The organism is Micromonospora sp. NPDC047620 (assembly GCF_043205005.1).
GTDB lineage: Bacteria > Actinomycetota > Actinomycetes > Mycobacteriales > Micromonosporaceae > Micromonospora.
Genome location: NZ_JBIDDG010000013.1, coordinates 110,331 through 164,645 on the forward strand (window position 1 = coordinate 110,331; position 54,315 = coordinate 164,645).

The window sequence follows — 54,315 nt, forward strand, 5'->3', positions numbered from 1 at the left end:
GCGTACCGGTCGTTCTTCGTGGGGAGGGATCCGCAGGCGCCGGCCGGGATCTGGGACGGGCACCGCTACCACCTGCGGTTCCCGGACGGCTCGCAGCGGCCGGTCGAGGCGCCGGACGAGCCGGTGGTGCCGATCCCGGTGGTGCTCGCCCCGCCGCCCCCGGCCTTTCCCGCCGGCTACGGGGCCCCCGGCTACGGCCCGCCCGGCTGGCCCGGCGCGCGACCCGCGGGCCCCTGGCCGCCCGGCCACCACTGACCCGGCCCCCGGCCGCCGGTCACCGCTGGGGCGGCGCCCCGGGTCGCCCCGTGGTGGTCCGGGTCGTCAGGTCATCAGGCTGGTGAGGAAGTCGCCGAGGCCCTGCGCCATCGCCATCAGCCCCGCCCCGATCGCCTTGAACATCTCCGCCGCGCCCTCCGGCCGGAACGCCATGAAGTAGATCAGGAACGCGACGCTTCCCCAGAGCAGCAGCTTCTTCACGAATACCGGCATCGTCCCTCCCCAGGGCCGGTGGTGCGGCTGGCTTCCCGGCCGGGAGCGCCGCAAACGACACCGGCGCCCGCAGCCGCGCGCGGCGGGGCGGGCGGGGAGGGCTCAGAGGTAGAGGCCGGTGGAGTCGTTCTCCACGCGCTCGGCGGCCACGGCGTGCACGTCGCGCTCGCGCAGCAGCACGTACCCGCGGCCGTGCAGCTCGACCTCCGAGCGGTCGTCCGGGTCGAACAGGACCCGGTCGCCCGAGACGATGGCGCGGACGTTCGGCCCCACCCCGACAGCGGTGGCCCAGGCGAGCCGCTTGCCCACCGCGGCGGTCGCCGGGATCACGATGCCGGCGGTGGAGCGGCGCTCACCCTCGCTCCCCTCCATCCGCACCAGCACGCGGTCGTGCAGCAGGCGGATCGGCAGGCCGGAGTCGAGATTCTTGTCGGCGGTCACGCCGGAAACGCTACCGTGTCCCGGTCGGGCGGCCGTGAGCGGTTACGCGCCGGGGGCGGGGGGCACTGTGTGGCGGAACTGCCCTACGGTGGCGTGGTCGGACGTATCCTGTCCGCCCACCAGGGCGGGCACGGCCAGGTTCTGAAGCCAGGAGGTGCACTTGAGCCGCTTCGAGCGGGTACGCGGACGGCTTCGTCGCGCGTACGAGTCGGGCCGGAAATCGGTGCGCCCCCGTCGTACGGACCCGGTCGACGCTTCCGAGCCGGCCGGGGTGGCCTCGCCGGCGTCCCCCGGACCGGCGGCGTCGGCGACCGCGACCGTGGTGGGCGCGGAGCCGCCCGCGGCGATGCACACCTCCACCTCCAGCCGCGACGACGCCGACGTGCCGCACGGGCTGCGGATTGCCGCGGCCTGGTCCTGGCGGCTGATCGTGATCGGCGTCGTCGCCTGGGCGCTGATGAGGATCGTCGGCACCATCAAGATCGTGGTCATCCCGCTGGCGGTCGCGCTGCTGCTCTCGGCGCTGCTCGCGCCGGCCGTCAGCTGGCTGCTGCGGGCCCGCTTCCCCCGCTCGCTGGCGACCGCGGTGGTGCTGGTCGGGGGCCTCGCCGCGGTGATCGGCACGCTGACCCTGGTGGTGAACGAGTTCATCCAGGGCGTGCCGGAGCTGAGCAAGAAGTCGTCGGAGGGCGTCCGGCAGATCCAGGACTGGCTCAAGACGGGCCCGCTGCACCTCTCCGACGGCCAGCTCGACCGCTACATCGAAGAGGGCCAGAAGTGGGTCAACGACAACACCGAGAAGCTCACCAGCGGCGCCCTCTCCACGGCCGCGACGCTGGCCGAGGTGCTGACCGGCACGCTGCTGGTGCTCTTCGCCACCTTCTTCTTCCTGCGTGACGGCAACCGGATCTGGCGCTTCCTGGTCCGGCTGCTGCCGGTGGCCGCCCGCTGGAAGGTCGACGACGCCGGCCGGGCCTCGTGGTCGACCCTGGTCGCCTACGTACGCGCGACCGTGCTGGTCGCCTTCATCGACGCGGTCGGCATCGGCATCTTCCTGGTCGTCTTCGACATCCCGTTCGCCTTCCCGCTCGCCGCGCTGGTCTTCCTCGGGGCGTTCATCCCGATCGTCGGGGCGACCCTGTCGGGCGTCGTCGCGGTCCTGGTCGCGCTGGTCGACAGCGGCCTGGTGACCGCGTTGATCATCCTCGGCGTGGTGATCGGGGTGCAGCAGGTGGAGGGGCACCTCCTCCAGCCGCTGATCATGGGGCGCGCGGTGGCGATCCACCCGCTCGCGGTGATCATCGGGATCGCGGCCGGCGTGGTCCTCGCCGGGATCACCGGCGCGCTCGTCTCGGTGCCGCTGATCGCCGTGCTGAACACGGCCGTCCGCCGGCTCGCCGCCCGCACCGTTCCGGACACCCCGCCCGACGCCGTCGTCGTCGCCGCCAAGGCCCCCTGACCCGCCTGGGCGGGTCAGACCTTGGCGAGGCGTTCGAGAGCGCCGCGGGCGACCTCCGGCCGGGTGGTGTACCAGAACGGCGGCAGCGAGCGGCGCAGGAAGGCTCCGTAGCCCCGCGCGGTCTCCAGCCGCGAGTCGAGCACCGCGACCACGCCCTTGTCGCCGGTCGACCGGATCAGCCGCCCCACCCCCTGCGCCAGCCGGACCGCGGCGATCGGCACGCTCACCGCGGCGAAACCGGACCCGCCGTTGGCGTCGACCGCGGCGGCCCGGGCCGCCGCGAGCGGCTCGTCCGGCCGGGGGAAGGGCAGCCGGTCGATGACCACCAGCTGGCAGGAGTCGCCGGGCACGTCGACGCCCTGCCACAGCGACATCACCCCGAACAGGCAGCTCGCCTTCTCCTCCCGGAACCGGCGCACCAGCAGCGGCAGCGCCTCCTCGCCCTGGAGCAGGACGGGCAGGTCGGTCCGCGCGCGCAGCAGCTCCGCCGCCTGCTGCGCGGCCCGTCGCGAGGAGAAGAGGCCGAGCGTACGCCCGCCGAGCGCGGTGACCAGCGCGAGCAGTTCCTCGCCGGCCGCGTCGGGCAGCCCGGAGACGCTGGGCCGGGGCAGGTGCGCGGCGACGTAGAGGATGCCCTGCCGCGCGTAGTCGAACGGCGAGCCGACGTCGAGCGAGCGCCACCCGGGCCCCGACGTCGCCGGCAGCCCGGGCGTGCCGGTCGCAGGGCCAGGCGGCTCGCTCCCCGCCGACCCGGCGCGTCCGGTCGCCCCGCCGCCACCCGTGGCCCCGACCGGGCCGGGCCCGGCGGCCGACGTGACCCCGGCGCGCCCCGCCGGGTCGGTGCGGCCGGCGGCGCGGGCGGCCAGGGCCGCGGCGGCCGGTGACGGCGGGTCGGCCGGGGGCGCCTCCAGGCCCAGCGCCCGGGCCACCGTGTCGAACCGGCCGCCGAGCGTCAGGGTCGCCGAGGTGGCGACCACCGTGCGCTCGTCGTACAGGTGGGTGGCGAGGGTGCCGGCGACCGACAGCGGCGCGACCACCAGCGCCCGGCGGCCGGTGTTGTCGTTCTTCTCCACCCAGGCCACGTCGTGGTCGGCCTCTTCCAGCAGCCGCTGGGCGGTGGCGGACAGCTCGTCGAGCACCGCCTTGGCCTGCTGCTTGCGCACCGGATCGGGGTCGTCGGCCTTGATCTCGCCGATGCCGTCGAGCGCCGCCCGGGTGGCCGCGTCGAGCAGGGTGCACGCCTCGCGCAGCGCGGCCGGCAACCCGGAGGTGATCCGCCCGGCCGGTGCCTCCGCCAGCCCGACGGCCAGGGCGTCGCCGGCCGCGGTGAGCGAGTCGGCGGTCTCCGGGCGCAGCAGTGGGCGGGCCCGCTTCGCGGAGCGGTCGATCAGCTCCGGCACCAGCTCGGCCTGGGCGGCCGAGGAGACGCGGTCGGCCAGCTCGTGCGCCTCGTCCACGATGAGCAGCTTGTGCGGCGGCACGATGTGCCGGCCGGCGAGCATGTCCACGGCCAGCAGGCTGTGGTTGGTGACGACGATGTCGGCCTCGCGGGCGCGGGCGCGGGAGGCCTCGGCGAAGCACTCCGCGCCGAACGGGCAGCGGGCCGCGCCGACGCACTCCCGGGCCGGCATGGAGACCAGCCGCCACGCCTGGTCGTCGACGCCCGGGTCCAGCTCGTCCCGGTCGCCGGTGTCGGTCTTCTCCGCCCAGTCGCGCAGCCGCTGGATCTGCTTGCCGAGCCGCCCCGCCTCGCCGAGCCACTTCGTGCCGCCGCCGGGGCGCGCCGCCGGGGCGTCGAAGAGCGTGTCCTCCGGCTCGTCCTCTGTGGAGTTGTCCAGCCGGGCGAGGCAGAGGTAGTGGTGCCGCCCCTTGAGCACGGCGAAGGTGGGCCGGCGCCCGAGTACCGGCTCCACGGCGTCGGCGAGCCGGGGCAGGTCGTGGTCGACCAGTTGGGACTGCAACGCCAGGGTGGCCGTGGAGACCACCACCGGGCCGTCCACGGTCAGCGCCGGGGTGAGGTAGGCCAGCGACTTGCCGGTGCCCGTGCCGGCCTGCACGAGCAGGTGCTCGCGCGCCTGCACGCACTCCTCGATGGCGGTGGCCATCTGCTGCTGGCCCGGGCGCGCGGCGCCGCCGGGCACCGCGCCGACCGCGGCGGCGAGCAGCTCGGCCCCGCTCGGCCGGGAGCCCCGCCGGCGGCCTCCGGTGCGGGGCGAGGGGGCGGCGGAACCGGTGGCGAGGCGCGGAGTCACCGTGCGACGGTACCCGCCGGCGCCGACACCGGCCGCGCCGATCCGGGCGTGGCGCCGTCACGGTACGGAATCCCACGGGCCGAGTCCGGTAACTTCCGTGCGGCGACAGATGGGCGGTATCGGTTAGGGTGCGACTCATGCCGAGCGACGTGGTCCGCGTGATCTACCGCAAGTACGACGGCAGCGCCCACCGCGACTACCCGGCCCGCCGGCTGGCCGAGGACGACCTCGGCGTCTGGCTCGGCGTCACCGAGGGCACGAAGTCGGTCTACCACGGCCGGCCGTCGGTCGAGCAGATCCCGTTCGTGCTCCTGGTGCCCCACCAGGGCTGGTGGACCGGCATGTTCAACCCGCCGCCGCGCACCAGCGAGGTCTACTGCGACATCGCCAGCCCGGCCCGCTGGGAGGACGACCACACCGTCCACCTGATCGACCTGGACCTGGACGTGGTGCGCCGCCGGGCCACCGGCGCGGTCGAGCTGCGCGACGAGGACGAGTTCGCCGAGCACCGGGCCCGCTTCGGCTATCCGGACGACGTGGTGGCGGAGGCCGAGGCGGCGGCCCGGTGGCTCCTCGGCGCGCTCGGCGACGGCACCGAGCCGTTCGCCACGTCGTACCGGAAGTGGCTCGCCCTGGTGGTCTGAGCCGGCGCGGTCGCCGTGGCCGGGCGCGCCCGAGCGCTTCCGTCGACACGGCGGCCCACGGGGCACCGACGCGGCGCCTGGATGTCGCCGACGCGGCGCCGGGGGTCACCAGCGTGGCGGCCAGCGGTCGTCGGCCCCCAGTGGCGGCACGTCGCGCAGCTTCTCCGGGTTGAGCTGGTGGAAGATCCCGGTCACCCGGCCGCCGTCCACCGCCAGGGCGGCGACCACCCGCAGCGGCCGGCCGTCGGAGTGCACCGTCTCCATCTGCATCCCCAGCACGCCGTCGACGAGCACCGGGCGGGCGCGCACCGTGGCGCCGTAGCGGCCGGCCCGGCCGAAGAGGCCCAGGACGAACCGGGCCACCGCGTCGACGCCGACCACCGGGCGGCGGGCCGCCGGGAAGTGGCCGCCGCTGTCGCCGATGAGGACCACGCCCGGGGCGAGCACCCGCACCAGCGCGTCCAGGTCGCCCGACTCGACGGCGGCGACGAACGCGGCGACGACCCGGCGCTGCTCGGCCGGGTCGGCGGTGTCCCGGGGCGCGTCGGGCGCCTGCACCGCCCGGCGGGCCCGGGAGGCGAGCTGGCGGGCGGCGGCGTCGGTCGTGCCGAGCGCCTCGGCGATCCGGGGGAAGGGGACGGCGAAGACGTCGTGCAGCACGAAGGCGACCCGCTGCTCGGGCGTGAGCCGTTCCAGCACCACCATGAGCGCCGTGCCGACCTGGTCGGTGCGGACCGCGCGCTCCGCCGGGTCGGGCGCGAAGCCGTCGGTGCGCGGGCCCTGGTCGAGCGGGGTCACCACGGGCTCCGGCAGCCACTGGCCGGGGTACGCCTCCCGCCGCACCCGCGCCGAGCGCAGCACGTCCAGGCAGATCCGGGCGCAGGCGGTGGTCAGCCAGGCGCCGAGGTGCCGGATCTCGGCGCGGGCCGCCGGGTCGGCGAGCGCGGCGGCGTACCGCAGCCAGGTCTCCTGCACGGCGTCCTCGGCCTCGCCGCGGCTGCCGAGCATCCGGTACGCGACCGCCAGCAGCCGCCCCCGCTCGGCCTCGAACTCCGTCGCCAGATCCCGCACCCGAACCTCCCAGCACCGACCCGTCGCCCCATTCTCCCGCCACCCCGCCCCACCCACCGTCCCGCCTCGACGGGCGGACGGGGCGGGGGCTGGTACGCGGTGCCGGCGGACCGCGAGTGGCACCGCGACCGGGGCGGTCGCGCACCTGCTCAGGGAGACGTTCGGCACCCCTTGATCTGGGGTATCCGCCTGCCGGTTTCGACGTCCGGCGGGAACGGGAGCGGCTGCTGAGATTTGAGGGAAACGTCGTAGGTGAACGGCAGGTGAACGACCGATGAATGTGGCCTGACCAGGGGGAGGCCGCGGAATTCCCGCTTCCGTCGTTTCCTAGCATTCCCAGTCGGGCATCCCTCCGGGCGGCCGTACCCTTCCACCGACACGACGAGGTCCGTGCTGTGAAGTTTTCCTTCCGCCCGAACGAGGGCGCCTTCTACGAGCTCTTCACCAGGGCCGCGCAGAACCTGGTGAAGGGCACCGAACTGCTCAACGAGCTGGCCCTGCCCGGTGTGGAGGTGCAGTCGGTCAGCGAGCGGCTCACCGAGGTGGAGCACGACAGCGACCAGATCACCCACGAGCTCTACAAGAAGATCAACTCCACCTTCATCACGCCGTTCGACCGGGAGGACATCTACCGGCTCGGCTCGCTGCTGGACGACGTGATGGACCACCTCGAGGCGGTCGGCAACCTGCTCTACCTCTACGGGCTCACCAAGATCCCGTCGCTGCCCCGGGAGATGCACGAGCTGATCAACGTCCTCGACGCGCAGGCGAAGCTGACCGCCGAGGCCATGCCGCGGCTGAAGTCGATGAAGGACCTCGAGGACTACTGGATCGAGTGCAACCGGCTCGAGAACGACGGCGACCAGGCGTACCGGATGCTGCTGGTCCGCCTCTTCTCCGGCGAGTACGACGCACTGACCGTGCTGAAGATGAAGGAGGTCGCCGACGAGCTGGAGGCTGCCTGCGACTCCTTCGAGCACGTGGCGAACACCGTCGAGACCATCGCGGTCAAGGAGTCCTGATCCTGTGAGCCCCGAACTCATCGCCGTGCTGGCGGTGATCGCGGTGGCGTTGGCGTTCGACTACACCAACGGCTTCCACGACGCCGCCAACGCGATCGCGACCAGCATCTCCACCCGGGCGCTCACACCCCGGGTGGCCCTGGCCATGGCGGCGGTCGGCAACTTCATCGGCGCCCACTTCGGCGCCGAGGTGGCCAAGACCGTCGGCAGCGGCCTGGTGAAACTACCCACCGGGCAGGCCAGCCTCGGCATCGTCTTCGCCGGCGTGATCGGCGCGATCGTGTGGAACCTGATCACCTGGTACTTCGGCCTGCCGTCGTCCTCGTCGCACGCGCTGATCGGCGGACTGGTCGGCTCGACCGTCGCCGCGTCCGGCACCGTGCTCTGGAGCGGCATCGGGGAGAGCGTGATCATCCCGATGGTCCTCTCGCCGATGGTCGGCTTCCTGCTCGGTTACATCGTCATGATCGCCGTGCAGTGGATCTTCCGGAAGGGGCACCCCGGCAAGCTCAACCGAGGCTTCCGCTGGGCGCAGACCGCGTCGGCCGCCGCGATGTCGGTCGGCCACGGCATGCAGGACGCCGCCAAGACCATCGGCATCGTGGTGCTCGCCCTCTACGTGGGCGGCTACCAGGACGACCCGAGCTTCATCCCGGAGTGGGCGTTCTGGACCTCGGCGGCCGTGCTGGCCGCCGGCACGTACGCCGGTGGGTGGCGGATCATCCGGACGCTCGGCCGGAAGATCATCGACCTGAAGCCGCCGGAGGGGTTCGCGGCCGAGACCGTGGCCAGCTCGGTGCTCTACTTCAACGCGCTGGTCCTCGGCGCCCCGATCTCGACCACCCACACGATCACCTCGGCGATCATGGGTGTCGGCGCCACCAAGCGGCTCTCCGCCGTGCGGTGGGGCGTGGCCGGCAACATCGTCGGCGCGTGGATCCTCACGTTCCCGGCCGCCGGCTCGATCGGCGCCCTGATGTACTTCCTGGCCCGCCCGCTCTTCAGCTGACGGCCGACCCGGAGGGCCCTCGCCGACCGGCGGGGGCCCTTCGCGCGTCCAGGGCGTCAGGAGTAGTCGACGCCGATCTGGGCGCGGATCCCGTCGAGCAGGGCCGTCACCTCCAGGGTGGCCGCGAGACAGGTCAGGGCCGCCTCGTGGTGCGCGGCGTGCGGGGGTGGCGACGAGACGACGTCCAGGTCGTCGTCCGCGGCGAGTTCCGCCCACGAGGCGTACGCCCGCGGCACGCCGTGGCGGCGCGCGAACCGCTCCGCGCTCTCGGCGGTCCGCGAGCCGACCGCCGTCAGCTCGGCGCCCGGCACCAGCCGGAGGTCCTCCCCGAAGCGGCCGGCGATGTTACCGGTGGCGAGGATGCCCCAACGAGCCATGGCGGCCACCTAGAGAAGGTCGCCGGACGGCAGAGCGGGCGATCCACCGGTCGGGAACTAGGCTCGGCGCATGACGATCCACGCCGACGGCTTCCCCGCACCCCCGGCGCTGGTGGAGCACGCCCGCCGGTTCCGCGCTGAGGGCGCCACCCCGGCGGCGCCCCGGGTCGCTGCCACCGTGCTGCTGCTCCGCCCGGCCGGCGACGACTTCGAGGTGTACCTGATCCGGCGGGTCGCCGCGATGGCCTTCGGCGGGATGTACGCCTTCCCCGGCGGTGGGGTCGACCCCTCGGACTCGCAGGCGCACCTGGACTGGGCCGGCCCGACGCCGGCCGGCTGGGCCGAGCGGCTGGGGCTGACCCCGGCGGCCGCCCAGGCGGTGGTCTGCGCCGCCGCCCGCGAGGTGTTCGAGGAGGCCGGGGTCCTGCTCGCCGGCCCCGACGCCGGGACCGTGGTGGGCGACGTGAGCGGCGACGACTGGGAGGCCGACCGGGTGGCGCTGGAGCAGCGCCGGGGCGGCTTCGCGGATCTGCTCGCCCGGCGCGGGCTCACCCTCCGGTCGGACCTGCTGCTGCCGTGGAGCCGGTGGATCACGCCGGAGTTCGAGCCGCGCCGCTTCGACACGTACTTCTTCGTGGCCCTCCTGCCCGAGGGGCAGCGGACCCGGGACGTCTCCGGTGAGGCCGACCACACCCTGTGGATCCGCCCGGCGGACGCCCTGGCCCGGGCGGAGGCGGGCGAGCTGACCATGCTGCCGCCGACCCTGGTGACCCTGGCCCAGGTGGCGGCCGGCGGCGACCTGGCCGGCGTCGCCGGGGCGGCGGCGACCCGGGACGCCGCCACCCCGGTCACCCCGCGCCTCGACCTGCCCGACGACGGCGAACCCCGCTTCGTGCTGGCCTGACCGCCGCACCCGACGCCGGGTGCCGGCGCTGCCCTGCGCCCCGGTCCGGGACCGACGGGACGGGAGTCGGCCGACGGCCGACGCGGTCGGGAGCCGGGGGCACGGACGCCGACGGCGCCCCGCCCGGGACGGGGACGGGACGCCGATGGGCGGGGACGGGGCCGGGCCGGCTCAGCCGAAGCGGCCGGTGATGTAGTCCTCGGTCTTCTTCACCCCGGGGTTGCTGAAGATCTTCTGCGTGTTGTCGTACTCGATCAGGCGGCCCGGGTCGCCGGTCTGCTCGATGGAGAAGAAGGCGGTCCGGTCCGAGACGCGGGCGGCCTGCTGCATGTTGTGCGTGACGATGATGATCGTGAACTTGTCCTTGAGCTGGAACATCAGGTCCTCGATGGCCAGCGTGGAGATCGGGTCGAGCGCCGAGCAGGGCTCGTCCATCAGCACCACCTGCGGCTCGACCGCGATGGTCCGGGCGATGCAGAGCCGCTGCTGCTGACCGCCGGAGAGGCCGGCGCCGGGCTTGCCGAGCCGGTCCTTCACCTCGTCCCAGAGGTTGGCCGAGCGGAGCGCCTTCTCGGCCGCCTCGTCCAGGATCGACTTCTTGCGGACCCCGTTGAGCCGCAGGCCGGCCACCACGTTCTCGAAGATGCTCATGGTGGGGAACGGGTTCGGCCGCTGGAAGACCATGCCGATCATGCGGCGGACGGCGGTGACGTCGACGTCCCGGTCGTAGATGTCCTGGTCGTCGATGGTGAGGCTGCCCTCGACCCGGGCGCCGGGAAGCACCTCGTGCATCCTGTTGATCGACCGGAGGAAGGTGGACTTGCCGCAGCCGGACGGGCCGATCAGGGCGGTCACCGTCTTCGGCTCGACGGTCAGGTTGATGTTCTCGATCGCCTTGAAGGCGCCGTAGTAGGCGGTCACGTTCGAGGCTTCGATGCGCTTGGCCATGGTGGTGGTACCTCCGGGGTTCATCGGCCGAGCCGGTTGCGGCGGGCCAGCAGCTTCGCCGCGACGGTCAGGATCAGCACGAGGGCGACCAGGGTGAGCGCCGCGGTCCACGCCCGCGCCGGCGCGTACCGGGACGCGTCGCCCGCCTGCTGGTAGACGAAGAGGGCCAGCGACGACTGGTTGTTCTCGAACGGGTTGAAGTTGATCGCCGCGCCGCCGCCGGCGACGAGCAGCACCGGGGCGGTCTCGCCGGCCGCGCGGGCGATGGCGAGCATGACGCCGGTGACGATGCCCGGCAGCGCGGTGGGCAGCACGACCCGCAGGATGGTCTTCCACTTCGGCACGCCGAGGGCGTACGCCCCCTCGCGCAGCGGCGCCGGGACGAGACGCAGCATCTCCTCGGTGGAGCGGACCACGGTGGGCAGCATCAGCACGCTCAGCGCGAGCGCGGCGGCGAAGCCGGAGAAGCTCGGCCGGCCGTCGTTGAACCACGGCGAGACGATCAGCACCCAGAACGCCAGCACGAACAGGCCGGCGACGATCGACGGGATGCCCGTCATGACGTCCACGAAGAACCGGATCGCGAAGGCGAACCGGCCCCGGCCGTACTCGACGACGTAGATGGCGCAGAGGATGCCGAGCGGGACGGTGATCAGGGCGGCGATGCCGACCTGCTGCAACGTGCCGACGATCGCGTGGTACGCCCCGCCGTTCGGGTCGCGGGCGCCGATGTTGTTCATCGAGGTGAGGAAGAAATCGCCGTCCAGCCGCTCGGCGCCCTTACTGACCAGCGTCCAGACCACCGAGGCCAGCGGCAGGACGGCCAGTACGAACGCGGAGTGGATCAGCGCGCTCCAGGTGCGGTTGCGCGCCGACCGGCGCCCCTCGACCGCGTTCGCCGCGGCGAAGAGGCCGACCAGGTAGAGCCCCGCGCCGAGTACCACGACCAGCACCGGGCCGCCGATGCCGGCGCCGTACACGACCGCAGCGGCGACCAGCAGCGCGGCCGCCGCGATGGCCGGTGCGGCGTACTTCGGCAGCCGGCGGGCCTTGAGGGTGGGCGGCTGGGCCGGCGGGCGGGTGCGGTGCGACGTGACGGTGGTGGTCATGCCGCCACTCCGCTTCGCTCGGTGGCGCCGTGAGGCACCGATACCGATGCGCTGTGACGATGGTTCGCTCGCTGACGCTCGCTCATGCCGCCACTCCGCTTCGCTGCGTGGCGCCATGAGGCACCGGCACTGTGACGATGATTCGCTCGCTGACGCTCGCTCATGCGGCCGACTCCGTGAACTCCCGGCGGCGGTGGATGATCGCCCGCGCCGTGATGTTGACGATCAGCGTGATGGCGAAGAGCACCAGACCGGAGGCGATCAGCGCGCCCCGACCCGTGTCGTTCGCCTCGCCGAACGTGTTGGCGATGTTGGCGGCGATGGTGTTGCCGCCGCTCTCGATGAGGTTGAACGAGATGTTGAAGGTGATGCCGAGGGTCATCGCCAGGGCGATGGTCTCGCCGAGCGCCCGGCCCAGGCCGAGCATCACCGCGGCGACGATGCCGGGGCGGCCGTAGGGCAGCACCGCGGTGCGGATCATCTCCCAGCGGGTGGCGCCGAGGGCGAGGGCGGCCTCCTCGTTGGCGGTCGGGGTCTGCAGGAACACCTCGCGGGAGAGCGACGTGATGATCGGCAGCACCATGATCGCCAGGACCAGCGCGCCCAGCATGATGGACTTCCCGAACGGGCCGTCGCCGCCGAAGATCGGGATCCACCCGAAGTACGTGTTCAGCCAGGCGGAGAAGTCCCGGACCGGGTTGATGAAGACGTCCCGGCCCCAGAGGCCGAAGACCACGCTCGGCACCGCGGCCAGCAGGTCGATCAGGAAGCCCAGCGTGGTGCCGAGCCGGCGCGGCGCGTAGTGGGACAGGTAGAGCGCGATCCCCAGGGCCACCGGCACCGCCATCAGCAGGGCCAGGGCGGAGCTGAGCACGGTGCCGAAGGCGAGCGCCCCGATGCCGAACTTCGGCTCCGCGTCGTTCGGGAACCAGCCCTCGAAGGTCCAGAAGCCCTCGGTGTTGGCCCGCAGCGCCGGCACGGCCTTGGCGATCAGGAAGACCGCGATCGCGGCGATGATGACCAGGACGGCGACGCCGGCGGCCAGGGTGAGGCCCCGGAAGGCTCGCTCTGCGCCGAACGCCCGGGCCCGGGGCAGCGCGCCACCGCCGCCCAGCCCGGCTCCGCCCAGGGTACGGGTGCTGACTGGTGGCTCGGCCAGACGCGCCGAGGCACCGGCGGGCCGCTCGTGACCTTCGGTCACGCGGGTCCCGCCGGTGCCGGCGTCGGCCGAGCGCTGAGGGGTTTCACCCATCTGCTCGCTCGCTTCGAGTTGAGGTGGTGGTGATGGTGTCGGTGAGGCGGGTCAGGCGAGGTTCTTGACCGCGGCCTCGACCTTGGCGCGGACCGACTCGGGCAGCGGGGCGTAGCCCAGCTCGGTGAGGTCGGCCTGGCCCTCGGTGCTGGCGGCGTGGCCGAGGAAGCCCTTGACCAGCGGCAGCTTGTCGGCGGCGAGGCCCTTGGTGCAGACGATCTCGTAGGTCACCAGGACGATCGGGTAGGCCCCGGCCACCTTGGTGTTGTAGTCGATCTTCATCTTGAGGTCGTCGCCCTGGCCGACCACCTCGGCGCCGGCGATGGTCTTACCGGCCGACTCGGCGGTCAGCTCGGCGAACTCGCCCGCACCGTTGCCGACCTTGGCGGTCTTCAGGCCGCCGTTCTCGGCGTACGACCACTCGACGTAGCCGATGGTGCCGTCCTGGCCCTTGATCGCGCTGGCCACGCCGTCCGACTTGGCCGCACCGGTGCCACCCGGGGCCTTCCACTCCTTGGCCTTGCCGAAGGTCCAGTCGGACGCGGCGGTCTTGGAGAGGAAGTCGGTGAAGTTGTCGGTGGTGCCGGAGGAGTCCGAGCGGTGCACCGCGTTGATCGCGGTCGACGGCAGCGTGGCGCCCGGGTTGTCGGCCTTGATGGCCGGGTCGTCCCACTTGGTCACCTTGCCGGCGAAGATCTTCGCCAGGGTGGCCGGCTTGAGCTGGAGGTTGTCCACGCCGTTGAGGTTGTAGGCGATGGCGACCGGGCCGATGACCATCGGCAGGTTGATCGCGGCGCCGCCGACGCACTTGGCGTTGGCCTGCGGCTGCTCCTCTTCCTTGAGGGCGGAGTCCGAGCCGGCGAAGTCGGCCGTGCCGGCGATGAAGGCCTGGATGCCGGCGCCCGAGCCGGACGGCTCGTAGTTGATCTTCGCGCCGGAGCACTTCTGCTGGTACGCCTTGATCCACTCGTCCATGGCGTTCTTCTGCGCCGACGAGCCCTGGGCGTTCAGCGTGCCGGTGGCGCAGTCGGCGGCGGCGGCCGACCCGGAGGCGGAGGCGCTGCTCGCGGGCTCGTTGTTGTCCGAGCCGCATGCGCTGAGAGCGAGCGTCGCGGTAAGAGCGAGGCAGGCGAGAGTGCCGTGCCGCTGGAGCTTCACCTGAGGGGTTTCCCTTCACGTCTGACTTCGCACCCGGATTGGGGGCCCGGGGTGCCGGCGCTGACCGGCTGGTCCAAAAGTTAGGAGTGCCAGGTAGCCGGTTTGCCGGTCGCACGTGAACGCGAGGTGAACAGGTGCGGCAGCGCAGGTGACCGCTCGCTGAGGGTGAGTTGTCCGTTAAGTGAACTCGGATGCCCCTGTCGGAAGTATGGTCATTTTTCCGGTAGGCCGTTATCTCGCCGACGCGCCGCCGTTATCCGCCGGTGACCCGTCGGTCCGGGTCCGTCGGTCCGGCCCCGTCGGTCCGGGTCCGTCGCTGGGGCGGCGGACCCGGACCGGTGTCGGTCAGGCCGACTGGTAGTTCACGTGCGCGGACCAGCGGGCGAAGCCGAGCCGCTCGTAGAGGGCCACTGCGGCAGTGTTCGACTCGTCGACGTAGAGCATGACCCGGTCCAGGCCCCGTCGGTCCCGCAGGTACGCCAGGCCGGCCGCCGTCAGCGCCCGGCCCAGTCCGCCCCGGTGCGTCGCCGGGTCCACCCCGAGGACGTAGACCTCGCCGATCCGGGCCGAGCCGGGGCGCTCGTGGACCTTCGTCCAGTGGAAGCCGACCAGCCGGCCGGTGGCCGCCTCGACGGCGAGCAGGAAACCGTCCGGGTCGAACCACGGCTCGGCGAGGCGTACCCGCAGGTCGGCGGGGGACCAGCGGCCCTGCTCGGGGTGCTCGGCGAAGGCACGCGCGTTGAGGGCGAGCCAGGCGGCGTCGTCGTCGCCCGGCCGGAACGCGCGCAGCGTCACCCCCTCCGGCAGCCGGGGCTCGGGGATCGGCGCGGTCAGCGGCCGGCGCAGTTGCCAGAGCACCCGTGCCCGGCGCAGGCCCAGGTCGACGGCGAGCGCGGCGGCGGACGGATGGTCGCCGTGCGCCCAGACCCGCAGCGGCCCCCCGGCCGCCGCCAGCACGCCCCGGGCCAGCGCCCGTCCCGTCCCGCGCCGCCGGTACGCCGGGTGCACCGCCAACTCCACGCCGGTCCCGGCCTCGCCGTCGGTGGTGTCCAGGTGGGCGTACCCGGTCAGCGTCCCGTCGGCGGCCTGGGCGGTCAGGTGCACCACGGCCGCGTCCGGGTCCCGCAGCCGGAGCAGGACGTGCTCGTCGAACGGGTCCGCCCCGTCGGCGTCGCCGGCGGCCCCCGCGAGGGCCAGTACGTCGGCGATCTGCGCGGGGCTGAGGCGGTCGGTCCGGGTCACCTGCTGGCTGGTCGGTGCGGCGCTGGTCATGTCGTCACCGTAGTCCGGTCGGCCGCCGGTTCCCGCCGACCTCAGCCGGCCCGCCGGGCGGTGTAGCGGGGGTCACGGCGGCGGGCCGGGCAGGCGACCGCGCCGGGCGGTTCGCCGAGCGTCACGTCGCGCCGTTGGGCAGCGCCGCCACCTTGAACCGGCTGGTCAGGGCCGGCAGGATCTCGTACAGCGCGTCCACTGTGCCCTGCCGGTCGCCGCCGGCGTCGTGCAGCAGCACGACCGAGCCGGGTTCGACGTTGGTGAGGACCATCCCGGCGATCCGGCTGGCCCCCGGCGTCTGCCAGTCCACCGGGTCGACCGTCCAGTGCAGCGGGCTCATCCCGAGTTCCCGGGCCACGGACACCACCGAGCCGGTCCAGGCGCCGCCGGGTTGGCGGTAGTACGCGATCGGGGCGTTCGGCACCGCCGCCCGGATCGCCTCGCTGGTGCGCAGCAGGTCCGCCCGGATGGTCTCCGGCGACTGCTGGCCGAGGGTGACGTCGTGGTTCCAGCTGTGGTTGCACAGGGTGTGCCCGTCGGCCACTATCGCCCGGATCAGGTCGGGGTGGCTCTGTGCGTTCTCGCCCACCACGCAGAAGGTGGCCCGGACGTGGTGCTCGCGGAGCAGGGCGAGCACCTGCGGGGTGTACTGCGGGTCCGGCCCGTCGTCGAAGGTCAGCGCGACCTGCGACGTGCCGCTGGTGGTCTGCGTGCCGTACGGCCCGTCGGCCCCGGTCGGGGTGCCGCTCGGGCTGGCCCCGCCGTCCTGCCCGGCCACCGCGGGCCCGGTGCTCCGGTCGTCGCCGGGCGTGGGCCGGTCGGGGTCCTCCGTCGGCGGCTGGTCGGCGTAGTGCTGGCCGGTCGTCACGTTGGCGGTGGGACGGTCGGGGACCAGGCTGCGGCCGAGCGCGTACGCGGTGCCGAGGAGGGCGGTCACGACCAGCACGACGATGCCGACGGCGCGCACGGCGGAGGGGTCCCGGATCGTCGTGCCCGTCCGTGCCGAACCGTTGCCCCCGTGGTCGATGCGCACGTCGCCGCCCCCCTTTGCTAGCAATTCCGGCAGTCAGACTAAAACCGGCGAGCTGCGCAAAAACGGGCGTACACGAATAATTCCCCGGAAGGGGAAGGGGGTTCAGATGGGCAGCGGGGCGTGCTCCGACTCCGGCAGCGACCGGGACGGCGGCACGACGAACTTGTAGCCCACCTGCCGCACCGTGCCGATCATCGACTCGTACTCGGAGCCGAGCTTCGCCCGCAGCCGCCGGACGTGCACGTCGACCGTGCGGGTGCCGCCGAAGTAGTCGTAGCCCCAGACCTCTCGCAGGAGCTGGTCCCGGGTGAACACCCGGCCGGGGTGCTGCGCCAGGAACTTCAGCAGCTCGAACTCCTTGTAGGTCAGGTCGAGCGGTCGGCCCTTCAGCTTCGCGGCATACGTGTCCGGGTCGATGGTGAGCTCGCCGGCGCGGATCGAGCCGCCGGCGCCGGACGTCGCGTTGCTCAGCCGGCCGACCGCCAGCCGCAGCCGGGCCTCCACCTCGGCCGGGCCCGCCGAGGCGAGGATGACGTCGTCGACGCCCCAGTCCGCGTTGAGCGCGATCAGCCCGGCCTCGGTGACCACCGCGACCAGCGGCACGCCGAGCCCGGTGGCGTGCAGCATCCGGCAGGTGGCCCGAGCCTCGCTCAGCTCGGAACGGGCGTCGACCAGCACCGCGTCCGGGCTGGGGCCGGCCACCAGGGTGCGGACGTCGCGCGGCGCGGTGCGGACCGAGTGCGGCAGCAGGTCGAGTGCCGGCAGCACAGCGGATGCTTCGCCGGCGCGTGCGGTCACCAGCAGCAGGATCTCCACGATCACCTCCGTCCCGGCGGCCGTCGGCCGCGCGCGACCAGCGCTTTCCGCAGGGGGTGTGGCGCTGATGAACTTGCGTGGGTCCCGGCGTCGCTGACGGGCGGGTAGCGGCTTGAGCGTAACCGATGGCCCCGGCGTCACCTCCGCGTCCTTTCCCGTTTGCCCGGCTTGCCCATGATCGCGCCTCGGGTTTTAACGTTGCCGAAACCGTGGCCTCCGCGCCGGCCGGCCGGTCTGGCACGATCGGGGCGTGTTTCCCTCCAGCTCGCCCGAGACCGGCCGCGACCCGTGGTCCGACGGGCCCCGCCCGGGGCCGTCGGGCCCGTCCCGTGGCCAGCCGCCGGCGCCGCGCACCGGGCCGGCCCCAGACGACGACGGCGCCCGCCGCGGGCGTGGCGGGCCGCGTCGCGCCCGCCGCGGTGGCGAGCCGCCGCGCCGGCCCGACGACGAGGCGGACGCCGAACCGGACGAGGAGGTGGTCGAGCCGGTCGAGGTGCGCCGCCCGCTCGCGCTGGCCGTCGCCGGGTTCGCGGTCCTGCTCGGCATCGGCCTGGTGCTCGGGGCGCAGACCTCCGGCCCGGGCCACCGGCTGCCGTTCGCGGGCATCGTCCTCGGCGTGCAACTGCTCTTCGTGCTGGCCTGGACGATGGCCATGCGGCCGCCGGCGCTGCTGCTGGTCGCCCTGGTCAGCGTGGCCGCCGCGGTCGCGGCCGACACCGCCGCCGTGCAGACGGACGTCGCCGGACTGGCGCCGCTGGGCTACGTCGCGGCGGGCGCCTTTCTCCTGGGGGTGCTCGGCCAACTCGTCCGGCGGGTCGACCGCGTGCGGGTGACCGACTCCCTGGGTGGCACCCTGCTGATCGTGGTGGGCGTCGTCGCCTTCACCACCCTGATCACGCTCAGCCGGATCCCGGCCGGCACCCAGGCCATCACCGTCTGCCTCACCGCCAGCGGGGTCGCGCTCACCGTCGCCCGGCTCACCGACGCGGTGGCGCCCTGGCCGCGGCTGGCGCCGCAGGTGCCCCGGGGCGCGGCCGGCGTGGTCGGCGGCGCCATGGTCGGCACGCTGGTCAGTGCCGTTCTCGGCAGCTACCTGGTGACGCCCTTCACCCCGACCAGGGCCGCGATCATCGGGCTGGTCGCCGCCGTCGCCGCCGTGCTGGCCGACCTCGCCGTGGGGTACGCGGAGGCGGGCCGGCTGATGGCGGGGGAGCCGCCGACCATGTGGGTGGCCCGGCACATGCAGGGGCCGCTCGGCGGCTTCGCCCTCGCCGCGCCGGCCGCGTACGCCATGTGCAAGCTGGTCCTCTGACGCGCGGTTGAGGATTTCCCCGTTCGGGTACCACCGATAGGCCGCTACGCGGCACCCCGGGCACTCACGACAGGAGGCGGCGTGGCGCAGGATCACACGTACGAGGAGCGGCCCCGTCGACGCGGGCGCAAGGTGCTCGTCACCCTCGTCGTCCTGCTCCTGGTCCTCGGCGGCCTGCTCGTCGTGGCCGACCGGGTCGCGGCCGGGGTGGCCGAGCGCGCCATCGCCGACCAGATCCGGCAGGAGGTCGCCAAGCAGGGGGCGCAGTCCTCGGCGCCGGAGGTCGAGGTCGGCGGCTTCCCGTTCCTCACCCAGGTGCTCGACGGCCGGTACGAGCGCATCTCCATCGGGCTGCGCGACGTGCAGGGCTCGGTGCAGGGCGACGTGGTCGCGCTGCCGAAGCTCGACGTGGACGCCCGCAACGTCCGCGCGTCGCTGGACACGATCCGCTCCGGGCAGGGCGACGTGGTCGCCGAGACGGTCGACGGCACCGGCACCATCAGCTACGACAGCCTCGCCAAGCTGCTCGACCGGCCCGGGTTGACCCTCGGCGAGCAGGGCGGCCGGCTCGCCGTCACCGCCCCGGTCGACATCCTCGGCCAGCGGCTCACCGTGACCGGCACCGCCGACATCACCGTCGGCAAGGAGGGGCAGGTGGCGCTGCGCTTCAACGACCTGAACGCCGAGGGGCTGCCGAACGTGCCGCTGGCCCGGACGATGCTCAGCAACTACGCCAAGAGCATCTCGGTCGACGTGCCCCTGCCCGAACTGCCGTTCCAGCTCGCCGTCCGGGAGGTCCGGCCGCTGCCCGAGGGGCTGGCGGTGACCGCGGACGCGAAGAACGTGCCGATCAACTCCGCCGCCGGCTGAGCGCGCCGCCGGCTGAGCCCGCCGGCGGTCCGCCCGCCGGCGCGAGCGCGGGGGCGACGCGACCGGGGGTGGCGGGCCGGTGGCGCGGTGGCGCGTCCCGGATGCTGGTCGGTCCGGTGGTGTCATCGGGCGTGGCTGGTAGGCTCCCTGCTCATGGGGACGCTCCTCACCAAACGGCGCGCGGTCGACCTGTGCCGCGTGGCCACCTGCCTGTGTCGCCCCGTCATCTGACGGCGGGGCTGTCCTCGGCTGCCTGACGCAGCCAGTGGCACTCAGGGTCCGCGTACCCCCGGTGCTCTCCCACCGAACGCCCGGCAGCGGCGCCGTCGCACGAACCCGTGATCCGTTTCCTCGCTATGGGTCCCGCGCGTGGTGCGACAGTTATGTTCATCGATCTCCGCGCGCTGGCTCACCATCCATCCTCACCAGGGAGTGATCTGATGAGTCGCGACACCGCACTCGTCTCGGCCGAGTGGGCCGAGAAGAACATCGACGCCCCGGGCGTCGTCTTCGTCGAGGTCGACGAGGACACCTCGGCCTACGACACCGGCCACATCGCCGGCGCGATCAAGCTGGACTGGAAGACCGACCTGCAGGACCAGGTGCGCCGGGACTTCGTCAACAAGAGCCAGTTCGAGGCCCTGCTCTCCGAGCGCGGCATCGGCAACGACGACACCGTCATCCTCTACGGCGGCAACAACAACTGGTTCGCCGCGTACGCGTACTGGTACTTCAAGCTCTACGGCCACCGCGACGTGAAGCTGCTCGACGGCGGCCGCAAGAAGTGGGAGCTGGACGCCCGCCCGCTGGTGACCGACGCGGTGACCCGCCCGGCGACGCAGTACGTGGCGCAGGAGCCGGACACCTCCATCCGGGCCTTCCGCGACGAGGTCGTGGCCGCGATCGGCACCAAGAACCTGGTCGACGTGCGCAGCCCCGACGAGTTCGCGGGCCGGCTGCTCGCCCCCGCCCACCTGCCGCAGGAGCAGGCGCAGCGGGCCGGGCACATCCCCACCGCGATCAGCGTGCCGTGGTCGAAGGCGGCCAACGAGGACGGCACCTTCAAGTCCGACGACGAGCTGCGCAAGATCTACGCCGACGCCGGGCTGGACGACGGCAGGGAGACCATCGCGTACTGCCGGATCGGCGAGCGCTCCTCGCACAGCTGGTTCGTGCTCCAGGAGCTCCTCGGGCACCGCAACGTGAAGAACTACGACGGATCCTGGACCGAGTACGGCTCGCTGGTCGGCGTGCCGGTCGCGCTCGGCGACGAGCCCGGGGAGGCCTGAGCCATGACCGCACCCACCGCTGCCGGCTGCGCCGCTCCCGACCAGGCCGCCCCGCTGCCCGCGAGCCTCGACCTGGAGAAGGAGACCGTGATCACCGGCGTCGTCCGGTCCGACGCGGGCGAGGCCGTGCCGGGCGCGTACGTCCGGCTGCTCGACTCGACCGGTGAGTTCACCGCCGAGGTGGTGACCTCGACGGCCGGCCAGTTCCGGTTCTTCGCCGCCCCGGGCACCTGGACCCTGCGGGCGCTCTCCCGGCACGGCAACGGCGACACCGCCGTGACCGCCGGCCGGGGCATCAACGAGGTCGCCGTCACCGTCGCCTCCTGACCCACGCTCCGATCGGCCCCGTGGCCCGCCCCCTCGCCGAGGGTGGCGGGCCACGACCGTCTCCGGGCGCGTTCCACCGGCGTGACACGATGGCGTCGTGAACGGTGTCGTAGCGGCGGGGCAGGCCCCGCCCACCGGTCCCGACCGGCCGGCGTCCCGGCGGTGGCTGCCCTGGTTGCTCGCCGCCACCGTGGCCTGGGCGGTGCTGCTGACCGTGCTCACCTGGACGTCGGTGCGGGACGACCCGCCGACCGTCCGGGAGCAGCGCAGTCTGGCCGAGGCCGGCCCGGTCGTCGACCGCGCGGTCGGCGAGTTGGTCGCGGCGGCCGGCGACACCGCCGTGCTGACCCCGCCCGAGATCGAGCGGGGCTGCCGGGTCACCCCGTTCGCCGACGGCGCCACCCTGGTCCGCGGGGTGGAGGCGTTCGTGCCCGCGGGCGGGGAGCGGGCGCTGCTGGAACAGGTCGCGGACCGGCTCCCGGGGCACTGGCGGGCCGGGGTCCGGGTGACCTCGGATGACGGCCCGCGGCTGCGCGCCGACGCGGGCGAGTTCGTCACCGTCGAGGGCACGGTCGTCGGGGACGGCCGGGTCCGGCTGACCGCCGACACGGGCTGCCGACCGGTCGGCGACGGCTATGCCGCGCCGGCGGCCGGCGCCACCGGCGCGGAGACCGAGGCCCTGGCGGCGGCGCTGCGGGCCCTCGGCGGCCCGGCCGGAGCGGCCCCCGAGGTGGTCGTCGCGCCCTGCCCCGCCGGCGGCGCCGCCCGCACCGCCCGCGCCGCCGCCGTCCCGGCCCCGCCGTCCCCGGCCGCCGCGCTGGCCCCCGTCGCCGGCGTCCCGATGCTGGACACCCCCCAGGCGTACGCCTACCGGCACGGCGCCGTCATGGTCATCGCCGGTCTCTCGGGTGACCGGGTCGCCGTCTCCGCCGCCACCGGCTGCCCGGCCTGAGGCCGCGGTCAGTGGCCGGGGGCGTGGTCGTGCGGGGTGCGGCTGCGCCCGAGCGCGTCGACGTGACCCCAGCGGCCGGGGATGTCGAGCAGCTCGACCCGACCCATCCCCTCGGGCACGGCGGCGTCGCCTCGGTCACATCCGAATCGTAGGCATTCGCCCGAACTGCCGGGACGGTATCGAGGTGCGAGGGTCAGTAGACCAGCGCCTGCGCCCCCTCGGCCATCGCCTCCTCGACGAAGACCGCCGCGCCGGCGATGCGGACGCCCGGCAGCACGTCGTCCGGGCCGATGTCCCGACGGGCGGCGCACTGGGTGCAGGCGGTCACCGTGCCGGTCGTGAGGATCACGTGCAGCAGCTCGGCCAGCGGGGCCGAGTGCGGCAGCTCGAACTCCTGCGCCCGGCCCGGCAGCGCGAACCAGGTCGACTCCCCGGTCAGCCAGAGCGACACGTGCACCCCGGCGGCGGCCGCGGTGGCGGCGACGGTGAAAGCCTGGGCGCACCGCTCGGGGGCGTCCGCGCCGGCGGTGGCCTTGACGACGAGAGTGCGGGCCATGGGGCCCAGCATAGGATGGTCGCGATGGTTACCGAGATCGGGTTCGTCAGCCTGCTGGTCGCCGGCCTGGGCGCGCTCGCCGGTGGCCTGGTCTACCTGGCCGTATGTATATCGAGAGGACGCTGGTGAGCTGTCGTGGCCGCTGGCGGGGAGAGGCGGAGTGAACCGGTGAGCGACGAGAACCCCCTGCAGCCGCCGCCGTGGCTGAACGCGCCGCCGGTCGACCCGTACCCCTACGAGGAGAGCCACGACCTGCGGGTCGGCCCGAAGCTGCACCCGTCGCTGGACGGCCTGCTGCCGTACGTCGGGGTGTGGCGCGGCCGTGGCCGGGGCGGCTTCCCCACGATCGAGGACTTCGACTACGCCCAGGAGATCCGGATCAGCCACGACGGCCGGCCGTTCCTGTTCTACGAGTCGCGCGCCTGGATCCTGGACGAGCAGAGCACGCCGGTCCGCCCGGCGGGCCGTGAGGTCGGCTGGTGGCGGCCGGTGATGGACGGCGAGCGGGTCACCGACGAGCTGGAAGCGCTGATGACCACGCCGACCGGGGTCATGGAGCTGCACATCGGCAAGCGCAAGGGCACCCAGCTCGAGTTCGTGACCGACGCGGTGGTCCGGACGGCGACCGCCAAGGAGGTCACCGCCGGTCACCGCCTCTTCGGCATCGTCGAGGGCGCGCTGCTCTACGCCCAGGAGATGGCCGCCGTCGGCCACGGTCTCTCGCCGCACCTCTCCGCCCGCCTCACCCGCGTGGCCGGCTGACCCGCCCGACCCGTTCCCCCTCCCCGGTCAGGGGAGGGGGAAGCCCAGCAGGGCCTGGAGGGCGGGCGTGTGCGGGGAGCGGCGCAGCGGGACGGCGTCCAGGGTGCGGACCTCCGCCAGCCCACGGACGGACGAGGTGAGCCAGACGCCGTCGGCGGAGTGCAACCCGGCCGGGGTGACGAGGCGTTCGTCGGCGCGCAGGCCCAGTTCGTGGGCGTGGGCGAGGAGCCAGGCGGCGGTCACGCCCGGCAGGACGCCCGTCTCGGCGGCGGGCACGGTGCGGAGGGTGTCGCCGGCCAGCCAGACCAGGTTGGCGGTCGGGCCCTCCAGGGCGTACCCGTCGGTGGAGACCCAGAGCGCGTCGTCCACCCCGCGGCGGGCCGCCCAGCGGCGGGCGGCGGTGCTCACCGCGTACGACGTGGACTTGACCCCGGTGGGCAGCCAGTCGAGTGCGGCGCGGGCCCGCGCCGCGACGCCGAGCGGCAGGGTGGCGACGGTGATCCCGTCCCGGCGGGCCGCCCGGGTCGCCGCCGGCACCTCGCCCAGCGTGGCGTGGACGCTCGGCGGGCCGCCGCCCTCCGGGCCTCGGGTGCAGACCAGCCGCAGCGCGCCCTCGACCTCGGCCGGCCAGCCGGCGCTCACGGTCTCCAGCAGGTCGACCAGCACGTCGGCGGGGGGCAGGGGGAGCTCGACGGCCGTCGCCGCCCGGGCCAGCCGGGCCAGGTGGGCGTCGCGCAGCCACGGCCGTCCGCCCCGCAGGTGCATGGTCTCGAAGAGCCCGTCGCCGTGCAGCACCCCCCGGTCGTCGCCGCGCAGCACCGGCTCCCCGGGTGGCACCAGCCCGCGCCCCGGCACGGCGATCCTCGACGCCACCATGACCGCCGAGCGTAGCGGCGGGCTTGCGCACCGCCGCCACCCGGTGCGGGGAGCCCACCGCCCGCCCGACGCCGTCACCGGTGGCGCGGAACTCGACGGGCCGTTCGACCCGGCGGCCGGGGCGGTCGGGCGAACTATGATCGGACGGTGTCCGAATCCTCCCTCGCGGAAATGCTCCGCGCCCGTGGGCTGCGGCTGACGGCGCAGCGGCAACTGGTCCTCCAGGCCGTGCTCGACCTGGGGCACGCCACCCCGGAACAGGTGCACACGGCCGTCCGGGAGGTGGCCGCGGGGGTCAACATCACCACCATCTACCGCACGCTGGAGCTGCTGGAACGGCTCGGCCTGGTCACCCACACCCACCTTTCGCACGGCTCGCCGACCTACCACGCGGCCGGCGAGGACCAGCACGTCCACCTTGTCTGCCGGGAGTGCGGCGCGATCGACGAGATCGATCCGGAGTTGCTGCGCCCGCTGGCCGACCGGTTGGCGCAGCAGCGCGGGTTCCGGGTGGACATCGGCCACGTCTCCCTCTTCGGCGTCTGCGACCGCTGCGAGAACGGGGACCGGAAATGATCGACATCGCGGGCGCGGTGAGCGTCGAGAGCATCGACGAGGCCAGCCGGGACCAGCCCGAGCCGGCGCACGTGGCGGCCGGCGTCCGGGGGGTGGCCGCGCACTACGGCGACCCGATGCGCGAGCAGCGCACCCTCGAGACCGCGGTCGGCCTGGTCGACCGCTCGCACCGGGGCGTCGTCGCGGTGCCGGGCGAGGAGCGGATCGGCTGGCTGCACACCCTCACCACCCAGCACCTGGCGCAGCTCGCCGCCGGTCAGGGCACCGAGCTGCTGGTGCTCTCGCCGCACGGGCACGTCGAGCAGCACGCCATGGTGGCCGAGGACGGCGTCACCACCTGGCTCGACACCGAGCCGGGCGCCACCACCGGCCTGCTGTCCTACCTGGAGAAGATGCGGTTCTTCAGCCGGGTCGAGCCGCGCGACGTGACCGGCGAGCACGCGCTGCTCTCGCTGGTCGGGCCGGAGGCCCCCGCCGCGGTGGAGACGCTCGGCGCGACCGGGCTGGCCGCGCCCGACGTGGTCGCGGTGCCCGGCCCGAAGTTCCGCTCCGGCGAGGTGCCGCCCCGGCCGACCGCGCTGTACGACGTCAAGCCGCTCCCGGTCGGCGGGTGGGCGCGACGCGGCCCGCTGGGCGTGGACCTGCTCGTGCCCCGGGCCGCGATGGAACAGGTGGTCACCCAGCTGCGCGGCAACGGGGTGCCGGTGGCCGGGCTGTGGGCGTACGAGGCGGTGCGGGTGGCCGCCCGGCGGGCCCGGGTCGGGGTGGACACCGACCACCGGACCATCCCGGCCGAGGTGGACCTGGTCGCCCCCGCCGTGCACCTGGACAAGGGCTGCTACCGGGGCCAGGAGACCGTGGCCCGGGTGCACAACATGGGCCGGCCGCCGCGTCGGCTCGTCCTGCTGCACCTGGACGGGGTCACCACCGACCAGCCGCCGGTCGCCGGCACGCCGGTGACCCTCGACGGCCGGGCGGTCGGCTTCGTCGGCACCGCCGTGCACCACCACGAGCTGGGCCAGGTCGCTCTGGCCGTGGTCAAGCGCAACGTCGCCGACGACGCCCGCCTGCTCGTCGGCGAGACCGCCGCCGCGATCGATCCGGCCTAGCGCACCAGCGGCGAAAGAATCTCTCCTTCGTGGCGCTGAGGCCGGAAAAGTTCCGGTCGACTGGCTCCCTGACCTCGGTCTAGGATCCGGGCATGACGACAGGGACGTTGATCACGGTTGCCCCCACCGGCGCGGAGTCGGCCAAGGCGGAGGTGCCGGCGCTGCCGGTGACGCTCGACGAGCTGCTGCTCACCGCCAAGGAGTGCGAGGCGCTCGGCGCCGCCGTGATCCACGTCCACATCCGCGACGACGAGGCGAAGCCGACCCTGGACCAGGGGCGGCTGCGGGAGACCGTGGCGGCGCTGCGGGAGAGCACCGACCTGATCGTGCAGCTCTCCTCCGGCGGCGCGGTGACCGACCCGGAGGCCGACCGGCTCGCCGTGCTCGACGCCGGGCCCGACATGGCCTCCTGCACGATGGGCACGCTCAACTTCGGCGACGACGTCTTCCTCAACCGTTGGGAGTTCATCGTCGACCTGCACACCCGGATGCAGGAGCGCGGCATCGTGCCGGAGTACGAGATCTTCGACCTCGGTCACCTGACGGCCCTGCAACGCCTGCTCGGCAAGTACGGCCTGCCGGCCGGCGGGCACGTGCACGTCGACTTCGTGATGGGCGTGCCGGGCGGCATGCCGGGCACCACGTCGACGCTGGTCGCCGCCCACCAGGCGCTGCGCGACCTGCCCGAGGGCACGACCTTCTCGGCCACCGGCATCGGCCGCAGCACCATCCCGGTCATGCTGGCGTCGCTCTCGGCCGGCGGGCACCTGCGTGTCGGCATGGAGGACACGGTGACCTACGCCAAGGGCCGCCCGGTGGAGTCCAACATGCAGCTCGTCGCCCGGGCGGTCGGCTTCGCCCAGCTCGCCCAGCGGCCGCCGCTGACCACCGCCGAGGCGCGCGGGCTGCTCGGCGTGCCGGCCGCCGGGCGGTAAGCGGCGGCCCCGCCGACACTCCTGTACGCCCGGGTGTCGACTGCCTGGTCACCCGCCCGCCGGGGGTGGCCGGGCGGTCGGTACCGTCCACACCGTGGGAAAGACGTACGAGGGCGGCGTGCCGCTCGCCGAGGTGGTCCGGTCCGGGTTCGTCGAGGGCGTGCACCGGGGTTCGGTGGTGGTGCTCGACGCCGACGGCGCGTCGGTGGCCGGTGCCGGGGACGTGACGTCCCCGGTCTTCCCGCGCTCGTCCAACAAGCCGATGCAGGCGGTCGGGATGCTCCGCGCCGGGCTGTCGCTGACCGACCCGGCGGACGTGGCGCTGGTCGCGGCCAGCCACGCCGGGGAGGACTTCCACCTGGCCCGGGTCGGCGCGCTGCTGGCCGGCGCGGGGCTGGACGAGTCGGCCCTGCACTGCCCGCCGGACCTGCCGGTGGGCGAGGACGCGCGGGCCGCCGTGCTGCGCGCCGGTGGCGGTCCCACCCGTACGCAGATGAACTGCTCCGGCAAGCACAGCGGGATGCTGCTGACCTGCCTGGCGGCCGGCTGGCCGCTCGACGGGTACTGGCGCCCGGAGCACCCGTTGCAGCAGCGGCTGCGCGACGCGGTCGAGGAGTTCACCGGTGAACGGGCGGCGGCGGTCGGGGTGGACGGCTGCGGCGCTCCCGTGCTCGCGGTGTCGCTGACCGGCCTGGCCGGGGCGTACCTCCGGCTGGTCTCGGCGGAGGCCGGTGCCGTGCCGCGGACGGTGGCCGACGCGATGCGCGCCCATCCGGAGATCGTCGGCGGCACGCAGGCGGACGACACCCGGCTGATGCGCGGCGTCCCCGGGCTGCTCGCCAAGGTGGGCGCCGAGGGCGTCATCGCCGCCGCGGTGCCGGGGATCGGCGCGGTCGCCCTCAAGATCGACGACGGTGCGGGCCGGGCGCGGATGCCGGTGCTGGTCTCCGCCCTGCGCCGCCTCGGCCTGGACGCCCCGGTGCTGGCCGAGTACGCCGAGGTGCCGCTCTTCGGCGGCGGCCTCCCGGTCGGCGCCGTACGCCCCGTCTGGTAGCCGCCGCCGCGCGCCCTGCCCGGCGCCGCCGCGACGGTCACCCGCCGACGCCGGACGCCAGCCCGGCGGGGCCGCGACGGTCAGCCCGGCGATGCCGCGACGCCCAGCCCGCCGACGCCGGATGCCCGGGCAGCGGCGCCGCGACGGTCAGCGCGCCGACGGCCGGGCGCCGGGCCGGGTCGGGCGTCAGGGCAGGAAATCGAGCAGGGCGGCGTTGACCGGGGCGCGACGCTCCAGCGGCAGCAGGTGGGCCGCGTCCGGCACGTCGGGCAGGCGGGTCGCGCCCGGTGCCTCGGCCGCGATCCGGTCGGCGAGCCGGCTGATGTCGGGCACGTCCGCGGCGCCGGCGGTGACCAGGACCGGCACCCGCAGCTCGCCGAGGCGCCCGATCGCGGGCGGGTCGAGTTCGGCGACGTCCACCGCGCTGAGGGCCCGCTCGGCGGCGAGCGCCCGCTGGTCCATCTCGACGGCGAACGCGACCAGCTCCGGGTCGACGTCCTCCGGGCGGCGTCCGGGGCCGACCACCCAGAACCGCACCTCACCGGCGGCGCTGGCGGCGAAGTCCTCCGGGTCGACCTCGCCCACCAGGGTGTCCCAGAGGCCGTTCGCCTCCTCGGACCACTCGTGCCCGGAGACGGCGGTGCCGAACAGGGCGAGCGCGGTCACCCGGTCGGGGTGGGCCAACGCGGTGTCGATGGCGACCGCGCCGCCGAACGAGCAGCCGACCAGGGCGGCCCGGGGGAGGTCGAGCGCGTCGAGCAGCCCCGCCACGTCGTCGTGGTGGGCGAACGGGGCGGGTGGCAGCTCCGAGTCGCCGTAGCCGCGCAGGTCCAGGGCGATCACCCGGTGCCGTTCGGCCAGCGGGCCGATCTGTCCCCGCCACATCCGGCGGTCCGCGATCCCCGCGTGCAGCAGGACGACGGGGGTGCCGCTGCCAGTGTCGTCGTACGCGAGCAGCGCGCCGTTCACCTCGATCTTGGTCATCGGAGGAAGGTACGCAGGTGACGTTCGGGCACGCAACTCGCATGGGTGAGACCTCGCTAACTCTGGTTAGCACTTTGCTTGCAGGAGCTAGCGGAGCGGGCTACCGTCGGGGTATGGCCACTGGTAAGGACCTTCCCGACGTCGGCGGGTTCATTCGCGACCTGCGCCGCAACGCGAAGATCTCGCTCCGACAGCTCGCCGAGCAGGCGGGGGTCAGCAACCCGTACCTCAGTCAGATCGAGCGCGGCCTGCGCAAGCCGAGCGCGGAGGTGCTCCAGCAGCTCGCCAGCGCGCTGCGGGTCTCCACCCCGGCGATGTATCTGCGCGCCGGGCTGCTCGACGACAAGGAGGGCCAGGGTGTGCTCGCGGCCATCGCGGTCGACCCCGACCTGACGATGGCGCAGAAGCAGTCGCTCACCCAGATCTACGAGACGTTCCGGCGGGAGAACGCGCGGCTCACCGAGGCGACCGCGGCGGCCGCCGGCGCCACACCGGACGGTGCCGCCCCGGGCGCGCCCGAGGCCGCCGAGGCACCGGACCTGGCCAACCTCGCCGCCACCGGACCCACCACGCCGGAGGGCACCCCGACCGAGGCCGTCCTCGAGTCGGTCGCCGTCACCGAGGCCGGCCCCGCCCCCGCTCCGACCGACACGCCCGCGAAGAAGGCCGCCCGCAGGGCGGTCCGGAAGGCCGCCGACGCGGCCGAAGAGGAGAAGTGATGACCCAGCCGAAGACCCACCGCATCCCGGCCCCGATCTACGCCGCCGCCGGCGCGGGCGAGCTGGCCCTCCAGCAGCTCCGCAAGCTTCCCGCCGTGGTGTCCGACCTCGGCACCAGGGTCGTCGCCGACCTGGGCGGCAAGGCCGTCGTCACCGGATTCGAGCTGCGGCAGAAGGCCAACGACACGCTGCGCACGGCGAACCTGACCGCCAGCGGCCTGCGGGAGAAGGCCGCCTCGTCCGACCTCGACCTGAAGCGCCTCCGCGAGGCGGCCGACCTCGACAAGCTGCGCGAGGTCGCCGACCTGAACAAGCTCCGCGAGGTCGCCGACCTGGACAAGCTGCGCGAGGTGGCGACCCGCAACGCCGCCGTGGTGGTCGCCGGCGCCCAGGCCGCGCAGGAGCGGGCGCAGGCCGCGTACGTCGCGCTGGTCGCCCGGGGTGAGCGGGTCGTTGGCGCCGGCGTGTTGGAGGCCGCCGAGACCGTGAACGCCGACATCGAGGCCACCGAGGCCGAGGTCGAGCCGGCCGTGACCGCCGCGAAGCCGGCCGTGCCGACGCCGGCCGCCCCGACCGCCGCCGAGGTGCCGACGCCGGCCGCCCCGACCGCCGCCGAGGTGCCGACGCCGGCCGCCCCGACCGCCGCCGAGGTGCCGACGCCGGCCGAGGTGGCCGAGGTCGTGGAGGCCAAGCCGGCCGCCGCCAAGAAGGCGACCCGGGCGCCCCGGGCCACCAAGGCCGCCACCAAGGCCGCCACCAAGGCCGCCGCCAAGCCGGCCGCCACGCCGTCGGCGAAGCTGCCCCGGGCCACCAAGCGGACCCGCCCGGCCGCCGAGTAGTCCCGCTGCGCCGGCGACCCCGGAGGCGTCCTGTCGGACGTTTCCGGGGTTGCCGGCATAAGCTTGCCGTCATGGCCCACGCCGCGCCGCTCTTCGCCTTCGAAGTCCGCCACGTGATCGAGCTGATCCTGCTCGTGTTCGCGTTGATCGTGCAGGGCGTCGCCCTGGTGCACGCCATCACCCAGCGCTCCGACGCCTTCGCCGCCATCGGCACCCTGCCCAAGGGCGGCTGGGTCGCCATCCTGGCCGTCTGCCTGGTGCTGACCCTGTTCGGCTTCGGTCCGATCAGCCTCTTCGGCCTGATCGGCATCGCGGCGGGCCTCATCTACCTGCTCGACGTCCGGGTTGGCCTGCGCGACCTGAGCGACGGCAGAGGGTTCTGGTGAGAGGTTTCCGCTGGCCGCCCCCGCCGGACGGCGGGCCCCGCACCTGGGGGCCCGGCCCCGGTGCCCCGCGCACCGGCAGGCCGGCCCTGCCCGAGCCGGAGACCGAGCTGGTCGCCACGCCGCACGGCGTACGGCTGGAGCAGCTCGTCACCGGGGCGGGTGACCCGACCACCGTGTTCGCCCACGGGCTGGGCAACGGCATCGCCACCACCCGGCCGTTCGGCAGCGGGGTGACGGGCCGCAAGCTCTTCTTCCAGTTCCGCGGGCACGGCCGCTCCGACGCGCCGCCCGGCCCGTGGAGCTACCTGGACCTCGCCCGCGACCTGCGTACGGTCGCCGACCTGGGCGGCGCCACCCGGGCCTTCGGCGCCAGCCTCGGCGCGGGGGCGCTCTGCCGGCTGCTCGCCGAGAGCCCCGAACGCTTCGACCGGCTGGTCTTCTTCCTGCCGGCGGTGCTGGACCGGCCACGCGGCGAGGTCGCCCGGGCCCGGCTGACCGCGCTGTTCGACGCCGTGGAGAGCGGGGACGCCTCCGCCGTCGCCGACGTGGTCCAGGCGGAGCTGCCGTCGGCGGTACGCAACACCCCGGCCGGCTGGGCCTACCTGCGCCAGCGGCTCGACCAGCTCCTCCGCGACGGGCTCGGCCCCGGGCTCGCCAGCCTGCCCGAGCAGGCGCCGCTGCGCGACGCCGGGTCGCTGGCCGCGGTCACCGCGCCCGCCCTGGTGATCGGCTGCGCCGGCGACGACCTGCACCCGGCCGAGGTCGCCGAGCAGCTCGCGGCCGCGCTGCCCCGGGCCACCCTGCACGTGTACGACCGGCCCGGCGTCCTCTGGACGGAACGCGCCGACCTGCGCAGCCGGATATCCGCCTTCCTCAACGAGTAATGTGCCCTGACATGGGCGTCACACACCACGGTCGTACGCACCGGCTGGACCTCGCCGACCCGACGCTGCGGGAGTGGGAGTGCACCGTGCTGCACGCCGACCCGGAGCAGGGCCTCGTGCTGGACCGGTCGGCGTTCTACCCGGGCGGTGGGGGACAGCCGCCGGACCACGGCGTACTGCTCTGGCAGGGGGTGCAGACCCGGATCGTCGGCACCCGCAAGGGCGACGACCTCTGGCTGATCCCGGCCGAGGGTGACCCGCTGCCGCCGGCCGGCACCGCGGTGACCGGTGCCGTCGAGGACGAGCGGCGCACCCGGCTGATGCGGACCCACTCCGGGCTGCACGTGCTCTGCGGAGTGGTGTTCCGCGACTTCGGCGCGCTCGTCACCGGCGGCAACATGGAGCCGGGCGAGGCCCGGATGGACTTCAACCTGCCCGAGGTGCCGCCCGACTTCAAGAGCCGCATCGAGGAGCTGGTCAACGCCGAGGTGGCCGCCGACCGGGCGGTTGCCGTGCGCGTGCTGCCCCGGGCCGAGGCGCTCGCCCTGCCGGACATCATCCGGACCCAGTCCAACCTGATCCCGCCGGACGAGCAGGAGGTCCGGATCGTCGACATCGTCGGGCTGGACGTCCAGGCCGACGGCGGCACGCACGTCGCCTCCACCGCCCAGATCGGCAAGGTGCAGGTGGTCAAGGTGGAGAGCAAGGGCCGTGCCAACCGCCGCGTCCGCGTACGGCTGACGGACTGACCCGGTGGCTCCCGGCGCCGGACACCGACGCCGGGAGCCGAGCCGTCACACCAGGTCGATCCGCTCCCGCTCGATCGGGTAGCCCGCCCGGGCGAAGGTGGCGGCCATCGGGTGGTTCGTCTGGTCGGTGGCCGCCACGATCTCCTTCATCCCCGCCTCGACCAGCAGGTTGGTGGCCTCGACCAGCAGGTCGTACGCGTACCCGTGCCCGCGCTGCTCGGGCACCACGCCGACGAAGCCGACGATCGGGTCGCGGTGGTTGCGGGCCGGCACGGTGACGCCGACCAGTTCGCCGTCGGGCGTCCAGGCCAGCCGCCACCAGTCGCGCGGGCTCGGCAGCCAGCGCAACAGGTCGAGTTCCTCCTGCGCCGCCGCGTCCGGTCCGTGGGCGGCGGCGGTGTGCCGGGTGTGCGCGTCGAGGCTCTCCTCGCCCACCCGGCGCAGCACGTCGAGGATCACGGCGTCGTCCGGCTCCGGTCGGAACTCCAGCCGGCCGGGGCGGGCGGGCAGCCCGCACTCCGGCTTCCAGCGGTAGCGGTACCGCTCGACGAGCACCGACATGCCGGCTGCCGTCGCGGCGTCGATCCGGGCCTCGGCCTGGGCGCGGACTGCCGGGTCGTCCCGCCAGCCGGGCGGCAGCGAGAGCGAGTACTCGGCCCGCAGCGGCGCGGTCCGGAGCAGCCGGACCGCCGCCTCCCGGTCGGTGAAGTCGAACCAGTCGAGGGCCAGCGGCGCGGTGTCGTCCGGCCCGCCCCACCAGGCGGCGCGGGCCACCACCACGTCGCCGCGCAGGGCCACCCAGCTCCACTCGGGACGGTACTGGCCGTCGGCGGCCATGTCGGAGTAGTTCTCGCCGAACGCGGCGCGGCCCACCAGCCCGGGGTCGGGCAGCGAGTCGAACAGTTTTTCCTCGCCCACGGTGAGCGGGCGGATGACCAGGTCGGTCATGGGGATCCTTCCGGGTGTGACGTGCCCCCGGGTCAGGACCGTGGCGTCCTCGCGGCCGGGTGGGAGCACAGCGATGTCGTGATGACCACGGTGCCCACCTCCCTTCCAAGATCGAGGACGCCCGAGCAGGCTAGCAGCGGCGCTCCAGCCGGTCCAACCGCATTTCCTCGGCACGGCGGACTGTCGGCCGGCCTCGGTGCGGGCGGGCACTTCGCCGGCCCCTTCGTGGCCCGGGAGCGCGGCTCAGGGCGCGGTCAACTCGGGCGGCAGGTGGGCGGCGCGGACGTCGAGCAGCCAGCGCTCCACGGTGGCCTCGTCGGGGCGGTCCGGCAGCGGGGAGCGGGCGCGGTCGAAGTCGCGTTCCGCCTCGGCGAGCAGCGTGCGCGCCTCCTTCAGTTCGCCGTCGGCCACCCGCTCGCCGAATGCCCGGAACCACCCGGGGTCGGCGAGCCGGATCTCCAGCACGCCGGTCGTGTAGAGCAGCCGGCCCTGGTGCACCAGCCGGGCCAGGTGCCGGGCGTGCTTGGCGGTCCGCCGCCGCGTGTCGGCCGAGAACGTGCCGTCGCCCCGGGACTCCAGCTTGCGGAACTGCTGGCCGGCGTAGCCGAGGTAGGCGTCGCGGACGCGGGGCGCGCTGAGGAACGCCGACCGGATGGCGATCAACCGGTCGCCGAAGTCCGTCCGGGTCTCGTAGCAGTCGTCCGGCAGCCAGGCCAGCTCGGTGGCGGTCGGGTTGCCGCTCAACGCGAGCCGGCACCACTTCGCGGCCTCGTGCAGGGTCGTGTCGGGGTCGGTGGTCACCACCGACTCGCGGGGCGGGCGCAGGCCGTGGAACGCGACGGTGGGCGCGGCGAAGACGCCGATCCGGTCGACGTCGGAGCATGGCCCGGCCAGCCCGTACGCGACCGAGCCGACGATGCCGGAGAGCAGCAGGTGCATGCCGCCGAGCATGACGCACGGCCCCGGGTACGGAAAACCGGACTTCCGCTGTCAGGTATCGCTGACAGGCTGGCGGGCATGACGACACCGCTGACAGGGAAGATCGCGCTCGTCGCCGGGGCGACACGGGGCGCCGGCCGGCAGATCGCCGTCCAGTTGGGCGCGGCCGGCGCCACCGTCTACGCCACCGGCCGCAGCACCCGGGCCGGCCGCTCCGAGATGGACCGGCCGGAGACCATCGAGGAGACCGCCGAGCTGGTCACGGCAGCCGGCGGCACCGGCATCGCCGTCCGGGTCGACCACCTCGTCCCCGAGCAGGTGCGCGACCTGGTCGCCCGGATCGACGCCGAGCAGGGCCGGCTCGACGTGCTGGTGAACGACATCTGGGGCGGCGACCCGCTGATCACCTGGGAGAAACCGGTCTGGGAGCAGCCGCTGGACGCGGGCTTCCGCACCCTGCGGCTGGCGGTCGACACGCACATCGTCACCAGCCACTTCGCCCTGCCGCTGCTGATCCGCCGCCCGGGCGGGCTGGTGATCGAGGTCGGCGACGGCACCAGGGAGTACAACGACGCCAACTACCGGCTCTCGGTCTTCTACGACCTCGCGAAGGTCTCCGTGAACCGGCTCGCGGCGAGTTGGGCGCACGAGGTGGGGCCGCACGGGTGCACGGCCGTCGCGCTGACCCCGGGCTGGCTCCGGTCGGAGGCGATGCTGGAGCTCTTCGGGGTTACCGAGGAGAACTGGCGGGACGCCCTGGACAAGCAGCCGCACTTCGCCATCTCGGAGTCGCCGGCGTTCGTCGGGCGGGCGGTGGCCGCCCTGGCCGCCGACGAGGACCGGGCCCGCTGGAACGGGCGGTCCGTGTCCAGCGGCGAGCTGGCCAAGGTGTACGGCTTCACCGACCTCGACGGCAGCCGGCCGGACGCCTGGCGGTACCTGGTCGAGGTGCAGGACCCGGGCAAGCCGGCCGACGTCACCGGCTACCGCTGACCGTCGGCGTCGGTCCGCGCCGTCCCGGGCTGGGGCCGCGTCGCGTAGAGCGTGGCGGCGCGGGACGTGGCCTCGGCCAGCCGCGCCCGCAGCCCCGGCGGGTCGAGTACCTCGACCTCCGGCCCCAACGCCAGCAACTGGCTGTACGCCACGTCGACGGACTCGACGGGCAGCCGGGTCGTCACCCAGCCCTGCCCGTCGGGACCGTCGGCGGCGGCGACCGCCTCGTCGTACACGAAGGGGGCGTCGGCCAGGTGCCGGAGCTGGCGCAGGCCAGCGGGGGTCAGCCGGACCGTCACCCGGTCCCGCAGCATGCCCCGGAGGAACGCCTCGGCCTGCTCACGCCAGTACCGGGCCAGGTCGAAGCCCTCGTCCCGGTCGAACGTCTCCCCGCTCACCGCAACGCCGGTCACCCGGTCCACCCGGTACGTGCGCACGTCGTCGCCGACCCGGCCGGCCAGGTACCAGACGCCGTTCTTGAGCACCAGCCCGTAGGGGGACAGCTCCCGGGTGACCTCGCGGTCCCCGCGCCGGTAGCGCAGCTCGACCACCCGGTCCCGCCAGACCGCCCCGGCCAGCTCGGTCAGCCACGGCGGCGGCCCCACCTCCCGGAACCAGCCCGGCACGTCCAGGTGGAACCGCTGCCCGGCGCGGGCCGGCGCGTCGCGCAGCGCGGGCGGCAGCGCGGCCAGCACCTTCAACTCGGCCGACGCCACCGCGTCGGCGAGCCCCATGTCGCCGGCCGGACCGCGCAGTCCGGCCAGGAAGAGCGCCTCCGCCTCGTCCCGGGTCAGCCCGGTCAACCGGGTCCGGTAGCCGCCGAGCAACCGGTAGCCGCCGGTTCGCCCCCGGTCGGAGTAGACCGGCACCCCGGCGGCGGAGAGCGCCAGCACGTCCCGGTAGACGGTCCGCTCGGACACCTCCAACTCCCGCGCCAGCTCGGCCGCGGTCATCGTCTCCCGCGCCTGGAGCAGCAACACCAACGAGATCAACCGGGCCGCCCGCACCCGTCCATCCTGCCCCGGTGCCGTACGGCCGCTGTCGGGGCATCGGCCGTCGGCGACCACTAGGCTCTGCGGTCGTGAACGCACCCCGTATCGCCGCGCCCGTGACCGGCGCCGTCGGCCGGTTCTTCACCGGCGTGGGCCTGCTCCTGCGCGGCCTCGGCCTCTACGTCCGCAGCCCCGGGCTGATGCTGCTCGGCATCGTGCCGGCGCTGATCTCCGGTGTGCTCTTCGTGGCCGCGTTCGCCACCCTGGCGTACTTCGTCGACGACCTGGCCGCGCTGGTCACACCGTTCGCCGACGACTGGTCGGCCACCTGGCGCAACCTGGTCCGGGTGGTCGCCGGGCTGGCCTTCCTCGGCATCGGCGGCCTGCTCGCGGTGGTCAGCTTCACCGCGGTCACCCTGGTCATCGGCGACCCGTTCTACGAGAAGATTTCCGAACGGGTCGAGGAGCGCCTCGGCGGCACGCCCGGCGCCGTCGACGTGCCTTTCTGGCCGTCGCTGCGGCGCAGCCTCGCCGACTCGGTACGGCTGGTGGGCCTGTCGGTGCTGTTCGGCATCCCGCTCTTCGCCGCCGGGTTCGTCCCGGTGGTCGGCCAGACCGTGGTGCCGGTGATCGGCGCGGCGGTCGGCGGCTGGCTGCTCGCCGTGGAACTGGCCGGCGCCCCCTTCTACCGGCGCGGGATGCGGCTGCCGGAGCGCCGGTTGATCCTCAAGGCGGACCGGCCGACCACGCTCGGCTTCGGGGTGGCGGTCTTCGTCTGCTTCCTGATCCCGCTCGGCGCGGTGCTGGTCATGCCAGCCGCCGTCGCCGGGGCGACCCTGCTGGCCCGCCGCTCGCTCGGCCAGCCCATCACGGCGGGCTGACGTGTGCGGGACCGTCAGGACAGGTCGCGCAGGCAGGACCAGCTCGATCCGACCGGGCGGTAGCCGAGCCGGACGTTGACCGCCAGCATCGGCGCGTTCGCCTCGTCGTTGGAGGTGTAGGCGACGCGTACCCCGGTGGCGGCGGCGCGGTGCAGCGCCGCCGTCTTGGCCAGGCGGGCGAGCCCGCGCCCCCGGTACGCCGGCAACGTGCCGGTGTAGTCCGACCACATCCGGTCGCCGTCCCGCTTGACGAGGCTGAACGCCGCCACCTCGCCGCCGACCTCGGCCGCCGTGCTGGCCGCGCGGTCCAGGCCCAGGTTGTCCCAGACCTCGTAGCGCCAGTTCTCGTAGCTGATCGAGTCGACGGGCACGTCCTCCGGCTCGTCGGTCGCCGCCGCCAGGTTGGCCAGGTGCATCCGGCGCGGGTCGACGTCGGTCAGCGGGAGCAGCCGTACGCCCGGCGGCGGCTCCGGCATCGGCGGGGCCGGCCGCAGATCGAGCGCCGAGTAGCGCAGCTCCCGGCTCGGCGTGAAGCCGTGTCGGCGGGCGAACGGCAGCGACTCCGGCAGCACCCAGGTACGCACCCGGCGCGCCCCGATGTCCCGGAGGTGCCCCAGCGCGGTGGTCAGCAGCGCGGTGCCGGCGCCCCGCCCCCGGTGCCCGGGGTGGACGTGCAGCGTGGAGACCTCCCCCACATCCGGTTCCGACGTCCGGTCGTTGCGGTACGCGGACGCCCAGCCGACCACGGTGTCGTCCACCTCGACGACGTACGCGGTCCAGTCCTCGCCGGGCGGGGGCTGGGCGATCATGCGCCGGGTCGACTCGACGCCGCGCACCAGATAGGGGTGCACGAGCGCGCGCAGCGCCACCACGGCGGGCGCATCGTCGGGGCGGGCGGTCCGGATCCGCACGTCAGGCCCCCTCGCGTACGGCGGCGACGGCCTCGACCTCGACGAGCTGGTCGTCGTAGCCGAGCACGGCCACCCCGAGCAGGGTGCTGGGCGGCTCGTGGTCGCCGAACGCGTCCCGGACCACCTCCCACACGGCCACCAGGTCGGCCTGGCGGGACGACGCCACGTAGACGGTGGTCTTGACGACGTCGGTGAGCCGGGCCCCGGCCGCCGCGAGGGCGGTCTCCAGGTTGGCCATCACCTGCCGGGCCTGGCCGACCGGGTCGCCCGGCGCGACGGTCCGCCCCTCGGCGTCGAGCGGGCAGGAGCCGGCGGTGAAGACGAGCCGGGCCGGCGGCTCGACCGTGGCCGCGTACGCGTACTCGGCGACGTCGGAGAGGGCGGGTACGCGGATCAGGTTCAGGGTCACCCGCGCGACGCTACCGGGGCCCGCACCACGCCTCCACGGATTAAGTCCGGCACCGGGGTGCGGCGTTAGGAAGGGGCCCTTCCTATACAGAAGGCGTTAACAGGGTGCCCTTCCTTACACCTCAGGCCGACTCGCGGATGATCAGCTCGGTGGGGAGCACGACGGCCCGCTCGATCGCCTCCCCGGCGGCCAGCCGCAGCAGCAGCCGGGTCATCCGCCGGCCGAGTTCCACGATCGGCTGGCGGACGGTGGTCAGCGGGGGCTCGGTGTACGCGGCCGTCTCGATGTCGTCGAAGCCGATCACCGCCACGTCGTCCGGCACCCGCCGCCCCGCCTCGCGCAGCGCCCGTAGGGCGGCGTGCGCCATCAGGTCGGAGGCGGCGAAGACCGCGTCCAGGTCGGGGTGCTCGGCGAGGAGCTGCCGCATCGCCGTCGTCCCGGACTCGCGGGTGAAGTCGCCGGTCGCCACCAGCTCCGGCAGCCCGGCCTCGGCGACCGTGTTCCGGTAGCCGGTGAACCGCTCGATGCCGGCCACCATGTCCTGGGGGCCGGCGATGGTGGCGATCCGCCGGCGACCGCCCGCGATCAGGTGCCGGACCGCCGTGGTCACCCCGCCGACGTGGTCGACGTCGACGTACGGCACGTCGGCGCCGTCGAGCGGGCGACCGCTGCACACCACCGGGATGCCCAGCCGGGCGAGCCGGCCGGGCAGCGGGTCCTCGCCGTGCAGCGAGGCGAAGAGCACCCCGTCCACGTGCCGCCCGGTGGTGTAGCGCTCCACCCGGTCGTGCCCGGCCGGCGAGCCGGCCAGCATCAGCACGAGCTGCTTGTCGGCGGCCTCCAGCTCCTGGGCTGCGCCCCGGATGATGCCCGGGAACACCTGGTCGTCGGAGAAGACCCGGGTGGCGGCCTCCGGCAGCACCAGGGCGACCGAGTCGGTCCGCTGGGTGACCAGGCTGCGGGCGGCCAGGTTCGGCACGTACCCCAGCTCGGCCACCGCCCGGCGGACCGCCTCCTGGATCGGCTCGGCGACGGTCGTGGAGCCGTTCACCACCCGGGAGACGGTCGCCCGCGAGACCCCCGCCCGCCGGGCCACCGCCTCCAGTGTCGGCCGCTGCGCCGTCGTCATCCCCGTTACCACCGCCTCGTCACAGCCCGTTCCGGGAGATCACCTCCTGGTACCACCGGGCGCTGGACTTCGGTGTGCGGCGCTGGGTCAGGTAGTCGACGTGGATGATCCCGAACCGTCGGCGGTAACCCTCGGCCCACTCGAAGTTGTCCAACAACGACCATACGAGATAGCCCCGCAGGTCCACCCCTCGGGAGATCGCCTCGTGCGCGGCGCGCAGGTGCCCGTCGAGGTAGGCGATCCGGTCGGCGTCGACCACCTGCCCGGCGCCGTCGGGAGCGTCGGTGCCGGCCTTGTCGGGAAACGCGGCGCCGTTCTCGGTGATCAGCAGCGGCACGCCGGGGTAGTCCGTGGCGAGCCGCTCCAGCAGCCGGGTCAGCCCGGCCGGCTCGATCATCCAGCCCATGTCGGTCAGCGGCCCGACCGGCGGCAGGAACTCGACGGCGCCGTCGGTGCCCGGGTACGCGCTGCCGCCCGCGCCGTCCGGCCGGCCGGCGACGTAGGTGGGCGCGTAGTAGTTGACCCCCAGCAGGTCGATCGGGGCGGCGATCAGCTTCTCGTCGCCGTCCCGGACGAACGTCGGCTCGACGATCCGGGCCACGTGCTCCAGCACGTCCTCCGGGTAGGCCGCCCGCAGCAGCGGGTCGAGGAAGATCCGGTTGTGCAGGCCGTCCACCAGGCGGACCGCCGCCGCGTCCGCGGCGCTGTCCGGGTCGGCGGGGCGCACGTCGGCCGGGTTGACGGTGATCCCGATGGTCTCCGCGCCGGCCGCGCGCAGCGCGCGGGCCGCTAGGCCGTGCCCGAGCAGCAGATGGTGTACGGCGGCGAAGGCCGCGCCCGGGTCCCGCTCGCCGGGGGCGTGCACCCCGTTGCCGTAGCCGAGGTAGGCCGAGCACCACGGTTCGTTGAGCGTGGTCCAGGTGCCCACCCGGTCACCGAGCCGGGCGTGCACCGCCGTGGCGTACGTGGCGAAGTGCTCGGCGGTCTCCCGGCTGGTCCAGCCGCCCCGGTCCTGGAGGGTCTGCGGCAGGTCCCAGTGGTAGAGCGTGACGATCGGGTCGATGCCCCGGTCCAGCAGCGCGTCGGTGAGCCGGTCGTAGAAGTCCAGGCCGCGCGGGTTGACCGGGCCGGTGCCGTCCGGCTGGATCCGCGGCCAGGCCACCGAGAAGCGGTACGCCCGCAGCCCCAGCTCCGCCATCAGCGCCACGTCGTCGGCGTACCGGTGGTAGTGGTCGCAGGCGACGTCGCCGGTGTGCCCGTGGTGGACCTTGCCCGACGTACGGCTGAAGGTGTCCCAGATCGACGGGCCGCGACCGTCGTCGGTGGCCGCGCCCTCGATCTGGTACGCGGCGGTCGCCGCGCCCCAGACGAAGTTCTCGGGGAATCGCAGTGTGCTCACGCCTTGACCGCACCTTCCATGATGCCGCCGATGATCTGGCGGCCGAACAGGACGAAGACCAGGAGCAGCGGAAGGGTGGCGATGGCCGTCCCCGTGAACACCTGGGACATGTCGGTGTAGTACCCGTCGGAGAGGGTGCGCAACGCCAGCTGCACGGTCGGGTTCTCCGGATCGTTGAGGACGGCGTACGGCCAGAGGAAGTCGTTCCAGGTGGTCATGAACGTGAGCAGCCCGAGCACGGCGGCGGCCGGGCGCAGCGCCGGCAGCACCACGTTCCAGTAGATCCGCGCGGTGCCGCAGCCGTCCATCCGGGCCGCCTCGATCAGCTCGTCGCTGACGGCCTGGCCGGCGTACTGCCGCATCATGAACACCCCGAAGCCGGTGACCAGGGCCGGCACGATCACCGCCGGCAGCCGGTCGTTCCAGTTCAGCCTGGTCATCAGCAGGTAGAGCGGGATGACGCCGAGCTGGGTGGGCACCATCATCGTCGCGATGATGACCATGAGCAGCGCGTTGCGCCCCCGGAACCGCAGCTTGGCGAAGGCGAACCCGGCCAGCGTGGAGAAGAAGACCACCGAGACGGTGACCGTGGACGCCACGATCGCCGAGTTGACCAGGCCGGTGACGAAGTACGCGTCGGTGTTGCAGAGCAGGCGGGAGACGTTCGCGCCGAGGTTGCCGCCGGGGGTGACCGGGGGCGGGAGCTGACCCATCGCGTCGTTGGAGCGGCTCGCCACCACGAACATCCAGTAGATGGGGAAGATCGACAGAATCCCGGCGGCGATCAGCGCGGCGTAGGTGAGCCGGCTGGCGGCCCAGAGGCGGGTCATCGCGATCCTTCCTTCGGCCTCGCGTCCGCCTTCGGGGGCCGCGAGGCACCGAGCCTGCGCAGGAGCAGCACGTTGACCGCCGCGACGACCGCGATCAGCGCGAAGAGCAGCCACGCCACCGCCGAGCCGTACCCGAAGTTGTAGTGGGGCGCGAAGGCGTTCTCGAACATGTACATGGTCACGGTCTGCGACTCCCGCAGCGGTCCGCCGCGGATCGGGTTGGTCCCGGAGTGGAAGAGCCGGGGCTCGGTGAAGAGCTGGAGCCCGCCGATGGTGGAGATGATGACGGTGAAGATGATCGTCGGCTTGAGCAGCGGCACGGTGATCGACCAGAACTGCCGGGCCCGGCCGGCGCCGTCGATGGCGGCCGACTCGTACAGGTCGCGTGGGATGGCCTGCATCGCGGCCAGGAAGATCAGCGCGTTGTAGCCGGTCCACCGCCAGTCGACCATCGCCGAGATGGCCACCCAGGACGCGAACCGGTTGGACTTCCACTCGACGGCGTCGATCCCGACCAGGTCGAGCAGCCAGTTGACCATGCCGAACTCGCGGCCGAAGAGCACCCCGAAGACGATCGCGACGGCGGCGGTCGAGGTGATGTTGGGGATCAGCACCGCCATCCGGAACGTCGTCCGGGCCCGCAGCCGGCGGTTGAGCAGGTTGGCCAGCCAGAGCGCGGCCAGTAGCTGCGGGACGGTGGAGATGACGAAGATGCCGAGGGTGTTGACGACCGCGTGCCAGAAGTCGGTGTCCGCCAGCAGGCGGCTGTAGTTGTCGAGGCCGACGAACGGGTGGTCGCTGCCGAGCAGGTCCCAGTCGTGCAGCGAGACCCAGAACGTGTAGGCCAGCGGGTACACCCCGAACACCGCGAAGAGCACGAAGAACGGGGCGACGAACAGGTAGGGCGAGAACGTCGTGTCGAGGCGGCTGAGCCGCATCCCCGGCGTACGCCTACCGGTGCGGGGCGCCGGTGCGACCGGCGGGCGCGCGCCGAGCTGGACGGCCATGCCCGGATCACTCCTTTCACGGTGCGGGCGGGATCGGCGCCCCGGCGCCCACCCGCCCGCACTTCCGGTTCGGCTACTTGGCGGCGGCCTTCTTCGCGTTGTTCACCGCGTCCGTCCAGCCCTGCTCGGGGCTGCGCTGACCGAGTTCGACCGTGCGGACGGCGTTCTCGACCTCGGTGCGGACGGCCTGGTTCTTCGGCCCCATGTAGACCGGCTTGAGGGTCTTGGCGCCCGCGCCGAAGATCTGCCCCACCGGTGCGTCCGAGAAGTACGCGTTCTTGGCGTCGACGATCGCCGGGTCGGCCAGCGCCTGCGGCGAGGAGGGCAGCGGGCCCTTGGCCTTGAACGCCCCGATCTGGCCCTTGGCGCTGGTCAGGAATTTCGCCAGCTCGATCGCCTCGGCGCGGTGCTTGCTCTGGGCGGGCACGGCGAGCCACGACCCGCCCCAGTTGCCGCCGTCGCCGGGCACCCGGGCGATGTCCCACTTGCCCTTGGCCTCGGCGCCCGCGTTGCCCTCGATGACTCCGGTCATCCAGGCCGGGCAGGCGATGGTGGCGAACTTGGCCTGCTTGAAGGCCGAGACCCACTCCTCGGACCAGGACCCGTACTTGCCGGACAGCCCGGAGTCGACGATGTCCATCGTGGTGTCCCAGGCCTGCCGGACGGCCGGGTTGCTGTCCACCACCAGGTTGCCGGCGGTGTCGTAGTAGTGGTAGCCCTGCGCGTTGCCCGCCGTCTGGAGCACGATGGTGTTGAAGATGTTGGTCGCGGCGTCCAGGAACGCCGCGCCGGTGTTCTTCGCCTTGAACTGCTCGCCGACCTTGATGTAGTCCTGCCAGGTCGGCCAGAGCTTCGACACCTCGTCGCGCTCGGTGGGCAGGCCGGCCTTGGCGAACAGGTCCTTGCGGTAGCACATCGCCATGCCGCCGACGTCGGTGCCCAGGCCGATCAGCTTGCCGTCCTGGGTCATCCCGCCCTTCCACTTCCACTCCAGGAAGTTGCCCTGGAGTTCGGCCCCGCCGTGGTCGAGCAGGTTGACGAAGTTGTCGGGGTTGGCCTTGTACTCGACCATCAGCCCCTCTTCGATGGCGACGACGTCGCCCGCGCCCTTGCCGGCGGCGAGCCACTGGGTCAGCTTCGGTGAGTAGTCGTCGAGGTTGGTGCCGGTGCCCCGCTCGACGATCTTCACGCCGGGGTGGCTGGCCATGTACTCCTGGTAGAGCTTCTCGTAGCCGAACTGGCTGAACACGTCGACCGTCAGCGTGATCTGGCCGTCGTCGGCGGGTTCGTCGTCGCCGGCGCAGCCGGCGGTGGCGAACAGCGCGGCGGCGGCGACGAGAGCCACCGCCGCCAGGCGGCGGCGCGGAAGGACACCCATGTCTGTCGGACCCCTCTCAGGTCGTCTGAGGTGGTGAGGCAGGTGGCGGAGCAGAGCTGAGAGAGCGCTCTCACGACAGGGTGGTGCCTGCCGGGGGCGGTGTCAAGAGAGCGTTCTCAATGCCGCGCGGAGACTGCCGCGCGCCGGGCCGGCCACGGACCGGGCGGCCGAGGCGGGAGCTGACCGCCGACCGGAGCCGGCGAGGGCTGCGACGCCGGTGGCCGCCCCCGGGACGGGGGCGGCCACCAGCGGACGTGCGGCGGGACCGCGCGGAGCCCTCGGGCCCGGCTTCGCGCGAAGGTCAGCCGACGCGCAGACCCTCGAGCAGGGTGTGGTCGCCGGCCACGTCGAGCGTGTCGAAGCTGACCCGGCCCCAGAGCGCGAGCAGCAGGTCGCTCGCCGTGCCGCTGACCTGCGCCCGGGCGTGGTGGTCGTCGTGGTCGAGGATGGTGGCGGTGTCCAGCAGGGCGACCCCCTCCCCGCGTAGCCGCAGGAACCACTGCTGGGCGGCGTCGACCGCGGAGAGCTGCACCACCCCGTGCCACTGGCCGGCGGTGCGCCGCCGGCCGGCCGGCAGCCAGGTGTCCAGCACCTCGCTCACCCCGTCGGCGGCGAGCTTGGCCTCGACCGGCTCGCCGGCGGCGATCGCGAGCTGGGCGTCCCAGCGGTGCACCGCGGTCTCGTGCGCCATGCGGCGCGGCCAGAAGCCCGCCTTCTTCGGCTGGGGGGCCCAGTTCCAGGCCGGCGCCTCCGGGTCGAGCGCGTCGAACATGGTCATCAGCTGGTCGTACGCCTGTTGCCAGAGCCGCAGCGGGGCGACGCCGGACTCGGGCTCGATCCGCTCGGGCCGGCCGGGCGCCGGAGCGGCCGCGCCGGCGCCCGCGAACGAGTGCACCCAGCGGTAGATGGCGGCGAGGTGCAGGGTCAGGTCGGCGACGGTCCAGCCGGGACAGGACAGCACCGGGGTCTCCGGTGGCGCCTCGGCCACGGCCGCGGCGAACGCCGGGCCGTCCGCCCGCAGCGCGCCGATCCAGAAGTCCTTCGTGCCGTGCAGTCTGTTCATCGCCATCCTCCCGGGGGTGACCGGGCCACCAGTGGGCGCCGCGGCTACCCCTCAGCCTAGGGTGAAAGGCGTGTCTGACGTCTACGCCCAGCCGACAACCAGCACCGAACCCGCCGCTACGTGCGAACTGGCGCGATACACCACATTGCGCCTGGGTGGACCGGCCGGACGCGTCGTGGCCGGCACCGACGCGGACGAGATCGTCCGGGCGGTGCGGGAGGCGGGCGAACGAGACGAGCCGGTCCTGCTCCTCGCCGGCGGCAGCAACGTGGTGATCGGCGACGCCGGCTTCCCCGGCACCGTGGTCCTGGTCCGCTCCCGGGGCCTGCGGGTGGTCGACGAGGACGCCGCGACGGTCACCGTACGCGTCGAGGCCGGCGAGCCCTGGGACGACCTCGTCGCCGCCACCGTGGCCAACGGCTGGTCCGGCCTGGAGTGCCTCTCCGGCATCCCCGGCTCGACCGGCGCCACCCCGATCCAGAACGTCGGCGCGTACGGGCAGGAGGTCGCCGAGACCATCACCGGCGTGCGGGTCCACGACCGGGTCGACGGGACGGTCGGGCGGATCGCCGCCGCCGACTGCGGCTTCGCCTACCGCTCCAGCATCTTCAAGTACAGCGACCGCTGGGTGGTGCTGTCGGTCGACTTCCGGCTGGCCCGCTCGCCGCTGTCCGGCCCGGTGCGCTACGCCGAGCTGGCCCGGGCGCTCGGCGTGGAGGTGGGGGACCGGGTGCCGCTGGCCGACGCCCGGGCCGCGGTGCTGCGGCTGCGCGCCGGCAAGGGCATGGTGCTCGACGCGACCGACCCGGACACCCGGTCGGTCGGCTCGTTCTTCACCAACCCGGTGCTGGACCGCGCGGCGTACGAGCTGCTGCGCGAGCGCGCCGCCGACCTGGGCGAGCCGCCGTCGTGGCCCTGCCCGGGGGACATGGTGAAGATCAGCGCGGCCTGGCTGATCGACAAGGCCGGCTTCGGCAAGGGCCACCCGGGTCCGGAGGGCACCGCCATCTCCGGCAAGCACACCCTCGCCCTGACCAACCGCGGCGGCACCGCCAGCACCGCCGCCCTGGTCGAGCTGGCCCGGGAGATCCGCGACGGCGTCCACCGCCGCTTCGGCGTCACCCTCCACCCCGAACCCGTCCTCGTCAACTGCACCATCTGACCCCGCCCCCGGCGGCTGGAGGGGTCAGATGGGGGAGACGGCGGGCCAGGGGAGGGTGAGTTCGCCGTGGCGCCAACGGCGGGGGCCGTCGAGGATCGGCCAGCCCGACCCGCGTACGGCGGACACCGCGTGGAGCCAGCGCTGGCGGGGGCCGAACGGGGCGTAGCCCGCGGCGGCGTGCCAGGCGTCGTCGAGCGCCCCGATCAGGTCGTGGATCCGCTCGCCGGGGACGTTGCGGTGGATGAGCGCCTTGGGCAGCCGTTCGGCCAGTTCCGCCGGGGTGCCCAGGGTGGTGAGCTTCGCGGCCAGGGTGAGCGTCCGGGGGCCGTCCGCGTCGAGCAGCACCCAGCCGCCGAGCCGGCCCAGTTCGTCGCAGGTGCCCTCCACCAGCAGCCCGCCCGGGGCCAGCGCGGCGGTCATCGTCCGCCAGGCGTCGGCCACCTCGCGCTCGTCGTACTGGCGCAGGACGTTGAACGCGCGGACCAGGGCGGGACGCAGCCCGGCCAACTCGAACCCGCCCCGGGCGAACGTCAGCCCGGGCGGGTCGGCGGCGGGTTGGGCGGCGGCCACGCGTACGGGATCGATCTCCAGCCCGACCACCCGCACGTCGGCGCGGACCCCGGCGGCGAGCCGGGCGCGCAACTCGACGGCGGTGACCGGGGTGGCGCCGTAGCCGAGGTCCACCACCAGCGGGTCGGCGGCGTCGCGCAGCGCCTCCCCGCAGGTCTCGACGATCCAGTTGTCCACCCGGCGGAGCCGGTTGGGGTTGGTCGTCCCCCGGGTCACCACGCCGAGCGGCCGGTGCCGCGCCGTGCCCGCCATCGTCGACCGCCGGTCCGGCTCAGCCGACCCGGTGCACCTTGTGCTGGGCGGCCTGCGCCAGCGGGCGCACCACGAGGCGGTCGACGTTGACGTGCTGCGGGCGGGTCGCGCACCAGGCGACGCAGTCGGCGACATCGTCGGCCACCAGCGGCTCGGCGACCCCGGCGTAGACCGCCGCCGCCTTCTCGGCGTCCCCGCCGAAGCGCACCAGCCCGAACTCGTCGGTCTTCACCATGCCGGGGTCGATCTCCACCACCCGGACGGGACGGCCGCACAACTCCAGGCGCAGGGTGCCGGCGACGGCCGTCTGCGCGTGCTTGGCGGCGGTGTAGCCGCCACCACCCTCGTACACCGTGAAGCCGGCGGTCGAGGAGACGATCACGATGGTGCCGGCCCCGGACGCCTCCAGCGCGGGCAGCAGCGCCTGGGTGACGCGCAGCGTGCCGAGCACGTTGACGTCGTACATCCACTGCCAGTCGCCGACCGATCCGGACTCGACCGGGTCCAGGCCGCGCGCGCCGCCGGCGTTGTTGACCAGCAGGGTGACCGGCCCCGGCGCGGCGGTCGCGGCCTCGGCGAGCCCGGCCACCGACTCGTCGGAGGTAACGTCGCAGGCGACGGCGGTGGCCGTGCCCCCCGCCGCCTCGATCTCCGCGATCAGGGCGGCCAACCGGTCGGTACGCCGCGCGGCGGCGAGCACGTGGAAGCCCTCGGCGGCGAGCCGGCGGGCGGTGGCCGCGCCGATCCCGCTCGACGCTCCGGTGACGACGGCGACAGAGGTCATCCGGCCATTCTCACCCGGCCGGCCGCGCCGGGCGCCCTCGGCGCGGTGATGAGGTCCGTCACGCCCGGGGGTCGCCCCCGCGCATTACAGGGGCGGGATCGGGAAGATGGCATCCGGCGAGGACGTTGTCCGAAAAGCGCCGGGCGTGCGGGACGGCATAAACCGTGACAGAGGGAGCGGACGTGGCGGAAGTGCACACCGGTGTGGGTCGTCAGCGCGGTGCGCGTCCGTGGCCCCGCCCCCGGCGGATCGCCACGCTCTCGGTGCACACCTCGCCCCTGCACCAGCCGGGCACCGGCGACGCGGGCGGCATGAACGTCTACATCCTGGAGGTCGCGCGGCGGCTCGCCGAGGCGGACGTCGAGGTGGAGATCTTCACCCGGGCGACCTCCGGCGACCTGCCCCCGGTCGTCGAGACGGCCCCCGGCGTGCATGTCCGGCACGTCACCGCCGGCCCGCTCGAAGGGCTCACGAAGGAGGAGCTGCCGGGTCAGCTCTGCGCCTTCACCGCTGGCGTGCTGCGCGCCGAGGCGTCCCGCCCACCGGGCTACTACGGCCTGATCCACTCCCACTACTGGCTCTCGGGCCAGGTCGGCTGGCTGGCCAAGGAGCGCTGGGGCGTGCCGCTGGTGCACACCGCGCACACCCTGGCGAAGGTCAAGAACGCCCAGCTCGCCGCCGGGGACCGGCCGGAACCCAAGGCCCGCGTCATCGGCGAGGAGCAGGTGGTCGCCGAGGCCGACCGGCTCGTCGCGAACACCGCGGTCGAGGCCCGGGACCTGATCGACCGGTACGACGCGGACCCGACCCAGGTGGCAATCGTCGAGCCCGGCGTGGACCTGGACCGCTTCCGCCCCGCCCCCGAGGGGCACAAGCGCGCCGCCCGCCGCCGGCTCGGGCTGCCCGCCACCGGGTACGTGGTGGCCTTCGTCGGCCGCATCCAGCCGCTGAAGGCCCCGGACGTGCTCGTCCGTGCCGTGGCCGCGCTGCGCGAGCGCGACCCGGCGCTCGCCGACGAGGTGACCGTGGTGATCTGCGGCGGCCCCAGCGGCAGCGGCCTGGACCGGCCGACCGCCCTGATGGAGCTGGCCGCCTCGCTCGGCGTCGCCGACCGGGTGCGGTTCCTGCCGCCGCAGACGGGCGACGACCTGCCCGCCCTGTACCGGGCGGCCGACCTGGTGGCAGTGCCGTCGCACAACGAGTCCTTCGGGCTGGTGGCGCTGGAGGCCCAGGCATGCGGCACGCCGGTGGTGGCCGCCGCCGTCGGCGGGCTGGTGACCGCGGTCCGGGACCAGGTCAGCGGCCTGCTCGTCGACGGCCACGACCCGGTCGACTGGGCCCGTACGCTCGGCCACCTGCTGCCCGACCGGTTCCGCCGGGCCGAGCTGTCCCGGGGCGCGGCCCGGCACGCCCGCGCGTTCTCCTGGCAGCGGACGGCCTCGGGGCTGCTCGCCGTCTACGGCGAGGCGATCGCCGACCACCGGGCCCGGCTCGCCTCCGAGCTGGCCGGCGACCCGGCGATGTCCTGCTCCTGGTGACGGGCCCGGTGGCGGGTGGCGGCGGGCCGGCCGCCGCCACGCCCGTGCCGGGGCGTGGTCGGCCGTAGAGTGGGCCGATGAGCGCGAAGGACGATCTGGCGGCCCTGATCGAGGCGGTCTGCGACGAGCGGGAGCTGGCCTGGGAGTCGACCGGCCCGGGCTCGTACGCGGTCACGCTGCCGGGCACCCACAAGCTGAAGACGGTCTGCAACCTGATCGTCGGTGAGCACGCGCTGCGGGTCGAGGCGTTCGTGATGCGCCAGCCGGACGAGCGCCGCGAGGAGCTGTGGACCTGGCTGTTGCAGCGCAACGCCCGGATGTACGGGGTGTCCTTCTCCGTCGACGCGGTCGGCGACGTCTATCTGACCGGCCGGGTCAACCCGGCGGGGATCGACGCCGACGAGCTGGACCGGCTGCTCGGCGCGGTGCTGACGTACGCCGACGAGTCCTTCGACACGATGCTGGAGATCGGCTTCGGCAGCTCGATCCGCCGGGAGTGGGAGTGGCGGGTCAAGCGGGGCGAATCCACCGCGAACCTCGCGGCGTTCGCGCACCTCTTCGAGCCGTCCCCGGCCGCCGCCGGCGCGGGCTCCCAGGGGGTCGCCGGCACCGGGGGCGGCGCTCCCGGTGCGGGTGCCCCGGCGGGAGGTTCGGACCGGTCCTGACGGGTATGCCGCACCGCGCGGCGCGGCACTGGGACCCGCCGCGCGCCGAGGACCAACTGTCGAGGAGCGTGAGCGTCCCATGGCTCAGCGGAACAGCTCAGGTCGCGGCGGGACTGCGACCAGGACGAAACGGCAGGCAGGCAACCAGACCCCGAACACGCCGGGGATCTCCGAGTCCGACATCTCGCGGATGAAGGTGGACGAGATCCGGGGGCAGTTGCGCCGGCGCGGGGTCGCCGGGATCTCCGCGCTGCGCAAGCCGGAACTGGTGAAGACGCTGGTGCGGACCCTGCGTGCGGAGCGCCCCGCGGGCGGCGCCGCCCGCCGCAGCACCGGGCCCGCCGGCCGCGCGGCGGGGACGAAGGCATCGGCCGGCCGGGCCGCCGCCACGAAGAAGGCGGCTGCCGGACGGGCCGCGGGCAAGGCCGCCCCGAGCCGGGCGAAGGCCGCGAACAAGACCGCCCCGGCGAAGAAGGCCCCGGCCCGGAAGGCCGCCGCGAAGGCAGCTCCCGCGAAGAAGGCGGCCCCCGCGAGGAAGACGGTGGCGGCGAAGAAGGCGGCTCCCGCGAAGAAGACCGCGGCGGCGAAGAAGACCGCGCCGGCGAAGAAGACCGCGCCGGCCCGGAAGACCACGGCGGCGAGGAAGACTGCGCCGGCTCCGTCGCGCGCCGGCGCGGCGCGCGGCGGTACGGCGCAGGCCACCCCCGTCCGGACCGGCCGTGCCACCGGGCGGTCGGTACGTTCGTCGCAGGTGATCACCTCGACCGCCGACCGGCCCGAACGCCCCGGCCGCAGTCTGGTCACCGCGAACCACGACGTGATCCGGCGCTGGGCGCAGGAGCGCGGCGCGAAGCCGGCGACGATCGCGGGTACCGAGCGGGAGGGCCGGGCCGGCGTGCTCACGTTCAACATCCCCGGATACCGGGAGAGCAGCCGGATTCGCGAGATCACCTGGGACGAGTGGTTCCGCACCTTCGACGATCGCAGGCTGAACCTGATCTACCAGGAGCAGCTCCGCGACGGCCGGCCCAGCAACTTCTTCCGTACGGAATCCCCGGATCGTGAGGACGCCTGACGTGTTTGGGGGAATGGCCGACGGGTATCCGCTGTTTGCCACGACGGAGGACCGAGACAGCGACATCCGGGTGGGACACCGGGTGCTGTGACCGGCGAGACAGCCGATCCAGCTTGAATCGGGAATCCGGGCGAACTAACTTTATTGCACCGCGCCACGCTCGGAAACGTTCGGGGGAGCGGCGGATCGATCAGATCCGTGCACCGAGCGAGGCGCAGGGGACGGGTGGAACAACACCGTTGGGGGACGGTGGCCACCTGTTTGGACCGGCGGCGCGAGCGGGCGACGCCTACGGGGGTGGGTATCGCCCGCCGCCGCCGGTCATACCGTGCGAGCGCCCATCACGACCTCGGGTCGTGATGGGCGCTCTGCTTTCCCCGGGGCCCGCCCGCCTCTCGCCAGGTGCGCGGCGATGCCGGCCTCCCCGACCGCCGCCGGCCGTACGGATCAGCGCGCCGGTTCGGGAGCCCGGGCGGGGGTCGCGGGCCGGAGGTGGGCCTGGGTGTGGGCGGCGCGGAGGGCGGCCACCCGGCGGTCGCGGGACGGGCCCGTCAGCAGGTGGCAGCCGGCCGCCAGCAGCCCCAGCCCGCCGACGACGAGCCAGTGCCCGTCCCCGAGGTACTGCAGGCTCACCCCGCCCAGCGTGGGCGCCACGAACGACGCCGCCGGGAACGCCAGGTAGAACACCGACTGGTAGCGGGCGCGCAGTCCGGGCGGGGCGAGGTCGGCGTTGATCTGGGCGTTCGGCGGGGCGGCGAGCATCTGGCCGACCGTCCAGACCACCGCCGCGGCCAGGTACACCGCCAGGTCGTCGGCGACGGCGAGGACGGCGAAGCCGGCCGCCAGCAGCACGGTCGACACGGCCAGGACGTGGTGCTTGCGGTGCTGCTCGATCAGCCTCGGCACGAAGAGCTGCCCCACCACGATCAGCACCCCGCCGAGCGCGACCACCGCCCCGTACGCCGACGGGCGCAGCCCGTCCGTCCGCATCGCCAGCGGCATGATCGTCGAGGTCTGCATGGTCAGCACGGCCAGCACGAAGGTGAGGCCCACGAAGGTGAGGAAGGTGCGGTCCGTCAGGGCCGTGTGCAGCCCGGGCGGGCGCGGACGCTCCCGCCGCCGTGCCGCCCGCACCCGGTGTCCCGCCGCCGCGGCGGCACCTGCCGCCCGGCGCACCCGCACCCGCACAAGCGTTTCCGGGACCTTCCAGGCGATCACCAGGGCCGCGACCAGGGTGGCGGCGGCGTCGACCAGGAAGAGTGCGAGGAAGCTGGCCTCGGCGAGCAGGCCGGCCAGCAGCGAGGCCACCGCCATGCCGAGGTTGAACGCCCAGAACTGGAGGTTGAACGCGCGGGCGCGGCGCCGCTCGGGCACCACGTCGACGATCGCCGCGACGAAGGCGGGGCTGGGCATCGAGTGCGCCAACCCGACCAGGGCGGCGAGCACGGCGATCACCAGCAGGTGCCGGCTGAAGGCCAGCGCGACCATGAGCCCGGCGGTGACCAGGTGGGCGGCGAGCAGGGTGGCCCGGCGTCCCCACCGGTCTGCCAGCACCCCGCCGAGCAGCACGCCGCCCGCCCCGCCCAGCCCGTACGCCCCGACCACCGTGCCCGCCAGCGCCTCGCTCGCGCCGCGCGCATCGGTCAGGTAGAGCGACAGGAAGAGCATCGCGAAGGCGCCGGCCCGGTTGATCAGCAGGCCGGCCCAGAGGTACCAGAAGGTGGCGGGGAGGCCGCCCGCGGTGTCGTCCAGCCAGCGACGCAGGGCCCGCACCCGTCCCTCCAGACAGTTGTGTTTGTTAACGGTTTCAGGCACGACCGTAGGAAGCCCGGGTCCGGCGCGCCAGCGTGTCGCTGATCACCGCACTCCGGTCGGGCCCGGCCGGAGTGCGCGCTCGACTCACCGCACGCCGGTCGACTCGGCCGTCCGCAGGTCGGCAGGCGGGCCGGCGTCCGCGCCGGGCACCAGCGGCTCGGCGGGCGCGGTGGCCGCCGCCTCGGCCGCCTCCGGCGCGGGCGGTCGGACCGCCACCACCGGCACGACGGTCTCGGTGGCCCCGCGCAGGGCGACGGCCCGCCGCTCCCGGGCCGGGCCGGAGACCAGGTGGGCGATCGCCATCAGCCCGCCGATCAACGCGCAGCCGAGCCAGAGCTCGCCGTTGCCGGCCTGCTCACGGACCAGGCCGCCGAGGACCGGCGCGACGGCGCCGGCGACCTGCCAGGAGAGCGAGAACACGCCCTGGTAGCGGCCGCGCAGCTCGGCGGGGGAGAGCTCGGCGATCAGGGTGGCGTTGGACGGCGAGTTGAGCATCTCGCCGACGGTCCAGATCAGCACGGTCAGGCCGTAGAACCAGGCGGCGTCCGCGAACGCGGTGAGACCGAACCCGACGCCCATCACCACGGAGGCGAGGGCGAGCACGTGCGACCGGCTCCGGCCCTTGATCAGCCGGGGTACGAAGAGCTGGCCGACCACGATCAGCACCCCGTTGAGCGCGATCACCGAGCCGTACGTGGCGGGGCTCAGGCCGGAGTCGCCCATCGCGATCGGCAGCATCGAGATGTGCTGGAGGAAGACCAGCGCGCCGAACAGGTTGAGCGCCACGAAGCCCAGGTAGACGCGGTCGGCCAGGATGGTGCGCAGCGCCCCGGCCGGCGCCCCGGGGCCCTTGTGGCGGGCGCCGACGACGGGGGCCCGCCGGGTCTCGCCGACCTTGGCGAAGATGATCAGCGCGGTGATCACGGTGGTGGTCGCGTCGACCACGAAGAGCAGCAGGTAGCCGGCCTCGGCGGCGAGGCCGGCGAGGACCGCGGCGCAGGCGAAGCCGAGGTTGATCGCCCAGTAGTTCAGCGAGAAGGCGCGCAGCCGGTCCTTCTCCGGCACCACGTCGATCATCATCGCCCCGAACGCCGGGCGGGCGGCCTCGGCGAACATGCCGAGCAGCAGCGCGCCGAGCGC

Annotated in this window: 57 protein-coding genes and 3 pseudogenes (2 of these 60 running past the window's edge); 29 read left to right on the forward strand and 31 right to left on the reverse strand. The window is 74.1% G+C overall.

Translation table 11 applies throughout. From position 1 onward, the window contains the following. Positions 1 to 255, forward strand: partial view of a PrsW family intramembrane metalloprotease gene (locus tag ACGF5C_RS17975; protein ID WP_393302945.1) — the 3' portion only. The gene continues 1,209 nt to the left of window position 1, outside the view; 255 of the gene's 1,464 nt are visible here — the last part of the coding sequence; the start codon falls outside the window, past its left edge; it ends in the stop codon at positions 253 to 255. A gap of 66 nt (positions 256 to 321) precedes the next feature. On the opposite strand, the gene ACGF5C_RS17980 is transcribed toward ACGF5C_RS17975, so the two are convergent. Further along, positions 322 to 489 carry a hypothetical protein gene (locus ACGF5C_RS17980; protein WP_350706900.1) on the reverse strand — a complete coding sequence of 56 codons (168 nt, stop codon included), beginning with the start codon at positions 487 to 489 and terminating at the stop codon, positions 322 to 324. 102 nt (positions 490 to 591) lie between these two features. Continuing rightward, positions 592 to 930, reverse strand: a complete 339-nt coding sequence (locus ACGF5C_RS17985) for a co-chaperone GroES (protein ID WP_350686889.1) — start codon at positions 928 to 930, stop codon at positions 592 to 594. A gap of 160 nt (positions 931 to 1,090) precedes the next feature. Between ACGF5C_RS17985 and ACGF5C_RS17990 the strand changes: the two genes are divergently transcribed. Further along, complete coding sequence (locus ACGF5C_RS17990) at positions 1,091 to 2,389, forward strand: AI-2E family transporter (RefSeq protein WP_393302947.1); 1,299 nt, start codon at positions 1,091 to 1,093, stop codon at positions 2,387 to 2,389. Positions 2,390 to 2,403: 14 nt separating this feature from the next. Here ACGF5C_RS17990 and ACGF5C_RS17995 read toward each other — a convergent pair. Continuing rightward, positions 2,404 to 3,093: pseudogene (locus ACGF5C_RS17995) on the reverse strand (ATP-dependent DNA helicase); the annotation flags it as partial. A 189-nt stretch (positions 3,094 to 3,282) separates the two neighbouring features. Next, a pseudogene (locus ACGF5C_RS18000) lies at positions 3,283 to 4,712 on the reverse strand (ATP-dependent DNA helicase); the annotation flags it as partial. 66 nt (positions 4,713 to 4,778) lie between these two features. On the opposite strand from ACGF5C_RS18000, the gene ACGF5C_RS18005 reads away from it, so the two are divergent. After that, complete coding sequence (locus tag ACGF5C_RS18005) at positions 4,779 to 5,285, forward strand: DUF402 domain-containing protein (protein ID WP_350706906.1); 507 nt, start codon at positions 4,779 to 4,781, stop codon at positions 5,283 to 5,285. 105 nt (positions 5,286 to 5,390) lie between these two features. On the opposite strand, the gene sigJ is transcribed toward ACGF5C_RS18005, so the two are convergent. Further along, entirely contained in the window at positions 5,391 to 6,356 is a 966-nt protein-coding gene (gene sigJ / locus ACGF5C_RS18010) for an RNA polymerase sigma factor SigJ (RefSeq protein ID WP_393302949.1), read from the reverse strand. A gap of 395 nt (positions 6,357 to 6,751) precedes the next feature. Here sigJ and ACGF5C_RS18015 point away from each other — a divergent pair, with 395 nt between their 5' ends. Both ACGF5C_RS18015 and ACGF5C_RS18020 read left to right on the forward strand, forming a co-directional pair. Then, positions 6,752 to 7,378 carry a DUF47 family protein gene (locus ACGF5C_RS18015; protein ID WP_350706910.1) on the forward strand — a complete coding sequence of 209 codons (627 nt, stop codon included), beginning with the start codon at positions 6,752 to 6,754 and terminating at the stop codon, positions 7,376 to 7,378. A 4-nt stretch (positions 7,379 to 7,382) separates the two neighbouring features. Beyond that, a complete protein-coding gene (locus ACGF5C_RS18020) occupies positions 7,383 to 8,387 on the forward strand; it encodes an inorganic phosphate transporter (RefSeq protein WP_350706912.1) in 1,005 nt (334 codons plus the stop codon). A 119-nt stretch (positions 8,388 to 8,506) separates the two neighbouring features. Here the strand turns inward: ACGF5C_RS18020 and ACGF5C_RS18025 are convergent. Continuing rightward, positions 8,507 to 8,764: pseudogene (locus ACGF5C_RS18025) on the reverse strand (Gfo/Idh/MocA family protein); the annotation flags it as partial. 70 nt (positions 8,765 to 8,834) lie between these two features. Between ACGF5C_RS18025 and ACGF5C_RS18030 the strand changes: the two are divergent. Beyond that, positions 8,835 to 9,668, forward strand: coding sequence for an NUDIX domain-containing protein (locus ACGF5C_RS18030; protein WP_393302951.1), 834 nt, complete (start codon positions 8,835 to 8,837; stop codon positions 9,666 to 9,668). A 171-nt stretch (positions 9,669 to 9,839) separates the two neighbouring features. Here the strand turns inward: ACGF5C_RS18030 and pstB are convergent, their stop codons facing one another. From pstB to ACGF5C_RS18065, 7 genes are all read right to left on the reverse strand, one after another. Next, positions 9,840 to 10,616 (reverse strand): phosphate ABC transporter ATP-binding protein PstB, encoded by a 777-nt coding sequence (gene pstB, locus ACGF5C_RS18035; RefSeq protein ID WP_393303134.1) that lies wholly within the window; start codon positions 10,614 to 10,616, stop codon positions 9,840 to 9,842. Between the two features lie 20 nt (positions 10,617 to 10,636). Continuing rightward, on the reverse strand, positions 10,637 to 11,725 hold the full coding sequence (gene pstA / locus ACGF5C_RS18040) for a phosphate ABC transporter permease PstA (protein WP_393302953.1): 1,089 nt from the start codon (positions 11,723 to 11,725) through the stop codon (positions 10,637 to 10,639). Positions 11,726 to 11,885: 160 nt separating this feature from the next. After that, the gene (pstC, locus tag ACGF5C_RS18045; protein WP_393302955.1) at positions 11,886 to 12,977 is read right to left on the reverse strand and encodes a phosphate ABC transporter permease subunit PstC; all 1,092 of its coding nucleotides are present in this window, start codon (positions 12,975 to 12,977) and stop codon (positions 11,886 to 11,888) included. 51 nt (positions 12,978 to 13,028) lie between these two features. Beyond that, a complete protein-coding gene (gene pstS, locus ACGF5C_RS18050; protein ID WP_393302957.1) occupies positions 13,029 to 14,135 on the reverse strand; it encodes a phosphate ABC transporter substrate-binding protein PstS in 1,107 nt (368 codons plus the stop codon). A 345-nt stretch (positions 14,136 to 14,480) separates the two neighbouring features. Next, on the reverse strand, positions 14,481 to 15,407 hold the full coding sequence (gene mshD / locus ACGF5C_RS18055) for a mycothiol synthase (RefSeq protein WP_393302959.1): 927 nt from the start codon (positions 15,405 to 15,407) through the stop codon (positions 14,481 to 14,483). A gap of 121 nt (positions 15,408 to 15,528) precedes the next feature. After that, the gene (locus ACGF5C_RS18060; protein WP_393303136.1) at positions 15,529 to 16,434 is read right to left on the reverse strand and encodes a polysaccharide deacetylase family protein; all 906 of its coding nucleotides are present in this window, start codon (positions 16,432 to 16,434) and stop codon (positions 15,529 to 15,531) included. Positions 16,435 to 16,542: 108 nt separating this feature from the next. After that, on the reverse strand, positions 16,543 to 17,262 hold the full coding sequence (locus ACGF5C_RS18065; protein WP_393302961.1) for a winged-helix domain-containing protein: 720 nt from the start codon (positions 17,260 to 17,262) through the stop codon (positions 16,543 to 16,545). 244 nt (positions 17,263 to 17,506) lie between these two features. On the opposite strand from ACGF5C_RS18065, the gene ACGF5C_RS18070 reads away from it, so the two are divergent. The 6 genes from ACGF5C_RS18070 to ACGF5C_RS18095 all read left to right on the forward strand — a co-directional run bounded on the left by ACGF5C_RS18070 (position 17,507) and on the right by ACGF5C_RS18095 (position 22,006). Then, positions 17,507 to 18,568 carry a hypothetical protein gene (locus ACGF5C_RS18070; protein WP_393302963.1) on the forward strand — a complete coding sequence of 354 codons (1,062 nt, stop codon included), beginning with the start codon at positions 17,507 to 17,509 and terminating at the stop codon, positions 18,566 to 18,568. 81 nt (positions 18,569 to 18,649) lie between these two features. Continuing rightward, the gene (locus ACGF5C_RS18075) at positions 18,650 to 19,438 is read left to right on the forward strand and encodes a DUF2993 domain-containing protein (RefSeq protein ID WP_393302965.1); all 789 of its coding nucleotides are present in this window, start codon (positions 18,650 to 18,652) and stop codon (positions 19,436 to 19,438) included. Positions 19,439 to 19,591: 153 nt separating this feature from the next. Beyond that, complete coding sequence (locus tag ACGF5C_RS18080) at positions 19,592 to 19,669, forward strand: Ms5788A family Cys-rich leader peptide (RefSeq protein WP_311202345.1); 78 nt, start codon at positions 19,592 to 19,594, stop codon at positions 19,667 to 19,669. Between the two features lie 209 nt (positions 19,670 to 19,878). Beyond that, positions 19,879 to 20,727 (forward strand): sulfurtransferase, encoded by an 849-nt coding sequence (locus ACGF5C_RS18085; protein ID WP_393302967.1) that lies wholly within the window; start codon positions 19,879 to 19,881, stop codon positions 20,725 to 20,727. Positions 20,728 to 20,730: 3 nt separating this feature from the next. Beyond that, positions 20,731 to 21,054, forward strand: coding sequence for a DUF1416 domain-containing protein (locus tag ACGF5C_RS18090; RefSeq protein WP_393302968.1), 324 nt, complete (start codon positions 20,731 to 20,733; stop codon positions 21,052 to 21,054). A 97-nt stretch (positions 21,055 to 21,151) separates the two neighbouring features. Continuing rightward, positions 21,152 to 22,006, forward strand: a complete 855-nt coding sequence (locus ACGF5C_RS18095; RefSeq protein ID WP_393302970.1) for a hypothetical protein — start codon at positions 21,152 to 21,154, stop codon at positions 22,004 to 22,006. A 193-nt stretch (positions 22,007 to 22,199) separates the two neighbouring features. On the opposite strand, the gene ACGF5C_RS18100 is transcribed toward ACGF5C_RS18095, so the two are convergent. Beyond that, positions 22,200 to 22,574 carry a DsrE family protein gene (locus ACGF5C_RS18100; protein ID WP_350706940.1) on the reverse strand — a complete coding sequence of 125 codons (375 nt, stop codon included), beginning with the start codon at positions 22,572 to 22,574 and terminating at the stop codon, positions 22,200 to 22,202. A gap of 12 nt (positions 22,575 to 22,586) precedes the next feature. Between ACGF5C_RS18100 and mtfM the strand changes: the two genes are divergently transcribed. Together mtfM and ACGF5C_RS18110 are read left to right on the forward strand one after the other, a co-directional pair. Beyond that, positions 22,587 to 22,691: a small membrane protein MtfM gene (gene mtfM / locus ACGF5C_RS18105; RefSeq protein ID WP_393302972.1), complete on the forward strand. Its 105-nt coding sequence runs from the start codon at positions 22,587 to 22,589 to the stop codon at positions 22,689 to 22,691. Between the two features lie 39 nt (positions 22,692 to 22,730). Continuing rightward, positions 22,731 to 23,324 (forward strand): FABP family protein, encoded by a 594-nt coding sequence (locus ACGF5C_RS18110; RefSeq protein WP_393302974.1) that lies wholly within the window; start codon positions 22,731 to 22,733, stop codon positions 23,322 to 23,324. Positions 23,325 to 23,351: 27 nt separating this feature from the next. Here the strand turns inward: ACGF5C_RS18110 and ACGF5C_RS18115 are convergent, their stop codons facing one another. Next, on the reverse strand, positions 23,352 to 24,200 hold the full coding sequence (locus ACGF5C_RS18115) for an aminotransferase class IV (protein ID WP_393302976.1): 849 nt from the start codon (positions 24,198 to 24,200) through the stop codon (positions 23,352 to 23,354). 147 nt (positions 24,201 to 24,347) lie between these two features. Here ACGF5C_RS18115 and ACGF5C_RS18120 point away from each other — a divergent pair, with 147 nt between their 5' ends. The 4 genes from ACGF5C_RS18120 (at position 24,348) to ACGF5C_RS18135 (ending at position 27,874) form a co-directional block, all read left to right on the forward strand. Then, positions 24,348 to 24,776 carry a Fur family transcriptional regulator gene (locus ACGF5C_RS18120; RefSeq protein WP_350706946.1) on the forward strand — a complete coding sequence of 143 codons (429 nt, stop codon included), beginning with the start codon at positions 24,348 to 24,350 and terminating at the stop codon, positions 24,774 to 24,776. Continuing rightward, positions 24,773 to 25,885, forward strand: coding sequence for a YgfZ/GcvT domain-containing protein (locus ACGF5C_RS18125; RefSeq protein WP_393302978.1), 1,113 nt, complete (start codon positions 24,773 to 24,775; stop codon positions 25,883 to 25,885). Before ACGF5C_RS18120 ends, ACGF5C_RS18125 begins: the two co-directional genes overlap by 4 nt. A 92-nt stretch (positions 25,886 to 25,977) precedes the next feature. Next, positions 25,978 to 26,820: a 3-keto-5-aminohexanoate cleavage protein gene (locus tag ACGF5C_RS18130; RefSeq protein ID WP_363700770.1), complete on the forward strand. Its 843-nt coding sequence runs from the start codon at positions 25,978 to 25,980 to the stop codon at positions 26,818 to 26,820. A 94-nt stretch (positions 26,821 to 26,914) separates the two neighbouring features. After that, positions 26,915 to 27,874 (forward strand): asparaginase, encoded by a 960-nt coding sequence (locus ACGF5C_RS18135; RefSeq protein ID WP_393302980.1) that lies wholly within the window; start codon positions 26,915 to 26,917, stop codon positions 27,872 to 27,874. A gap of 186 nt (positions 27,875 to 28,060) precedes the next feature. On the opposite strand, the gene ACGF5C_RS18140 is transcribed toward ACGF5C_RS18135, so the two are convergent. Further along, complete coding sequence (locus tag ACGF5C_RS18140; protein WP_393302982.1) at positions 28,061 to 28,858, reverse strand: alpha/beta fold hydrolase; 798 nt, start codon at positions 28,856 to 28,858, stop codon at positions 28,061 to 28,063. Between the two features lie 113 nt (positions 28,859 to 28,971). Here ACGF5C_RS18140 and ACGF5C_RS18145 point away from each other — a divergent pair, with 113 nt between their 5' ends. The 5 genes from ACGF5C_RS18145 to ACGF5C_RS18165 all read left to right on the forward strand — a co-directional run bounded on the left by ACGF5C_RS18145 (position 28,972) and on the right by ACGF5C_RS18165 (position 32,435). Beyond that, positions 28,972 to 29,577, forward strand: a complete 606-nt coding sequence (locus ACGF5C_RS18145; protein ID WP_393302984.1) for a helix-turn-helix domain-containing protein — start codon at positions 28,972 to 28,974, stop codon at positions 29,575 to 29,577. After that, positions 29,574 to 30,416, forward strand: a complete 843-nt coding sequence (locus ACGF5C_RS18150; RefSeq protein ID WP_393302986.1) for a hypothetical protein — start codon at positions 29,574 to 29,576, stop codon at positions 30,414 to 30,416. The genes ACGF5C_RS18145 and ACGF5C_RS18150 overlap by 4 nt, the downstream gene beginning before the upstream one ends. Positions 30,417 to 30,487: 71 nt before the next feature. Further along, entirely contained in the window at positions 30,488 to 30,802 is a 315-nt protein-coding gene (locus ACGF5C_RS18155) for a DUF2516 family protein (protein WP_393302988.1), read from the forward strand. After that, positions 30,799 to 31,686, forward strand: coding sequence for an alpha/beta fold hydrolase (locus ACGF5C_RS18160; protein WP_393302990.1), 888 nt, complete (start codon positions 30,799 to 30,801; stop codon positions 31,684 to 31,686). The genes ACGF5C_RS18155 and ACGF5C_RS18160 overlap by 4 nt, the downstream gene beginning before the upstream one ends. Before the next feature lie 11 nt (positions 31,687 to 31,697). Then, on the forward strand, positions 31,698 to 32,435 hold the full coding sequence (locus ACGF5C_RS18165) for an alanyl-tRNA editing protein (protein WP_393302992.1): 738 nt from the start codon (positions 31,698 to 31,700) through the stop codon (positions 32,433 to 32,435). A gap of 45 nt (positions 32,436 to 32,480) precedes the next feature. On the opposite strand, the gene ACGF5C_RS18170 is transcribed toward ACGF5C_RS18165, so the two are convergent. Together ACGF5C_RS18170 and ACGF5C_RS18175 are read right to left on the reverse strand one after the other, a co-directional pair. Further along, entirely contained in the window at positions 32,481 to 33,383 is a 903-nt protein-coding gene (locus ACGF5C_RS18170) for a GNAT family N-acetyltransferase (protein ID WP_393302994.1), read from the reverse strand. 243 nt (positions 33,384 to 33,626) lie between these two features. Beyond that, entirely contained in the window at positions 33,627 to 34,322 is a 696-nt protein-coding gene (locus ACGF5C_RS18175) for a DNA polymerase beta superfamily protein (protein WP_393302995.1), read from the reverse strand. Positions 34,323 to 34,400: 78 nt separating this feature from the next. Here ACGF5C_RS18175 and ACGF5C_RS18180 point away from each other — a divergent pair, with 78 nt between their 5' ends. Further along, positions 34,401 to 35,315, forward strand: a complete 915-nt coding sequence (locus ACGF5C_RS18180; protein ID WP_393302997.1) for an SDR family oxidoreductase — start codon at positions 34,401 to 34,403, stop codon at positions 35,313 to 35,315. On the opposite strand, the gene ACGF5C_RS18185 is transcribed toward ACGF5C_RS18180, so the two are convergent. Further along, entirely contained in the window at positions 35,306 to 36,322 is a 1,017-nt protein-coding gene (locus ACGF5C_RS18185; RefSeq protein WP_393302999.1) for a helix-turn-helix transcriptional regulator, read from the reverse strand. The two genes, ACGF5C_RS18180 and ACGF5C_RS18185, sit on opposite strands and share 10 nt — an antisense overlap. 74 nt (positions 36,323 to 36,396) lie before the next feature. Here ACGF5C_RS18185 and ACGF5C_RS18190 point away from each other — a divergent pair, with 74 nt between their 5' ends. Next, the gene (locus ACGF5C_RS18190; RefSeq protein WP_393303001.1) at positions 36,397 to 37,188 is read left to right on the forward strand and encodes an EI24 domain-containing protein; all 792 of its coding nucleotides are present in this window, start codon (positions 36,397 to 36,399) and stop codon (positions 37,186 to 37,188) included. A gap of 14 nt (positions 37,189 to 37,202) precedes the next feature. Here ACGF5C_RS18190 and ACGF5C_RS18195 read toward each other — a convergent pair whose 3' ends face one another. The 8 genes from ACGF5C_RS18195 to ACGF5C_RS18230 form a co-directional block, all read right to left on the reverse strand. Further along, positions 37,203 to 38,099, reverse strand: coding sequence for a GNAT family N-acetyltransferase (locus ACGF5C_RS18195; protein ID WP_393303003.1), 897 nt, complete (start codon positions 38,097 to 38,099; stop codon positions 37,203 to 37,205). A gap of 1 nt (position 38,100) precedes the next feature. Beyond that, positions 38,101 to 38,502 carry a RidA family protein gene (locus ACGF5C_RS18200; RefSeq protein WP_393303138.1) on the reverse strand — a complete coding sequence of 134 codons (402 nt, stop codon included), beginning with the start codon at positions 38,500 to 38,502 and terminating at the stop codon, positions 38,101 to 38,103. A 127-nt stretch (positions 38,503 to 38,629) separates the two neighbouring features. After that, entirely contained in the window at positions 38,630 to 39,637 is a 1,008-nt protein-coding gene (locus tag ACGF5C_RS18205) for a LacI family DNA-binding transcriptional regulator (protein ID WP_393303005.1), read from the reverse strand. Positions 39,638 to 39,656: 19 nt separating this feature from the next. Then, positions 39,657 to 41,036, reverse strand: coding sequence for a GH1 family beta-glucosidase (locus ACGF5C_RS18210; RefSeq protein WP_393303007.1), 1,380 nt, complete (start codon positions 41,034 to 41,036; stop codon positions 39,657 to 39,659). After that, positions 41,033 to 41,866 carry a carbohydrate ABC transporter permease gene (locus tag ACGF5C_RS18215; RefSeq protein ID WP_393303009.1) on the reverse strand — a complete coding sequence of 278 codons (834 nt, stop codon included), beginning with the start codon at positions 41,864 to 41,866 and terminating at the stop codon, positions 41,033 to 41,035. Before ACGF5C_RS18215 ends, ACGF5C_RS18210 begins: the two co-directional genes overlap by 4 nt. After that, on the reverse strand, positions 41,863 to 42,873 hold the full coding sequence (locus tag ACGF5C_RS18220) for a carbohydrate ABC transporter permease (RefSeq protein ID WP_393303011.1): 1,011 nt from the start codon (positions 42,871 to 42,873) through the stop codon (positions 41,863 to 41,865). The genes ACGF5C_RS18215 and ACGF5C_RS18220 overlap by 4 nt, the downstream gene beginning before the upstream one ends. A gap of 73 nt (positions 42,874 to 42,946) precedes the next feature. After that, positions 42,947 to 44,251 carry an ABC transporter substrate-binding protein gene (locus ACGF5C_RS18225; RefSeq protein ID WP_393303013.1) on the reverse strand — a complete coding sequence of 435 codons (1,305 nt, stop codon included), beginning with the start codon at positions 44,249 to 44,251 and terminating at the stop codon, positions 42,947 to 42,949. 301 nt (positions 44,252 to 44,552) lie between these two features. Next, complete coding sequence (locus ACGF5C_RS18230) at positions 44,553 to 45,314, reverse strand: maleylpyruvate isomerase family mycothiol-dependent enzyme (protein WP_393303015.1); 762 nt, start codon at positions 45,312 to 45,314, stop codon at positions 44,553 to 44,555. 70 nt (positions 45,315 to 45,384) lie between these two features. Here ACGF5C_RS18230 and ACGF5C_RS18235 point away from each other — a divergent pair, with 70 nt between their 5' ends. After that, the gene (locus ACGF5C_RS18235; RefSeq protein WP_393303017.1) at positions 45,385 to 46,476 is read left to right on the forward strand and encodes a UDP-N-acetylmuramate dehydrogenase; all 1,092 of its coding nucleotides are present in this window, start codon (positions 45,385 to 45,387) and stop codon (positions 46,474 to 46,476) included. A 24-nt stretch (positions 46,477 to 46,500) separates the two neighbouring features. Here the strand turns inward: ACGF5C_RS18235 and ACGF5C_RS18240 are convergent, their stop codons facing one another. Both ACGF5C_RS18240 and ACGF5C_RS18245 read right to left on the reverse strand, forming a co-directional pair. Next, positions 46,501 to 47,298, reverse strand: a complete 798-nt coding sequence (locus ACGF5C_RS18240) for a class I SAM-dependent methyltransferase (protein WP_393303019.1) — start codon at positions 47,296 to 47,298, stop codon at positions 46,501 to 46,503. A 19-nt stretch (positions 47,299 to 47,317) separates the two neighbouring features. After that, positions 47,318 to 48,082 (reverse strand): SDR family NAD(P)-dependent oxidoreductase, encoded by a 765-nt coding sequence (locus tag ACGF5C_RS18245; RefSeq protein ID WP_393303021.1) that lies wholly within the window; start codon positions 48,080 to 48,082, stop codon positions 47,318 to 47,320. A gap of 182 nt (positions 48,083 to 48,264) precedes the next feature. Here ACGF5C_RS18245 and mshA point away from each other — a divergent pair, with 182 nt between their 5' ends. The 3 genes from mshA to ACGF5C_RS18260 all read left to right on the forward strand — a co-directional run bounded on the left by mshA (position 48,265) and on the right by ACGF5C_RS18260 (position 51,360). Then, complete coding sequence (mshA, locus tag ACGF5C_RS18250) at positions 48,265 to 49,620, forward strand: D-inositol-3-phosphate glycosyltransferase (RefSeq protein WP_393303023.1); 1,356 nt, start codon at positions 48,265 to 48,267, stop codon at positions 49,618 to 49,620. Positions 49,621 to 49,697: 77 nt separating this feature from the next. Beyond that, positions 49,698 to 50,285 (forward strand): YbjN domain-containing protein, encoded by a 588-nt coding sequence (locus ACGF5C_RS18255; RefSeq protein ID WP_393303025.1) that lies wholly within the window; start codon positions 49,698 to 49,700, stop codon positions 50,283 to 50,285. A 190-nt stretch (positions 50,286 to 50,475) separates the two neighbouring features. Then, on the forward strand, positions 50,476 to 51,360 hold the full coding sequence (locus ACGF5C_RS18260; RefSeq protein ID WP_393303027.1) for a hypothetical protein: 885 nt from the start codon (positions 50,476 to 50,478) through the stop codon (positions 51,358 to 51,360). 447 nt (positions 51,361 to 51,807) lie between these two features. Here ACGF5C_RS18260 and ACGF5C_RS18265 read toward each other — a convergent pair whose 3' ends face one another. Together ACGF5C_RS18265 and ACGF5C_RS18270 are read right to left on the reverse strand one after the other, a co-directional pair. Next, positions 51,808 to 53,133, reverse strand: a complete 1,326-nt coding sequence (locus ACGF5C_RS18265) for an MFS transporter (RefSeq protein WP_393303140.1) — start codon at positions 53,131 to 53,133, stop codon at positions 51,808 to 51,810. A 126-nt stretch (positions 53,134 to 53,259) separates the two neighbouring features. Further along, positions 53,260 to 54,315 carry the 3' portion of an MDR family MFS transporter gene (locus tag ACGF5C_RS18270; RefSeq protein WP_393303029.1) on the reverse strand. The gene runs 324 nt beyond the window's last position, so only the last 1,056 of its 1,380 coding nucleotides appear in the window; its start codon lies off the right edge, out of view; its stop codon occupies positions 53,260 to 53,262.

What these genes read in the sequence shown, in the direction of transcription:
- pstB (WP_393303134.1), bottom strand. Translation starts at nt 10,616, where the DNA reads ATGGCCAAGCGCATCGAAGCCTCGAACGTGACCGCCTACTACGGCGCC.
- ACGF5C_RS18125 (WP_393302978.1), top strand. Translation starts at nt 24,773, where the DNA reads ATGATCGACATCGCGGGCGCGGTGAGCGTCGAGAGCATCGACGAGGCC.
- ACGF5C_RS18080 (WP_311202345.1), top strand. Translation starts at nt 19,592, where the DNA reads ATGGGGACGCTCCTCACCAAACGGCGCGCGGTCGACCTGTGCCGCGTG.
- ACGF5C_RS18215 (WP_393303009.1), bottom strand. Translation starts at nt 41,866, where the DNA reads ATGACCCGCCTCTGGGCCGCCAGCCGGCTCACCTACGCCGCGCTGATC.
- ACGF5C_RS18240 (WP_393303019.1), bottom strand. Translation starts at nt 47,298, where the DNA reads ATGGCGGGCACGGCGCGGCACCGGCCGCTCGGCGTGGTGACCCGGGGG.
- ACGF5C_RS18145 (WP_393302984.1), top strand. Translation starts at nt 28,972, where the DNA reads ATGGCCACTGGTAAGGACCTTCCCGACGTCGGCGGGTTCATTCGCGAC.
- ACGF5C_RS18100 (WP_350706940.1), bottom strand. Translation starts at nt 22,574, where the DNA reads ATGCTGGGCCCCATGGCCCGCACTCTCGTCGTCAAGGCCACCGCCGGC.
- ACGF5C_RS17980 (WP_350706900.1), bottom strand. Translation starts at nt 489, where the DNA reads ATGCCGGTATTCGTGAAGAAGCTGCTGCTCTGGGGAAGCGTCGCGTTC.
- pstC (WP_393302955.1), bottom strand. Translation starts at nt 12,977, where the DNA reads ATGGGTGAAACCCCTCAGCGCTCGGCCGACGCCGGCACCGGCGGGACC.
- ACGF5C_RS18085 (WP_393302967.1), top strand. Translation starts at nt 19,879, where the DNA reads ATGAGTCGCGACACCGCACTCGTCTCGGCCGAGTGGGCCGAGAAGAAC.
- ACGF5C_RS18170 (WP_393302994.1), bottom strand. Translation starts at nt 33,383, where the DNA reads ATGACCGACCTGGTCATCCGCCCGCTCACCGTGGGCGAGGAAAAACTG.
- ACGF5C_RS18230 (WP_393303015.1), bottom strand. Translation starts at nt 45,314, where the DNA reads ATGAACAGACTGCACGGCACGAAGGACTTCTGGATCGGCGCGCTGCGG.
- ACGF5C_RS18175 (WP_393302995.1), bottom strand. Translation starts at nt 34,322, where the DNA reads ATGCACCTGCTGCTCTCCGGCATCGTCGGCTCGGTCGCGTACGGGCTG.
- ACGF5C_RS18205 (WP_393303005.1), bottom strand. Translation starts at nt 39,637, where the DNA reads ATGACGACGGCGCAGCGGCCGACACTGGAGGCGGTGGCCCGGCGGGCG.
- ACGF5C_RS18255 (WP_393303025.1), top strand. Translation starts at nt 49,698, where the DNA reads ATGAGCGCGAAGGACGATCTGGCGGCCCTGATCGAGGCGGTCTGCGAC.
- mshD (WP_393302959.1), bottom strand. Translation starts at nt 15,407, where the DNA reads ATGACCAGCGCCGCACCGACCAGCCAGCAGGTGACCCGGACCGACCGC.
- ACGF5C_RS18225 (WP_393303013.1), bottom strand. Translation starts at nt 44,251, where the DNA reads ATGGGTGTCCTTCCGCGCCGCCGCCTGGCGGCGGTGGCTCTCGTCGCC.
- ACGF5C_RS18245 (WP_393303021.1), bottom strand. Translation starts at nt 48,082, where the DNA reads ATGACCTCTGTCGCCGTCGTCACCGGAGCGTCGAGCGGGATCGGCGCG.
- ACGF5C_RS18180 (WP_393302997.1), top strand. Translation starts at nt 34,401, where the DNA reads ATGACGACACCGCTGACAGGGAAGATCGCGCTCGTCGCCGGGGCGACA.
- ACGF5C_RS18260 (WP_393303027.1), top strand. Translation starts at nt 50,476, where the DNA reads ATGAAGGTGGACGAGATCCGGGGGCAGTTGCGCCGGCGCGGGGTCGCC.
- ACGF5C_RS18155 (WP_393302988.1), top strand. Translation starts at nt 30,488, where the DNA reads ATGGCCCACGCCGCGCCGCTCTTCGCCTTCGAAGTCCGCCACGTGATC.
- ACGF5C_RS18115 (WP_393302976.1), bottom strand. Translation starts at nt 24,200, where the DNA reads ATGGTGGCGTCGAGGATCGCCGTGCCGGGGCGCGGGCTGGTGCCACCC.
- ACGF5C_RS18005 (WP_350706906.1), top strand. Translation starts at nt 4,779, where the DNA reads ATGCCGAGCGACGTGGTCCGCGTGATCTACCGCAAGTACGACGGCAGC.
- mtfM (WP_393302972.1), top strand. Translation starts at nt 22,587, where the DNA reads ATGGTTACCGAGATCGGGTTCGTCAGCCTGCTGGTCGCCGGCCTGGGC.
- ACGF5C_RS18165 (WP_393302992.1), top strand. Translation starts at nt 31,698, where the DNA reads ATGGGCGTCACACACCACGGTCGTACGCACCGGCTGGACCTCGCCGAC.
- ACGF5C_RS18220 (WP_393303011.1), bottom strand. Translation starts at nt 42,873, where the DNA reads ATGGCCGTCCAGCTCGGCGCGCGCCCGCCGGTCGCACCGGCGCCCCGC.
- ACGF5C_RS18140 (WP_393302982.1), bottom strand. Translation starts at nt 28,858, where the DNA reads ATGACCAAGATCGAGGTGAACGGCGCGCTGCTCGCGTACGACGACACT.
- ACGF5C_RS18030 (WP_393302951.1), top strand. Translation starts at nt 8,835, where the DNA reads ATGACGATCCACGCCGACGGCTTCCCCGCACCCCCGGCGCTGGTGGAG.
- pstA (WP_393302953.1), bottom strand. Translation starts at nt 11,725, where the DNA reads ATGACCACCACCGTCACGTCGCACCGCACCCGCCCGCCGGCCCAGCCG.
- ACGF5C_RS18130 (WP_363700770.1), top strand. Translation starts at nt 25,978, where the DNA reads ATGACGACAGGGACGTTGATCACGGTTGCCCCCACCGGCGCGGAGTCG.
- ACGF5C_RS18090 (WP_393302968.1), top strand. Translation starts at nt 20,731, where the DNA reads ATGACCGCACCCACCGCTGCCGGCTGCGCCGCTCCCGACCAGGCCGCC.